The following is a 41,548-nucleotide window of genomic DNA, read 5'->3' as shown; positions in this document are numbered from 1 at the left end:
CGCAATCGCCCGCCCCGCTGCGCGAGATGAAAGCTCCGCGCGCCGGGCGATTGCTCAACCTGCGCCAACCGGCGTAAACACTAACCGGGCTCCGGTCGTGGCTGGATGAAAGTTCAGTGGCAGGTCACCCAAAGCCGACTTTGGGACCGGGTAACCACGCCGAAGCGCAGCTTCATCGAAGGGGTCGTTCGTACGTCGCCCAGCATTTCCCGCCGCCCAAGGTCCGCTAAGCGGACATTTCCGCCAATCGTTATTCGTAGGAAAACTACCGTTTCGCCGGCCCGGTTATTGAATCATCACCGACTACAGCAGCGGGATTGCGGGACCTCCAAGAAGTCGTTGCAGGTCAGTGCCGGCCTAGTGGTTGAGCGGCCAGTTTCCCGGCGCGATCGGCGCGATGGAGACGGCGGTGACGTCCAAGCGGCCATCGGTGTCGTCATCCGCCCAGCTGAGCCAGCCAAAGCCGAAATCGCGCAGATAGCTCATGCCCTCCACATAATTGTCGTCCCTCTCATAGGCCGTGATCACCTCGACCGACTCGAAGCTGCAGTCGCCGACGGTCAGTGTCTCAGACGCGCCGGAGACGAAGCGCTGGGTCACGTCCCCGGGCGCCTCCCCCGGGTAGATGACCTGCGCCTGCGCGTCCCAGCTCTTCCCCGGGACGGGCAAAGGCAATTCGGTGGCGGGCGCTCCGAAATTGTGGAGCGTGGCATTCTCTACGTCGATGAAATCGCCCCAGATCTCGGCATAGGACGTCACGTAGAGGCCCCGCGCCATTTCCATCAGAAAGAACGGCTCGCCATCACTGAAGAGGCCGACGGCCTCTACCATTCCCGGCCCGGCGGAGCGAAAGACCTCGACCATCCCGTCACTGTACTCAACGCGGATGCCGGTGGCGAGGTCAGACGGCTTGGGGCATTCGGCGAGGGCCGGCCCGGCAGCGAGTAGGGACGGGAGGATCAGTCGGTTCATGCGGCGCTCCTATTCAGGCTCTATCTACTCGCCGCGCTCATCGTCGTAGCGCCACGACGTCGCCACGGGATAGACGTCCCACGCGCGCACGTCCATCGCCGAGGATCAGCTTTGCGGACCTTCCTGCCATTCGCTGCGGACGCTCGCCTTCCGCCGCAACCGCGAAGACGTGGGAAGTTAGGGCGGATGCCGGACTTTCGCCGCGGTCGCGAAGGCACCTCGGCCGCACCGCGGAAGCGGCCATTCAAGCGAGAACCAAGGCCGGAACCCGCTCGATCGACATCAGGGGCGGGAAGCGGACCTTCGCTGCGGCAGCAAGCTAACTATCGAGTTCAGTCAAAAGCAGACACTCGGGATCAAGAAAAGGTCATACCGGGTCTTGTATCGTGGAAATGAGCACCCACATCGTTCAGTGCCCCGGGGCACAGGACCCGGATGACCAGTGTTAAGGCCCGCAAGCGCGATCCGCGCCCAGGGGCACCGGGTGGTCGTGATTTCGATCATGGCGCATCCTTCGCACATCGTGGTTACAACATACCACGCCAGGTTTTCTCGTACCGGAGGGCACCTCGGTGTCCGTTGATGGGAGCTAGGTTCAATAGCCCGGGCATTTGACGAACGGAGTCGCTATGCCCGGGTTTTACATGCCTTCCGAAAACGAGTTCGATCCATCCACTGACGACTTCATGCTGCGCGCCGTATCGAAAGAGCGGAGGTATAAGCACTTCGACCTGCCGCCGACTGGCCGCGAGTTGGCAATCGACTTCTCGGGACAAGATAACCCGCATAGGTTTCTTCCCCTGCTTGGATTCACTGATATCCGGCGAATGTACCTTCGAGATGCATCGGGGAACGGCAAAAAGAAGATCAAGAAGCGACCCATTCGGTTTGCGGGTCATGAAGACGCGGCTTACCTGCAAGCCTACGCCGGGCATCTCAATGGGTTCTATGAGCGGGCGCTGGCGAAGGATGGCAGCTCTAGCTCTGTTCTGGCGTATCGTCGAGGTGGCGGTACTAACATCCATCACGCCAAGGCTCTGTTCGACGAGATCAAGTCGCGAGGTGACTGCACTGTTGTCGCGATGGACATATCCGGGTTCTTCGACTGTCTCGACCACCTGCTTCTGCGCGATGAGATAGCTGGGTTGCTGGACGAGACCCGCCTTGATGGTCACCACGCTACCGTGTGGAAAAACGTAACGCGCTATTCTTGGGTCGAGACATCCGATCTGGACAAGCTGCTCGGGCGGAAGCGTAACGGCCACGGGCGGATTTGCTCACCAAAAGACTTCTCAGAGCATGTCAGAGGTCGAAAAGGCGGTCTCATTCGGACCCATGACCAGACGTTTGGTATCCCTCAGGGAACGCCAGTGTCCGGATTGTATGCCAACATCTACCTTCGCACCTTCGACCGCGAGATGATTGCTTGGTGCGCCCGGCTGGGAGGTTCCTACAGACGATATTCGGACGACATTGCGGTCATCCTGCCGCTGGGTGTGAAGGTCCGACATGTAGTTGCGGTGGTCGAGAAGATGCTATCGGACTTCGGCCTCGCCATGTCCGTTGAGAAGACAGATTCTGCCGATTTCAAGGGCGGTGTCCTGATCTCAGCCACGCCAATTCAATACCTTGGATTTACCTACGACGGGGTGAAAACGCTCATCCGAGAATCTTCGCTCGATGCATACCGGAGAAAGATGGGCCGCGGTATTCACGCCAAGATGGTTGCCGCGAAAGCGAAAAACATTCCGTCTTTCGAAGTGTTCAAACGCGAGAGCTTTGCGCGATATACCCACCTCGGTAAGAGGCGCAACTTCTTGCGCTATGCCTACAAAGCGTCAGAGGTCATGGGCTGTCCCGAGATTAGGCAGCAGGTTAAACGCCATGTTACTTGGTTCAACAGGGCGTGGGAGCGAGAATCTGTCCGGGTGTTTGGCGGATTAATCACATTGCCATGACGCGAAGCGGGCGATCATTGGATGTCGAGACGGTCGTTATGGCATCTGTCTGGTCGCCAACCTTCACCGTCATATTGTGCTGCGGAGTGTCACAAACGGTCGGTTCGGAATGTCTGCGCCGCAGCAATGACTTACGTGGAGAATGTCTGGTTTGGGCCGGGAGCGGCGGCGCACTTGGGGAGCCACGGAGGTGCCTCATGCTGCGCCGCCGCAGGTCTGCTTCGAGCCTAAACTGGGCTTTCAATTCCGGAACTGAAAGCTATTCAAACAAGCGAAACGACGATTTTCTCGCCAGAGACACCGGTCTTCTGGAGGGCCAATGCGTCCTGAAGCGCGTGAAGCCCGTGGCCTGCGACCCGCGGTTTCGGTGCGGCTTGGTAGCGGCCTTGGACCAGCGCGGCGGGCAGGAAATCTCGATATATCATTGGTCCGACATTATCGTCCTTAAGCGCTGTGCCGTGGATGTGGCCAACGACAACGTCTTTGCGGAAATCCTCGGGTGCCGGGAGTGTCGCGGCGATCATCTTTCTGCCTTCCGCGCGGCTGACGACCTCGGCGCAGTCATGCAGGTTGCCGGTGGCATGCAGCGTCCCCGCAAGGCGGCGTCCCTCCAGTGCGGAGATCAGGCGCTCGGAGCACGTCTCGACGGTGTAATCGAAGACCTGCGCCGCGCCGAGTTTCTGCAACATCCCGGCATTGGACGCCGAAGCGGTAGCAAAGACTGTGTAGCCGGAGGCGACGGCCAGCTGGATGGCATTGCAGCCCACGCTGGAGGAACCTCCCCAGACGAGAACCACGTCGTCCTGCGCCTTTGGCGAGAGAGACGGCGGCAGCAGGGCAAGCTGCGTCTCGCCATAAAGCCCTCCGGCAGCCGTGCCGAGCCCCAGTGGAAGCACGGCGGCCTCGGCAAAGGATAATGTCGCGGGAATCGGCGCGGCCATGTGATCGGCCACGATTGTGTATTCCTGGAATGCGCCTTCGGCGGACTTGTTGACCGTGGTGCTTACGGCCTGCCCAATTACGCGGTCACCAATCGCAAAACGGGTGACATCGGGCCCGACTGCCGCCACGGTGCCCGCGACATCGCTGCCGGTGATCATCGGGAAGGTCAACCAGGGGAGGCTCATGCCGCTCTGTAGCAGCCAGTCCAGTGGATTGATCCCGATGGCGGCGTTCTTGATCAGGATCTCGTTGCCTTGCGGCGCGGTGATCGGGGCGGCGGAAATATGCAGCGCCGACGCATTCTCGTGCTGCCAGGCGGCCATTTGGGTGGGTTCGGTATGCATCGCGGTCTCCATCGGTTTGACAGGTCTCAGATGGCCCTTTTCGGAATGAATATTAATGGGCATAATAATCATCACATCATTGACTTGAGAGAATGAATGATTGGCGGTGGGGAATTTGCAGAATTGCGGGCGTTCATGATGATCGCCGAGACCCGCAGCTTTCGCGAAGCAGCCGGACGGTTGGGCGTGACACCCTCTGCTCTCAGCCGGACGATCAAGCGCCTCGAAGGGCGCCTCGGTCATCGCCTGCTGAACCGCACGACTCGAAGCGTTTCGCCGACCGAGGCGGGGCAGTTGCTATACGCCCGCCTGCTGCCCGCCGTCGCCAGCCTTGAGGAGGCTGTCGATGACACCCTTGCACGGAGGGGCGATGCTACGGGAACAGTACGGCTCAATCTGCCGCGGCTCGCTGCAGAGGTGCTGTTGATGCCGCGGCTCGCGGAATTCGCGGCGCTCCACCCTGGCATCCACCTTGATATCGTGCTGGACGATGCGCTGAGCGATGTCATCGGAAGCGGATCCGACGCGGGCATTCGTCCCCAGGAGATGCTGGAAAAAGACATGATCGCCGTCCGATTGACCCCACCTTTCCGCAACACCGTTGTCGGCACGCCCGGTTATCTCGCCAAACATGGCGTTCCGCAGTCTCCGCAGGATCTGAAACGCCACCTCTGCATCAATTACCGCTGGGCAGATAGCCGTCAGCCATATCGCTGGCCGTTCGGCGGCCCGGACGGCCCCTTCGAAATCAACGTCGAGGGGCCATTTTCGGTCAACGATACCGGCCTCTTGAAAGAGGCGGCGCTCTCCGGCACGGGCCTGGCCTGCCTCAGCGAACCGATGGTGGCGCTGCATGTCGTGCGCGGTGAACTCGTCGAGGTTCTCGAACCATGGAGCAAGCGATACGCGGGGTTCTTCCTCTATCATCCGAGCCGACGTCAGACACCTCCAGCGTTACGCGCACTGATTATGTTTTTGACCGAAAGCCAAGCTAGCAGAGGGCCAGCTGCTCCGGGCTAAATGCCGGATGCCGACGAACGAACGCTTCGCACGCGGTGCGGTTGTTCCGGCGCCACGAGCCTGACGATGGAGATAGAAACTCGACGCCCCCTGCAAATTTCTGTAGGCCTGAAGGCCGCCTGGTGGCGATCCGAATTGAGCGACGGGCGCTTACGCTACCCGTCGAGCACCCTTGCGCGCATCAGGTCAGCATCGCGGGCGGGCGGAACGCCGAACTCCCGGGCGTATTCGCGGGAAAATTGCGAGGGGCTGTCGTAACCGAGATCGAACGCCAGGCGGGCGACATGGGTGGGTGTGGCATGCAGCCTGCGCCGCGCCTCGTAGAGCCGTAGACGGGTCCGGTATTGGAGCGGCGACATGCCCGTCTCTGCCTTGAAGCGCCGGTAGAAGGTAGGCACGCTCATCCCCGACGCGCTGGCCAGGTCCGCGGCCCGCAGAGGCCCTGTGTATTCTGTCCTTATCCGTGCGATTGCTTTTGCGATGCCCGCGTGCCGCCCCCCATTTGCGACCAACTTTCGCAGGATTGGGCCTTGAGGACCCTGAAGGAGCCGAAACAGGATCTCCTTCTCGATCAGCGGACCCATCACTTCCAGATCTCTGGGCCTCTCGAGAGTTTGCAGAAGTCTTCGATAGGCATCGAGCAGTTCCGTATCTGCCGGATTGACGGCGAAGGCCCGCGTGCCGGATGTGGGCACCATGGGCTCTGAGCGCTGTGCCAGATCGGCGATCAGCGCGGGATCAGGGCGGAGCGTCATCGCGAGGTAGGGGCGCGTTCGCGAACATCCCAGAATCTCGATCCGCGTGGGCAGATCGATTGCGGCGGCATATGTGTTGCCGACACGATAATGCAGGGCATCACGTCCGATAGAAAGGCGCTTCTCGCCCTGAAGGATGAGGCTGACAATGGGTTCCTGGACCTCTGGGACGAGTTCGCCGGGCGTGATCACCTTGAGAAAGGACACTGATCCGAGGGCCGTATGCGTCTCGCCCTTAGGCAGCCGGTTGGCTAGGCGGCTCACCAGTTTCGGGAATAGTGAAATCATGGACTGCATGCTGGTCATCAGCTTGCCGTATAAAAAATGATAAAATTATGCAAGATTACGATCGTATCGTAGGCGTCTCGATATTCTTTGCGCTCCATATCAGGGAGGCGTTCCGGCATGTCCTGCAGTCCCGGCAGGGGCGGCCGTGCCTCAACTTGACAAAGCAAGGAGACCTCTCCCATGGATATCGAAAAATCCACCATCCTCATCACCGGCGCGTCGTCCGGCATTGGCCTGGCAACAGCCTCCGCGGCCATCGAACTGGGCGCACGAGTTGCCCTGATCGCCCGGCGCGCGGACCGTCTGAGCGAGATCGCGACACGGCTTGGTCCAGATGCCATGCCGGTTGCATGCGACGTCACCGACCCCGCTCAGATCGCGCGCTGCGTGCAAACGGTCCTCGATACGTTCGGCCGGGTCGACGTCCTGGTAAACAACGCCGGCCGTGGCTTCTATGCCAACATCGACGAGATCGAAATCGCCGAATATCGGGAGCTTTTGGAACTCAACACGATTGCGCCATTGGCAATGATGCAGGCCGTGCTGCCGCAGATGCGTCGGCAAGGGCGGGGGGCGATCGTCAATGTCAGCTCCGGTGCGACTTTCGGTGCCCTTCCAAGTGCTGGTGGCTATACAAGTTCGAAGGCCGCGATGAACATGCTTTCGGATGTGGCGCGGATCGAACTGGCCGAGGCGGGCATAACCGTTTCCACGATGTATCCCTTTGTTACCGACACCGAGTTCTATGGCTCCGTCCAGACAGGGGAAAGCGCGGCCGAAGCGGAGCTTGAGGCCGTAGGCCAAGCGATCCACGCCCCGGACCGCGTCGCAGCGAAGATCCTGGGACTGATCCGATCCGGCAAAGGAAAGGATGATCTTGTCCCGAAATCATTCGGCGGAAGCCTGGATGTGTAGCCCTCGGCTTTGGTGGGAGTAGCCCGGGCACCCCAATTCCTTGAAGAATTGCTGCGGAAGCTGCCATTCGACGTGTAAGCGCGAACGGCAGCTCTGTCCGCTCTGCCGACCTTGGGCACCTGGGCTATGCTGCGCGGTGCCATCAAGGTCCGCTATGGGGAAGCCACGCTGCGGCAAAGCCGAAGCTGGCCAATGGCCGCAGAGGGCCGTCTCTGCCGGGCAGACGAGGTCCTTAGGCGTCCAGTACGCCGCGTTGCCGCATGTCCGCTCCCGGACCTCGCTGCAGTGCAATGAACGAGAGAATTTCTACAATCGTCTTCGCGTGCACTCCTTCGGGGTCGAGGTCCGGATCGAAGACGGTGACTGTCATACCGAGGCAGCGGAGGTCGGCGGTATACCTTTGCAGGATCTGCTGAAGATCGTTCGGAGAGAGGCCCGGCGACCCCGGGCAATCGACTGCCGGCATGATGGATTGGTCCAGAACGTCCACGTCGAGGTGGATCCATAGGCCGCCGCTTGGCAGCTTCGCCAACGTCCTGTCGATCCTTGCGATGATGTCCGAGAGACCCGAGCGATTGGCCTCGAACACGTCGATCTGCGTGATCTTGGTCTCGTTCACGTCGGGCCACGCAAAGTCCGCATCCCGATTTTCGCGCTCGCCAAGCTGGATGACGTGGTGGTCCTCTACGAGCGGCACCGGGCATCCTGGCCACTCGGTTGCCGTGGCCTCGCCGCGGCCCGTGGCCAAAGCGAGATCCATCCCGGCCACGGCTCCGAGTGTCGCGTCGACATCGTAGTTGCCCGGGTGTCTAAAGTCGCTGTGGCCGTCGATGTGCAGAAGGGAAAGCGGTCGGAGGCGTCGCGCGCCGGCGAGAGCCCCGAGCATGATCGAGCAATCCCCGCCAAGAACAAGTGCAAATTCATCGCTCCGGACAGCATGTTCCACTGCGTCGGCCAGCTCAAGGTTGAACCGCCGAAGTTCGGGTCCGTTGCGCAACCGGGTGCCGGGTTGCGGTTCCGGCGAGTAGGTCGGGCGTGAAAGCTCCGTCACGTCCGAAGGCCTGAGCGCATCGAGAAGACCGGCTTCCATAAGAGCTGCGGGCGCGCGCCAGGTGCCCGGTTCATGGCCGGGATGGAGCGGCCGAAGGCCAAGGTTCGATGGCGCCAGGATCATTCGCATTGCGCTAATTAATCGAACGCCGAAGCAACACCAACTCGAAAAAAACGGACCGCTCTGTCCGCGAAGCTGACACAAGCGCCGAGACAACGCTGCGCGGGGGCATCAATGTCCGCTTCGGGGAAACGAACCGCAGCGCAGCCTCTCCACGTGAACGGCAGGTAAGGGCCGGTCACGTCGAAGCCGTCCGTGCTGCAACTGCGAAGCTTCCATGAGCAGCGAGGGTAGTTTGGGCTCAAAGCTGACTTTCGCCGCAGATCGGTGCTATGATTTGGCGTCGGCCGATTGTCGAGGACGAAGGTCGCGCAGATATACCGAAAGACCGGCAACCTGCGGGCGGTGCAACTCCTCCTTGGCCACACGAAGATGGACAGCACTGTGCGTTACCTCGGTGTCGAGCTCGAAGATGCCCTTGCGATCGCCGAGGCGGTGGAAATCTGAACCGGACGGGCCGGCTGTAGCGGCTGGCCCTAAGCGGCCATTCATCACCAGCCCCGACGTTGCAACGCAGCTCCCCCAAACCAGTCATTCATGCATGACGCAGTATTTTCAGGTGCCCAAGGTCAGCTATGCGGACGAAACGGGCCTTCGCTGCACTCTAGACGAATGGCCGCCGCGGAAAGCGATCTCACAGTCACGGCCAAGATCTGTTCCGAGAGGGTCGGTTCGGCCGGTGTCACCCGATGAGGAACGTCTGAGGCGGAGGCTAGAGCCTTTCCAATGCGCACCAAGGGAAACGGGCACAAGTGGCAAGCGTATCGACGACACTTTTGCCCACCGCGCAGGCTGCGCATCGCTGGTTAGACGGTAACCTGGACTTCGATGAGCAGTAATTTCGCCTCCCGCTTCGGCGGGGGAGAGGTCGCCGTTCTGCCCTACAGGATGGCCGTGGCGCAGGCCCTCCGCGCGGCCGAGCGCCTGCGCCATGAGCTAGGCCCCCCGTGGTGCCGGGGCATCAAGAGACCGCTTTCACCGCCAGCCGCGGCGTGACGATCCTCGCCCGGACGGGGGGATTCTCTTCATCGGCCTCGTGGTGCCAAGCCGCGTCTTGCGCAGGCAGGGCCTACCCCGTCGCCGCTTACTGCGGCCAATTGGAGCCACGCGCTATGGATCGGGCGGAGCGGACGGCCTGTGCCATGATGGTAAGCGTCGTGCCTGAAACGCCGCTGCCGGCGAAGGTGCTGGCATCGACGAGGGAGATGTTCGGCACATCCCAAAGGCGGCCGTGATCGTCCGTTACGCTAGCCGTCGGATCGCTCCCCATACGGGCGCCGCCGCATTCGTGTATGCCGGCACCCATAACCATGACGCGGTGAAAGAAGCGCTTGAAGAGAAAACGCATCAACTTCTTCTCGCCCGGGTAGGCGCCCCGACCCCATTCACGGATACCATGAGGCGAGCCGAGGAATTCGACTATACCGCCGGCGCTGTTGATGGTGGAAAGAAAAGCCTCTTCCTGCTTGGCGAGCAGCGCGTGGTCGGCGTCCCGGATCTTGCAGATGATATGCGGCGCGGGTAGGCCCCAGTGGTCCTTTTTGCGGGGAGCGAGCGTGACACGGTTGTCAAAACTGGGCTGCATCTGACCGAAGCCGAAGAACAGCAGTGCCGAGGGGTCACCGTCGGGCACCGGGCTGCGGCCAATGGCGCCCTGGAAGGAAAATTCGCCGCGATCCGGCGAGGCCCGATCGAAGCGCGGAATGAAGATGCCGCCCGACGGGTCGTAGAACGGGTCTTCGGGGAACCCCGCGACCTCGGCCCAGCCCGGCACCTCGGGAAAGGCGCCGAGGCCGAGCATGGGAAGCTGGTCCATGAAATAGCGCCCAAGCAGGCCGGAGGAATTGCCCAGCCCGTCGGGATGGTCCTCGCAACCCGAGTTGAAAAGCAGGCGGATCGTTTCGATCGGCGAGGCGGCGCAGAGGATCTGATCCGCCCGCAAGATCTCTCGCGTCCGACTCTCGCGGTCGATTACCTCTACTCCGGTCGCCCGCGCGCCGTCGGTCAGGATGCGAGCGGCGATGCTGTCGTAGCGGATGGTGAGGTTGCCTGTTTCCAGCGCGGCGCGCAGGGGCGGGAAAATCCGGTCCGGCGTCGGCGCCACAGCGCGCCAGGCGACGGCGTGGCGGGCAGGAAAACGGCGTTCGAGGTTGGCCTTGAATGCCTCCTCCGCCGGGGAGAGATGGGCGGGGTACTTCGCCATGGGGTCTGGCAACGATTCCACGCCATCGGCGTTGCCGTAGAGGCCGAGGAAGCCTTCGACCTCGTCGTAATAAGGCGCGAGGTCGTCATAGCCGATCGGCCAGTCCACGCCCGTGCCCGTCAGGCTGTGCGCGCGGAAGTCGTCATCGCTCCAACGCAGGAGGACGCGCCCGAAGGTGTGAGAGCGCCCCCCGGCCTGACGGCCCCTGATCCAGATGTAGGGCGCGTCCTTCGGCGTAGTGTAGGGATGCTCGCGGTCGTTGACATAGAACTGGCTGAACAGGCCGCGAAAGAAGGGCGCGAGCGATTGCGCCCCCTGCCCCTTCAGCGTCGCCATCGCCCGCTCGGCGATATTGATCGCGGCGGGCTTGGCGGGCTTGCGAGCGGGGTCGAAATGCTCGGGGCCGACCTTCGGGCCAGCTTCAAGTATCAGCACCTTTAGTCCCTGCTCTGTCAGTTCCTTCGCCGCGAAGGAGCCCGAGGGGCCGGAGCCGATGACGATGGCATCGTAGGCGGGGTCGTTCATGTCAGTCTCAGTTCGTCTGGAGGAAGGTCAGCCGGCGCCGCCGATGCGGCGCAGGCTCTCGATGCTGCGGCGGGCGAAACGGCGCCAGTCGCCGGGCATGTCATGCTCCACCACCATCAATTCGGCGCCGGCTTCGATGGAGGCATCCCAGAGGGTCTGCCAATCGAGCACGCCGTGGCCGAGGTCGGCGAAGCCCATCTGGTCGGCGTTCTCGCCCTCGGCGGCCTTGTCCTTCACATGCACCGCCGGGATGCGGCCGGCATATTTCTTCAGCCAGGCGAGCGGTTCAGCCCCGCCGGCAACCATCCAGGCAAGGTCAGGCTCGAAGGGCACCCTCTCGCCGAGGAGGTGGTCAATCGGGTAGGAGCCGTCCGCGAGCGGGACCATCTCGAACTCGTGGTTATGGTAGGCGAAGGTCAGGCCGCGGGCGGTCATCTCCTCGGTGAACCGGGCCAGCTTGGCGCCGATGGCCTTCCAGCCATCCGCGTCACTCGGCCGATCCTCGGGATCGATGTAGGGCAGCACCACCAGCCACATGCCGTAGGCTTTGGCGATCTCCTCCACCAGATCGGGATGTCTCTCGAAGATGTCGAAGGTGAAATGCCCGCTCTTGGCCGTCAGCCCGTGGCGCTTCATTTCCGCAGCGTCGTCGCGCACCGCATCCATGCTCTCCGGCGGGCCGAAGAAGAAGGGCTGGACGTCGGTATAGCCCAACTCGGCAAGGAGCGAGAGCTGCTCCTCCATCGTCTCCGCCTCGCGGGAGGAGAACATCTGGAACGACAGGTCGTTGTTCGGAATCATGGGGGTCACCTTCTGGGGGAATGGGGCGGGCGGGCTCAGGCGAGCCGCTGGCCCGTCCGGGGATCGAAGAGATGGATGCGGGCGGCATCGGGGCGGATGCCGAGCGTGCTGCCCTCGGGGCCGGCGATGCGCTCGCGGAACACGCCGGCGACCGCCGCCTGTCCCATCCGCAGCGAGACCATCGTCTCCGAGCCGGTGGGCTCGATCAGCTCGATCTCGCAGGGGATGCCGCCCTTGGGCGCCAGCTCCATATGCTCAGGGCGAAAGCCGTAGGTGACGCGCTGGCCGGCAAGGGCGGCGCCCTGGCCGGCCGGCAGCGGCAGGCGGATGCCATCTTCGGCGACGACGGCATCGCCCTCCACCTTGCCCTCGACGAAGTTCATCGACGGCGAGCCGATGAAGGCGGCGACGAAGGTATTGGCCGGGTTATCGTATAGCCCCAGCGGCGTGTCGCATTGCTCGACCCGGCCGGCGCGCATCACGACGATCTTGTCGGCCATCGTCATCGCCTCGACCTGGTCGTGGGTGACGTAGATCGTCGTCGTCTTCAGCCGGTGCTGGAGCTGCTTGATCTCGCTGCGCATCTCGACGCGCAGCTTGGCGTCGAGGTTCGAGAGCGGCTCGTCGAAGAGAAAGACCTGCGGGTCGCGCACGATGGCCCGCCCCATGGCGACGCGCTGGCGCTGCCCGCCGGAGAGCTGGCGGGGATAGCGGCCCAGCAACGGCTCCAGTCCGAGGATATCGGCGGCGCGGCCGATGCGCGTCTCGCGCTCGGCCTTGTCCATGCCTTTCAGCTTCAGCGAGAAGGCCATGTTGTCGCGCACCGTCATGTGCGGGTAGAGCGCGTAGCTTTGAAAGACCATCGCGATGTCGCGGTGCTTTGCCTCGACATCGTTGACCACGCGCTCGCCGATGGCGATTTCACCGCCGCTTATCTCCTCCAGCCCCGCGATCATGCGTAAAAGGGTCGACTTGCCGCAGCCCGAGGGGCCAACGAGCACAACGAATTCGCCCTCCTCGATCTCCACCGAGACCCCATGAATCACGGCGATTTCGCCGTAGCTCTTCTCTGCCTTGCGGATGGACACGCCCGTCACGAGAGCTCTCCTTCGACTGTTGTGGTCTGGCCCATGCCCCTCATCCCTTCACCGCGCCGCCGAGGATGCCGCGCACGAAGTAGCGCTGCATCGAGATGATCAGCATCAGCGGCACGATCACCGACAGGAAGGTGGCGGCCATGAGCGGGCCCTGTCCTTGAGTCGTCTGCGCGACAAGGCCGGCGAGGTTGACCGTGATGGGAGGCGAGACGCCCGAGCCGCCGAGGAACAGCAGCGGAATGAGCAGATCGTTCCACGACCAGAGAAAGGCCATGATCCCCAGCGAGGCCATGATCGGGCGCGACAGAGGTAGCACGATTGACCAGAAGGTCCGCAGCTCCGAGGCCCCGTCGAGATTGGCGCTCTCGTAAAGATCCTTGGGGATCGAGGCGATGAAGCCACGCAGCAGGAACACCCCGAACGGCAGCGTGAAGCCGACCTGATAGAGCCAAATACCGGGAATGCTGCCCGACAGACCCACTTGGTTGTAAAGGCGTAAGAGCGGCACCAGCGTGATCTGCGGTGGTGTCACAAGCAGGGAGACGAGCAGTAGCGATAGTGCCGTGCGTCCGGCAAAGCGCATCCGCACCAACGCATAGGCGCCGATGACAGAGAGCAGCACTGTTAGCACCGTGGTCGGGATGGCGATGGCCAGCGAAGTCCCGAGGCTGCCGGCGATGTTCAGTTGGTCAAGCGCGAGGGCGTAGTTCTGCAAGCTGAGATCGGGGCGCACCAGTGCCATCCACCAGCCCGAGCTCGCCGTGTCGGCCTGCGTCCGGATCGACGACAGGAAGAGCGCCAAGATCGGCACGACCCATCCGACGATGAAGAGCAATACCACGACATGCACCAGCGTTCCGGGCAGACGCCTCCGGCGGCCTTTGCGGGCGCCGGACGAGAACGTGCGGGGGGTGATGGCGGGATCGGGGGCGCCGGTCACGAGCGGGCCTCCGAGCGGAATTGGAAGATGTTGATGAGGGCAACGGGCAGAGCCGTGAAAAGCAGGATCACCGCGATGGCGCTGGCATGACCGAGATTGTTGGCCGCGAAGAGCTCGTAATAAAGCCGGTTGGCGATCACGTCTGTGCCGAAATTGCCGTTGGTCATCACGTAGACGATGTCGAAGACCTTGAGCGCGGCGATGATCATCGTCGTCAGCACGACCAGTACCGAAGGCAGGATGTTGGGCAGGATCATCGCGCGGAAGATCAGCCACTCGCCCGCCCCGTCCAGCCGCGCCGCCTCGAGCATCTCGCTGCCCACGTTCTTGATGGCCGACGAGAGGATCAGCGTCGCGATTCCGAGCTGCAGCCAGACGGCCACGAAGATCAGTGCGAAGTTGTTGACCACCGGCTGGATAAGCCAAGGGAGCGGATCGGCCCCGAAAAGCGCGCGGATGGCGTTGAGCGTGCCGATCTGCGGACTGCCGGAAGGCTGAAAAGAATACATCTGCGTCCAGATCACCGAACCTGCGGTAAAGGAGATCGCCGTCGGCAAGATGACGATGGTCATCGCCAGTGGCTCATAGCGCACCTTGTCGAAAAGCGTGGCACTGGCCAGCGCCAGCACCAGCGTGATCAGGGGAAAAGCCACGAGCCACAGAATGTTGTTACCGACGATGTCGAGCATCTGGCCCGAAAAGGCCCATGCGTAGTTCTGCCAACCGATCCAGTTTTCAGCGCGGGCGTCCTGAAACGAAGTGAAGATCGTCACGATCACCGGGTAGATGAGGATCAGGATCACGAGGATCAGCGGCAGAAACAGCCAGACCCAGGGTCGGGCGCGCCGCCCTGCACCCCCAGAAAAAAGGGTCAGGGCACGCTCGCCCGCGCCAAGGGCCGCAAACACGGCCGCCGGCACCCCGATCGCGCCAAGCACAATCATTAGCGGAACGAAAGTCAGGGTATCAGTCATTGGCGGCCCCCGGGTCTGGTATACGGACGGCCTTACTCGGCCGTCGTCGCCTCGATGGTCTGAAGGACCTGGTCCAGATTGTCGGGCGATTGCAGGACGCTCACGATGCCCTTGTTGTAGGCGGCGCTCGTCTCGGCATCGGCCAGAAGGTTCGGTCCGGCGGTGAAGTTGACTGCGCCTTCAGCCAGGAACTGCTCGGCGATCCGCTGCAGAAGCTCACTTGGATAGGTGTCCGCCGGCACGTTCTGATTGGCCACCGGCCAGCGGTTGAGCGAGGCGAGATAGGTCTGCGCCGGGGTCGAGGCCATATATTCAAGGAAGGCCATCGTCTCGGGTCGGTCGTTGAAGGCCACCGCGAGAGCCGACTGGAAAAGCTCGGCATCGACATAGGCCGCATCGCTGGCAGGCACGCGGAAGAAGTCGACGTTCTCGCCCGGCTGGGCGGCGTCACCCAGAAGACCAGGCGTCCAGGCGCCCCACATCACCAGATCGCAGTTGGCCGGGTCGGCCACGAGGCCGTTGTAGCCGGTGGCGATCGAGCTGGAGAGCGCACCGATCGGCCCGCCCTGCACATGGCCCTGCGCCGCAATGACGGTCAGGAATTCCTCGAAGGCCCAGCGGACTTCGTCGCTCGTCCAGGCAAGCTCGCCATTGCCCCATTGCTGGTATAGCTCGGGGCCCCACTTCTTGAGGAAGAGGTTATCGACCATCTGCGCGCCGGGGAAGCCGCTCGACGGCCCCGCGCCCTGCGCCGCGCACCAAGCCGTGTTGCCAGCTTCGGCCTCGGCCATGGTGTAGTCAACGAGCGCCTGCCACTCGGTCGGTGCTTCGGGGCCCCCGTAAGCCTGCGGATTATACCAAACCATGAAGGGGTTAAGCCCCTGGAACACTCCCACAAGCGTGCCGTCGAAAGTGGCCGTTTCGAGCAACGCCTGCCCGAAGTTCTCGGTCATCGTATCGCCGAATGCGCCGCCGATGTCCTGCAGGGCGCCGTGCGCCGCGTAGTCGCGTGCGATGCCAAGCTGCATGTCGGCGACGTCTGGCGGATTGCCGGCCTGCATGCGCGACTGAATGATCGCAGGAGAGTCTGGCGTACCGGTGTAGCGCACCTCGATGCCAGTGCCCTCTGTGAACGCTTCATAGACTTGCTGCAGCGTCTCGCCCTCGGCGCCGCTGTTCTGGCCGATGAACTCGATGTAGCCCGACAGCCCTTTCCCCTCTGCGATGCGCTGCGCTTCGGCAACGGCAGCATCGAAGGCGGCGGTGCCATCTTGCGCGCTGGCTGCGGTACCGAGTGCGGCCAGCATGATACTGGTGGAAAAAATGCGGGTGGGATGTTTCGTCATGGTCTGGTCTCCTCATCAACCGTCCAAGTGCTCATCTCGACCCATTCAGCTTAGCAGCGGTTGACATGGAACCGTCAATATTGAATTAAATAATGTCAATTTTGATAAAAATGGAATGTGAATGTGGTAGAGGCGATGACCGGGCGCCCTCCGGAGCTTTCGGGACGAGACGAGGCTCTGCTTGTTCAGGGCCTCCGTCACGGTCCGCGCAGCCGCGGGAACTTGGCCGACCTGACCGGCTGGTCGCGCAACACCGTGGCCGCCAAACTTGCCAACTTGATCCACGAAGGTTGGATCCAGGAAGCGCAGGAAGCACGGGGTGATCGCGGCCGCCCCAAGGTGCTTTACCGCATCAACCCGAAAGCGGCGTTGGTACTCGTCGCCCGCTTCGATGCAGATGTCATCGGCTGCGCACTCTGCACGCTCGACGGACGCATCGCTATCTCTGAAGAGCGGCGGATGCAGGGAGATCTTACCGCCGAGCAGACGGTGGCGGAACTCGACAACATGCTCGGCCGAATGACGGAAACCTCCGGCGTGCCTCGCGTTCTCGTACGCACCATCGTGATTGCCGTGCCCGGCCCCGTTTCAGGCATGACCCGCACGGTACCCTGGTCCCGTGTCGGTGTGCTGCCTGCCGACCTCGGCGCACGCTTTGGCATGAACGTGGTTATCGAGAATGATGCCAACCTTATGGCGCTCGGCATGCGCATGGAGTTCGACCCCTGCGTTTCGCTACTCTTTATCCTCGTGCAAACCGGGATTGGCGCAGGACTGGCGCTGCCCGGTGGCCTGCATCGCGGCCTCGCTGGCTGGGCGGGCGAGATCGGGCATATCCCGGTGGCCGCCGCCGGCGAGACCCCATGCATCTGCGGCAACCGCGGCTGCGTCGCCGGCATCGCCGCCAATCCGGCCCTCATGCGCCAGTTCGCCCGACCCGAGCGCCCGATCAGTACCGTGGAGCACATGGAACGTCTCGTGCAAGACGGCGACACCCAAGCCATCATGGCGCTCCGCGAAGCGGGGCGAAACCTTGGTGAGGCGATGACTGGCCTCGTGACCGGGCTCGCTCCCGATGTTATCGCAGTGGGAGGGCGTATCGCCCGGCTGGGCGATCACGTGATCACCGGCATCCGCGAGTCGCTGGCCCTTCGGACGCCTCCCGCCCTTTCTTCGCAGATCCGGTTTGCTGCCTGCGATGATCACTACATCCGCCTTACCCGGGGCGCAGCCGAGTTGGCACTGGATGTGATGGTCGACGGGCGGGCGGGGTGATGGAAGGTTAGGAGACATTCGATCTCCAGACTTTCTGATTTAGTAATCGCGCTGCACGATCTCGGCGCTCCCTAGAGCGCGCCCTGTCGAATCACCCGCATAGAACGGTTCGGTGTTTTAATTACATCAACACTGACTTTCAGAACGCATCCGCGGCGGGGTCTGAATTCATATAGACAGCGATGCGACATCCGCAGCGCGATCCGTCGAGGCCGACGTTCAATCGCTCCGCAGCATCCCGGAAACTGGGCTCGGAGCAAACATGCGGCAGTGCGGCGCGCCAGACGGATGACGGCAGCTTGGACATCGTCGCTTCCGGCCCGGAGCTGCCATTCGCTTCTTAGCCGAGCGCTGCGGCGCAGACTTTCTTAAGCAGCCATTCAAATTCGGACGCAGCATCGGGGGGGGGCGCATATCCTAAAGGTGTAAGCTGCCAGCCAATAGAGATACGGTTCAATACTTCTGCCCGCGCGCAATCGTGGCACCGGTATGCGAGATTTACGCCATGACCTATACTCCGCCGCCATATGCCTCCGATTTCTTCGTCGTCGGCGCCGCCAAGGCTGGAGCAACGGCTGTTTACCATTGGCTGTCAGACCACCCTGACGTATTTCTGCCTTCGGTAAAGGAACCCGGATTCTTTGCATTCGCCACGCGACCTCCGGCGCCCGCCAAGGGCCCTTGCGACCCTGCCTATGTCGACCAGGTAGTCACCGACGGCCCGAGCTATGCCGCGCTTTACGAATCGTCGGGTCCTCGGCGGACGGGTGACGTTTCCCCGATCTACTTGCTTGATGAAGCCGCCCCGGTCCGGATCGCAGATGCGCGACCAGACGCGCGCATTATCATCCTGCTGCGCGACCCTGTGGAGAGGGCATTCTCACAATTCATGCATCACACGCGAGACGGTATCGAGCCATGTAAGAGCTTCGATGCGGCTCTCGTCGCAGAGGAAGAGCGGCTGAGAGATGGCTGGAGCTGGGGGCACGGCTATGCGACCCACGGTCACTACACTGAGCAGGTCGAGCGCTATCTCGCGGTCTTCGCGCGTGAGCAGATCCTGTTTCTGGATTACCAGGATCTGCAGGACGCGCCAGAAGCATGCTGGGAGCGTATCTGCGACCACTTGATGTTGGGGCATCGCCCGCTCATACGAAACGAGCGGGTGAACGCTACGGCTGACCTCTTGCAGGTTTCGAGCCGGCCGGGGCTGACGCGTCGCCTACGTCACCCCGGAAAGCTTCAGACCTTGGTGAAGCTTGCGCTGCCGACGCGGCTGAGAGCGCGCATTCGCCCCTATATCGAGGGTCGCGGAAGACCGGTTCCGAAACTGTCCCCCGGCACTCGGAAGGCGCTCGCGATGCAGTACGCTGATGCCTGGCCGCGACTGGAGGCGATGTCGGGCCTGCTTCTATCGCACTGGCTGCCGCATGACGGCAGCAATTCAAGAAGCTAATTTTCGGCAAGGTCGCTAAGTCTGGAACGAAGCGGGCAGACGATCACATCGCCCGGCGCTCTCGGCCCAAACCTGCCGTTCAGTTCCTGACCGATCGCCGCGGTGCAGCTTCACCAGACCGGCCATCCGTCCATCGCGCACCATTTTCTGAGGATGAAGGTCGGCAGCGCGGACAAAGTTGCCGTTTGATACTGCGGTTCGGATGGCGGCGCTGTGTCTCAGGCTGCCTCGATCTGCTGCACCTGCACATCGGCGTTCCGCAGTTGCCGCGCCATAATTTCCGTAAATGGCAATGTTGGATTTGCCTCGGCAAGCATACCAACCTTCATCCAGAATTCGGCCTGCGCGTTGATTGAGCGGCACATAACCGAACTTGACTTGCGTAGTTCCTCATGCAGGTCGTCCCCGATTTTCACGATCCCCATCGACGCATCTCCTACTTAGCGATATACGAAACATATATGATTCGTATATATCGTAGCTGACGACCGGTCAATCAGACCTCTGTTGGTACATCATAGATCACGTAGAGAGGACGCACGATGGACAGCTATATCAACGTGCCTGTCGCACCGAGGGGGCAGGATGTACGCAGGACCGAAAGCATCAAGCTTTATGGACCTGATGCCTTCGATGGGATGCGCCGCGCAGGTGCCCTAACCGCCAGATGTCTTGACGGCGTATCCGAACTTGTCCGCGATGGCACCGCTCTTGCGCAGATCAATGCCTTCGTCCTCGACTTCGCGGCCGACCATGACGCAGTGCCTGCGACACTGGGCTACAAGGGCTATCAGTACGCCTGCTGCACATCGGTCAACCACGTTGTCTGCCACGGCTTTCCAAACGAGAAGAAACTACACGACGGCGATATCGTGAATATCGATGTCACGCTGATACACGACGGGTGGTATGGTGATTCGAGTCGGATGTACGTGGTAGGTAAGCCGAAACGCGCGGCTGAGCGACTGATCCAGATCGCCCATGAGACGATGATGCAAGGCATCAGGATTATACGTCCAGGCGCGCGACTGGGGGATATCGGCCATGCAATCCAAACATACGCACACTCCAAGCGCTGTTCTGTCGTTCGCGACTTTTGCGGCCACGGGATCGGTCAGGTCTTTCACGACTCCCCCAATATCCTGAACTTCGGCAGAGCTGGAACCGGCCCGGAGCTTCGGGAGGGTATGATTTTTACTGTTGAACCGATGATCAATCTGGGACGCGCCGACGTAAAAATGCTGGCTGACGACTGGACAGCCGTTACGCGGGACAAGTCACTTTCGGCACAATTCGAGCATTCGGTCGGTGTGACAGCAGATGGTGTCGAGATCTTTACGCTCTCGCCTGCGGGCCTGCACGCGCCTGGGATTGAGCTTCGAACCATTTCCGCTTAGCCGACCTTTATTGCTACCGCAGCATGGGGCAAAAATGGGCTCGTTCCCGACATCCGCCGCGTTTTGCCGGAACGGCTGCAGGGCCGACGAAGCCCCCGTTAATCGCGGCTCTATCCTAATCCCGTCCGTCCGTAGACAGCGCATGACGTAACCCCCATTCGCGCAGCGCGGTGAGGATCGGAGTAAGGGCGCTCCCCTTCTCCGTTAAGGCGTACTCGACCTTCGGCGGCACGACGGGATGAACGGTTCGCGAGACGATGCCGTCCGCTTCCAGTTCGCGCAGTTGTCGGGTGAGCGTCCGCTGCGTGATCGACCCGACCGCCCGCTGCAGTTCCGTGAACCGCAACGCGCCGTTCAACAGATGGTAGAGGATGACGCCCTTCCATTTGCCGCCGATCATCTCCAACGCCGCCTCGATCCCGCAGCCTTCAGATCGTTCGTAGTCTTCGTGGCGCGGGGATCGGGTGGCCCCTTCGGCACGGTTGGGGGTGTGGGCCATTGCGGTATCCTCTATGTGCCTAAGGGCAGGAAACATGCGTACTTGTCACGCTGATACGTTTGGGCGATCTCAAATTCATCCATTTATGGACTATCCGGAGACAAGATATGTCCGACTTCGACAGATCCCCCGACGGCCTCGTCTTCTCGCCGGCCGTGCAAAACGCTCAGCGTCGTCTCGGATCGCGGCGTGTCTACGAAGCGGTCGAGTGGCCCATCGACATCTCGGACGATCTGGAACGGTTCATCACCGAACAGCGCAGCGTGTTCCTCGCCACGGCCAGCGCCGACGGTCAGCCGTATATCCAGCACCGGGGCGGACCGCCGGGTTTCCTACACGTCCTCGACAGCCGCACGATCGGCATGGCCGATGTCCGCGGTAACCGGCAGTACGTCACCCTGGGCAACCTGTCCGAGAACGATCGCGTGCAGCTTTTCCTGATCGACTACGCACAGGCAAAACGCGTGAAGATCTGGGGGCGCGGGCGGATGGTCGAGGACGATTCCGATCTGATCGCGCGGCTGACGCCCGAAGGCGGTCGCGCCCGTGCGGACCGCGCCCTGCTGGTCGCCGTGGAAGCCTGGGACATGAACTGTCCCCAGTACATCCCGCATCGTCTCGAGGCCGAGGACGTGACGGCCGCTTTTGCCGAACGCGACGCGCGCATTGCCGAGCTAGAACATGAGGTCGCCATCTTGCAGCATCGGGTCTCCGTGCGCGATGCGTGTGGCGATGATCTCTGGTAAGTGCGTAATCTGGTTCAGGGCCCACGGGTGGCCGAGATTGCCGCGAGCGCATCGAAGAAGCTTCCGGCAAAATCAGATCGACGCCTAGATCATGCTCCTACACCGTGCGGGCCGATATTTAAGCAGGGGTTGATGTTGGACCTATAAATTTGTTCCGGTCGTTCGCAGCACTTTGGTCGAGCGTCCGTGAAACGTTACCAAGCCGACATCTACCTGACTGCGCTAACGTCTGCGGAACATGACGACGTTGCCGAGCACTGCGAACACGAGGCCCAGGATAGACATGATGCTCCATTCGTATCCCTCGAAGAGGGTCGATGCGGTGAGCGCGACGATGGGAAAAAGGACTGTGGCGTAGCCTGCCTTCGCCGATCCAATGCGGCCGACCAACATCAGATACGTGGTGAAACCCATGGCGGAGCCCGCGACCGCAAGGTAGACAAGCGACGTCCAGTAGAGGCCGCCTTGGGGGAGGACCAGGGGCTGCCCTGTGACCGTGAGAAGGCCGAGGAGGCACAGCGCCCCGATCCCCATTCCCCAGGCATTCGCCGTCACCGGCGTCACGTCGAGCCGCGCGTTCTGCCGCGACGCCATGTTCCCCCAGGAGAAAAACAGGGTCCCGATCACCGCCCAGCCGATACCGCGCAGCGTGGTGGCCCCCGCCGCGATGTCGATGTCGGGCCAGAAGAGGCAGGCGAGCCCCGTAACGCCGAGGGTGCCAGCCAGTACCGTTTGCCGGCTGATCGGGTCTCCAAAGAATACCCGCGCGTTCACCGCGTTGAAGATCGACGCCAGCGAGAAGATCACCGAGACAAGCCCCGAAGGCACGAGCGACGTGGCGGTGTAGAGCCCCACGAAGTTCAGGCAGAAAAGGCAGAGCGCCTGCACCACCACAAAGCGCCAAACGGCAGGTCGCCTCAGCCGCCCCAAGGCCGCGAGTCCAGCGAGCATCAGCAGCCCGGCGAGCGCGAAGCGGTAGAAGATCGACACCATGACCGGCACGTCGCCGACCTGCGCCGCAATGGCGATCCAGGTCGTGCCCCAGATGAGGACGGTGAGAACGAAGAGGACTGGCGTGGTCATGGGCGGCTCCTGTGCCGCGCCATCTAGGCGTCCCGGGACTGGGGCTTTTGCACGATCTTGCGGTGGAATGCGCGGGGGCCATTCCTGCCCGATCGACGCGGACGTAGAAGGCCCCATGCCATCGGTTCGTGACTCTCTTTCCCGTTCCCCGATCGCCCGTGCGGCAGCCACGCTCGACCTCGGGCGGGGGCGCGGCGTCACGATCTGGGAGAACCACGACGACCGTGTCACCTACGATACGGCGCGAGGCCATGTCTTCAGCCTCTACCTTAAGGGCGGGACGGGGACGCGGCGCGTGGACGGCACGGCGGTCTCGGGCTGGCCGGGCGCGGTCTGCATCTTTCCCGACGGACAGACCTCGGAATGGGAGATCACGACCCCCTTCCGCTTCGTGCATCTCTACCTGCCCGACGACCGGCTCCGCGCTGATTTCGCCCGGACACATGAGTGCGACGCGCGCCGGATGGACCTTCCGGAGGTGACCTTCGCCGAGATGCCGGCGCTGGGTGCGCCACTGGGGGTACTCGCCGGCGCTGCATCCTCAGGCGACATCCTGCTGGCCGATGCCGCGATCGCGGAGCTCGTCGGTCGGCTCGCATCGCGTCCCGTGGCGCTCAGGGGCGGCCTCGCTCCCCATGTGCTGCGCCGTCTCGATGAATGGATCGACGCGCATCTGGACGAAACGATCAGCCTTTCGGACCTCGCCGTGCTTGCCGATCTCTCGCCGTTCCACCTACATCGGATGTTTCGCGTCTCGCGCGGCATGGCCCTCCATGCCTGGATCACCGAACGCCGCATCGACCGTTCCAAAGCCCTTCTGGGCGGCCCCGATCCCCTCATCGAGGTCGCCTTGGCGTGCGGCTTCGCCAGCCAGAGCCATTTCACTCGCGCGTTCAAGGCCGCCACCAACGCAACCCCCACTACTTGGCGGCGCGCACGGCGGGACGAATAGTACGGCATTTAAGAGCTGACGCAGCTCTCCGCCGGGCAGTGCCGGAACGACAGTAGAGCGGACAGATGGATTGGGCCACCTCAAGGCCCGTGGTCAAAACGAAAGGCTTGGAAGGGCTCGACGCTGCCGATCGCCGCGCATAGTAGCAAGGTCCGGTGAGCGGACGGAGCTGCCGTTTGTTCGCTTGCCACGGCGAGATGATCCAGCATCGCCCATTGCAAGTACTCGCAATAAATTGCAATTATCTGCATGTCTATGCGGAGTATTGCAGATGGACCTGAATAACCCCGATGTTCGGCGGGAAGCGCTCCGGCAGAGATTGACCGGCGGTGAGCAGCTCGTCGCGGTCCGGATCGCTGAAGAGTTCGATGTGTCACTTGATACAGTCCGACGCGATTTGATCGCTCTCGAAGAGGCCGGAGACGCGAGGCGCGTGCGCGGCGGCGCGATCAAGCCAGCGGTTCCTGCCGCGCCTATGGAGGAGCGAGTCGCGCAGTCTTCACCGGCTTTGCCCGGCATCGCACGAACCGCACGTTCACTGTGTAAGGGACAGAAAACCCTGATCCTTGATGGTGGAACGACGGTTCTCGCGCTTGCGCGGCTGCTCGGACCGGAGAATGGACAGATGGTCATCACGCCCTCGCCTTGGATCGCCGTGGCCTGCCGGGAGAACGGCGTCGATGTGACACTTATTGGTGGGCAGCTTAGCGTCCGGGGCGGCATCTGCGTCGGGATGGACACGGAGGCGCAGCTTGCCGCCGTGGCCGGCGGTCTGGCCATCCTCGGCGCATGCGGCCTTGATGACGGGTTCGGCCTGAGTTCCGACGACCTGCTCGAGGCTGCCGTGAAACGGGCAATGGCCCGGTCCGCAAGGGAGGTCGTCGTGCTTGCCGACCGCCGCAAGATCGGACTGCGGGCGCGTTACAGAACACTAGAACCGCCCGAAATCGGTCACCTCGTGACGGACGCACCGCCAGAAGAGGTAATGGCTTTCCGCAATGCGGGAATTGAGATCCATCATGCGTGATCCTCGCACCCCCGCTCTGGCCGTCTGCGCGATGTTCGCGTTGAATGGTGCACTCTTTGGAATCTGGGCGTCGCGCATCCCCGTCTTCGTGGAGCGCTTCGACGTGTCGTCGGGCACGCTCGGATTACTCCTGCTGTGCCTTGCTGGCGGTGCAATCCTGTCCTTCCCCATCGCGGGGCGTGTGTCGGACAGGATGGGCGCCTCGGCTTTGACCCGCGCTCTCGCTCTTTTCTACGTCGTCGCACTGTGCCTCTTGGCCGTAGCCCCAAGCCTCGAGTTTCTTGCCGTGTGCCTGGCAATGTTCGGCGCCACTCATGGTGCGATGGATGTGGCCATGAATTCCTGGGGCGCGGACGTCGAGAAGGTGCGGCGTCGCCCCCTGATGCCTATGTTTCATGCCATGTACAGCCTCGGGGCGGGCCTGGGAGCGGCGTCTGGCTACGGTGCGGCGCGCGCGGGGATCACACCGGAGATCCATTTCGCAACCGTGGGGCTTTTCGCCACCGTTCTCGCCCTCGTCTTGGCGCGGGTGCGTTGGCAATCGCCCCGCACGATGTCCGGGACCGGGCCGTCGTTCTCGCTTCCGCGCGGGGCGCTTCTCTTTGTGGGCACGATCGCGTTCTCGGCTTCGGTGGGGGAAGGAGCCATGGCCGATTGGAGCGCCGTCCTCCTGGCAGACGTGATCGGGGCGACCGAGGCCCGCGCGGCCCTCGGATACGCAGTGTTTTCGGTCGCAATGGTGGCAACCCGTCTGTCCGGACCGGTGATCATATCGAGGCTTGGAGCGATCGGGACCGCGCGGGCGTCTGGTGCGATCGCGGCGGTAGGTGCCGTCATGCTTGTGTTGTCGCAGGGGGTCGCGACGGCCCTCATCGGCTTTGTTCTTCTCGGCATCGGCTATGCGACTATCATGCCGCTGGCCTTCTCCCGCGCGGCGGCCGAGCCAGGTATCGGTCAGGGCCAGGCCATCGCCAGCGTCGCGACGCTGGGCGATGGCGGGATGCTTCTCGGTCCGCCCCTGATCGGTGCCGTGGCCGAGTTCACGGGGCTGCGCACGGCGCTCCTGCTGCTTGCGGTCCTCTCGGCCACCATCGTCCTTCTATACGGAAGACTGCGCGCGGAGGGTCGGCAAAGCGCGGCGCAACGCAAGGACGAGGCGGCATGAAGCTGGCGCATGTGGCCCTCTGGACGGTCGATCTCGATGCGGCAGCATCGTTCTGGGAAAACGTGTTCGGCGCCGAGGTTGGAGAACTTTACCGAAGCGCTCGTCGCCCGGGATTTACGTCTCGGTTCGTCCACTTGCCGAAGGACGGCGCAGCCATCGAGTTGATGACCGCCCCCTGGATCGAAGCCGTGCCAGATAGAGAGGTCACGGGGTGGGATCACATCGCGATCTCGGTATGCTCGGAGCGGGAGGTGGACGAGTTGGCCCGGCGATGCAGGGAAATCGGTATTCTCTCAAGCGAGCCGAGATGGACGGGGGACGGGTTCTACGAGGCCGTGATCGTCACCCCGGACGGCTCTCGGGTCGAAATCACATCTTGATGCCTGCACGAAATCACGGAGTTTGGAACGTCTGACGGGTTAAGCCATATGACCTTCATTGTTAACGACCTCGACAAGATGGAAGAGGTGCTGACGTTCGTCCTGAACGCCAAGAAAATCTATGACAGTGGCGACAAGACCTTCTCCCTCTCGAAGGAGAGATTCTTCGATGTTGGCGGCGTCTGGGTAGCGACTATGGAAGGCGAGAGCCTAACGGATCGAACCTACAACCACGTTGCTTTCAAAATGGCCCCCGATGAATACGACGACCGGCTGCAGCGCATTCGCTCTCTCGGGCTCGATGTTCGGGAAGGGCGATCGAGGGTCGAGGGGGAAGGCCATTCGATCTACTTCTACGACCACGACAACCACATGTTCAAGCTGCATAGCGGAATGCTGGAAGAGCGTTTGCGCCGCTATCGGGAATAATCTGGCAGGGTCTTCTCGAACTCGATTTGGTGCATCTGCTGTCCGAACGCGAGTGCAGGCTTTCTTGCCTGCTCCCGGAAACCCAAATTCCTGTAGAGACGGCAGGCTGCCTCGTGGCGGTCGTAGGTTGAAACGCGGATCCTCTCGAAGCCCTGTGCTTCAGCGTGCGCAATGACCTCTTCGATCATGCGCCTGCCAATCCCCAGGCCCCGATACGCTGCATCTAGATAGAACAAGCGTAACCTGCCGGTCGTCGGTTCGTCTGCGGAGAGGAAGACGCAGCCGACTGGACGACGCGTCTCCACAGTCTCGACGATCAGGAACCTGCTGGCCTCCTCATCGTTCCTTGCTTCGAGCAAATCGAGCGCGGTCGAGACCGCCTTCGCAAAGCTCGGATCGAAACCTTCGATCCTCGTGTAGTGATCGACGCTCACGGTCGCGACCCATTCCCGGTCGGTTAGGCGGTAGTCTCGGAATTCGAAAGATGAGAGTTGGTAGGTCACAGTAGTCACTTTGGGCTCGATGCCGACCTTGGATGCAATGCAGCATCATGTGATATGATGCCTTGTCAACGTCGGGTTGTCGATGTGGGAGGGCGTGGTGGATCGGAGGACCCATCATGGAAACACCAAACTTACCCGCCATCCGCGCACTGCGTCCAGCCTGGAACAAAGGCCGGATCGTCGGCCAGAAAAGACCACTTAAGCCCAAACATGTCTGGGCTGTCAGGGTGCGGCTGGAACTGGCCGAGAACCACCGCGATCTGGCCCTTTTCAATCTTGCCATCGACAGCAAACTGCGCGGCTGCGATCTGGTGAAGATGAAGGTGGTCGATGTCATGGCGTCAGGTCAAATCAGGGAACGCGCGTCAGTTCTGCAGAGCAAGACCCAGAAACCTGTGCGCTTCGAAATCTCTGAAGGCACACGTGCATCGCTCGCAAGGTGGATGCGGGAGCCGCTGATGGTCGGATCCGAATACCTCTGGCCTGGGCGTTTTCACGAACGGCTTCACATCTCGACCCGCCAGTACGCGCGTATTGTCCGTGAGTGGGTGACATCCATCGGTCTGGAGGCCAGCGCCTATGGCACGCACTCGATGCGGCGAACGAAGGTGACCCAAATCTATAAGAAGACGGGCAACCTTCGGGCAGTCCAGCTATTGTTGGGTCATACCAAGATGGACAGCACTGTCAGATACCTGGGCGTTGAGCTTGAAGATGCGCTGGCTATCGCCGAAGCCATCGAAATCTAAAGGTATGGGCCGTCTTCACGGACGGCCCTTTGCGGACCTTCGCAACGAACTCTGTTCATTCCGGTAGAGGACTCTCGAGGGTTAGTGCAGAATCGATACCGGCGGCGCGTTCCGTTGTGCGAGTAAGGATGTCTCTGACATGACGTGGTCGTCCAGCGACTGTAGGGGCGGCTATTCTGACTTTTACCAAGTTTTCAACAGAGGGCAGCTACCCGAATTGAGCACGAGATCCAACTACGTGTGAAAACGGTGTGTTCTTTGAGCAGACCATTCTGGACAAGTGGCCTGCGACGTGTCATGGAGACAGGGCTAAGTTTCCTCTGTCGATCCTTTGCTTTCCATTCTCGGACATCAGCGAACTCGATTTTGGCCGCTGCGCCAGCTGCTGTAATTTCGCGAGCGAGTTGAAAAATTATCGCAGATCTCAGGGTGACCAACGGCGCCGTGAGATGGTTTATCGCGAGAAACGTTGCAAGAGCGCGGCTGAAGCGACAGTCCAGATCACCTGATCCAGAGTCTTCGTCTTTTCCTCGGCGGACACTTTGGCATTAGAAAAAAACTTAGAATTAGATTTTCAGCCTCAAAGCAAAGAAGTCTGAGAGCCCCGTCTGCGCGATCAAACCGACCCAAAGCGAGGGAGTCACAGGACGCGTGAGCATCCCTTTTCTAGCCCCCCCCGAATATGGAGAATAGCTTGTCAAATAAAAACACGGTCTTCCGCCCAACTGCATCCGAGAGCAAGGCCGATAACACCACGAGGATCGTCAAGGAGATGACCGAAGCAGATACATCTGCTCGTCAGGCCAAGACTGAGAAACTCCGGGCGTCGCGTATCGAAAGGGACATATCCGAAAAATCTCGGATTGAAGAAGCCCCGAAGAAAAAGGTGCGGAAGACTTCCAAAAAGCCCAAGCCGACAACCTAAGACACAAGTTCTCGAAAAGACGTTCACATCTGATTTCTCGTCCGGATTGCACTGTAGGACGCCGCGTCGATCGCCGGGCTGTTGATCACGACCGAAGCGATGGTCGCGCAAAAGCCTGAGAAAGTAGGTGCCGGCGCCGCAATGTCCGACATGGAAGGAATGATACGAACGGCCGCATCCTTTCGCCGAGAGGCACGGGATGCAAGATCTCCGACGAAAACAATTCTCAGGACCAGGAGAGATTCAAATGTCCAAGGGCGACAAGCAACGTGGCAATCGAGAAGTGAAGAAGCCGAAAAAGGTGAAGGGAAAGGTCAGTGCGACAGCGGACTCCACGAAGGGTAAAGCCTTGACCAGCCTTGGCGAGCACAAGAAAAAATAAGCTTAGGCTCAGGACCCATTGATTTGAGCTGCGTAAGATGATTCACCGCGCCAAAACAGAGCGGTGATATGTCTGATCTCTTCTGGCTGGACGATGCGCAGATGACGCGTCTGGAGCCCTACTTCCCGAAGTCGCATGGCAAGCCGCGCGTCGTTGACCGGCGCGTGTTGAGTGGGATTATCTTCATAAATCGTAACGGCTTGCGGTGGCGCGATGCTCCTGCCGCATACGGCCCCCACAAGACACTCTACAATCGTTGGAAGCGGTGGAGTGAGAAGGGCATCTTTGCTCAGATGCTGGCGGGGTTGGCGGGCGAGGACCACGAGGAGAAGACTGTTATGATTGATGCGACTTACTTGAAGGCTCATCGCACGGCGTGCAGCTTGGGCAAGGGGGGCGTGGCCGCCTGATCGGTCGCACCAAGGGCGGTATGAACACGAAGCTGCATGCCATCTGCGACAGCAAAAGCCGTCCGATCAATTTCTACGTCTCAGCAGGACAAGTCAGCGATTACATCGGCGCGCGGGCGCTGCTCAGCAGCCTGCCGGATGTCGACTGGTTGCTCGGCGACCGAGGCTACAACGCTGATTGGTTCAGGGAAGCGTTGCAGAGCAAGGGCATACGCGCCTGTATCCCCGGTCGAAAGCAACGCAAGACGACCGTGAAATACGACAAGCGTCGCTACAAACGGCGTAACCGTATCGAAATCATGTTCGGTAGGCTCAAGGACTGGCGCCGCGTAGCAACCCGATACGACAGGTGCCCCAAGGCATTCTTCTCCGCCATCGCTCTCGCAGCAGTCGTCATCTACTGGCTGTGAAACTCAATTAGTCCAGAGCCTAAGGTGGCAGGTTCGCGTTGTCTGGCCTTACGTCCTCCGCGACGTGGCGAATTGTGACGGGAACAGACGGAGGCGCGACGAATGTTTGGCTCGCGGAACACAAGAAGTCCAAGGAACGTTGTAACTTTTGGGCAGGTCGTAGTGCTCCGCTAATCGCGACTGGATCAGACTGTGCGCAACCGGCCTTCCTTGCATTTCAGAACATCAATCCTGGCGACTTGTCGCGACGCGGCCCCGGCCGAGGATTCCGGAGCGTCGCTGGGCGGCACGATGCGAGCGGTCCTTAATAGCGGCATGCTGGATAACGACCACCCCGTCGATCTTGGCCGTTTCCTCGTTGCCCTTGCCGAAGCGAATCTACCGCTTGCGCGTTTGTGCGAAGGTCATGTGAACGCCCGGCAGCTGGTCGAGCTTCATGCCCCCGGCTCCGCACCGGCTGGGGCGATCCTCGGTGTATGGGGGGCGGACGGCGATCCTCCGGTGACATTTAGCGATGCCGTGCTGTCCGGACGCAAGCGATACGCGTCCGGTCTTGGGATCGTCACGGACGCGCTTGTGACAGTGCTTCACGATGGCGCATGCCGCTTGGCACTGGTCGACGTGACCGATCCCGCCAGGCATCATACCGAAACCTGGGACATGCTCGGCATGCGAGCGACGGTGTCGGGCGACGTCGATCTTGCAGGTCTGACGCCAACGTGGATCGGCGATGCGGGTGCTTATCATATCGAGCCGAGCTTCGTGGGCGGTGTCTGGCGCATCGCCGCGCTTCAGCTGGGGGGCACGTTCGGTCTGATTGACGCCGCGCGGGATTACCTCTCCGGTTTGAACCGGCTGGATACGGAGGCTCAGATCTCCCGGCTGACCCCACTTTTGGGGAGATCGCTGGCCGCATTCGGATTGATCGAAAAAGCTGCGCAAGTTGCTCAGGGGCCGTCAGGCACCAGGGACCCGGAGCGCGCGGTGGCATTGTCGATCCAGGCCCGATTGCTGACCGAAGAGCTTGCGCAGGACACCATTGCCACAGTGGAAAAGAGCGTCGGGCTCGCGCATTTCGCGCGCGGTTCGGATACGGGGCGAATCGCGCGCGATCTGGCGACCTATTGCCGTCAGGTCGCCCGAGACGCGATGGAGCAACGTTCCGGGCGCATCCTTCTTGCGCGGAAGGGGCCGCTTTCGGACGTCTGGCATGGATGATGCGATCGAACTGTCGGGTCACACGCCGTGCTTGATCCTCGCCCCCCACGCGGATGACGAGGTGTTGGGATGCGGTGCACTGCTGGCCGATCGCTGGCAGGCCGGAAAACCCGCCCACGTGGTCTGCCTGACCGACGGGGCGGCCTCGCATCCAAGGAGCGCGCTTGATCTCACCGAACTCCGGGCTCGCGAGCTGGCCGATGCCGTATCGATCCTTGGCGGCGACCCACGGACGGATCTGACCTGCCTGCGCTATCCCGATGCGGCCCTGCACGACGTTCCCCGGCACATTGTCATCCGGGCGTTGGAAGTTCTGATCCGACGGCTTGGCAGCCACATTCTTGTTGCTCCATCGCCCCTTGATCCCCATTGCGACCATGTCACGACAGCTTCCATCGCCGAGACCCTCCTCGAACGACATCCGCAACTGCATCTGCTGTATTATCCAATCTGGTCGCGCTGGCTCGGGCGCGGACAGGCCCCCAGGGTTCCGGGCACCCGGCGCATCACTTACCCAGTAAACGCGTCCTTGAAGTCACGCGCAATCGCAGCCCATGCCAGCCAGCAGGGCCACGTGATTTTCGATGATCCGGAGGGTTTTACGATGCCGGCCGGCTTTGTCGAGATGTTCGCCCAAGGTCCCGAAATCTACGATGAGCGAAGCGAATAGCGCCATGGCCGTCACCCTTTCGCATCTCGAAAATCTGTATGCCCTATCGGACGATCCGTGGAACTTCCGCTCGTCGACATACGAACAGGCCCGGTTCGAGGCAACGCTCGCCGCATTGCCACTTGCCCGCTACGCTCATACCCTCGAGATCGGTTGCGGCAACGGGGAACTGGCCCGCAGGCTCATCCAGCGCAGCGCGGCCTATACCGGGATCGATGCCGTGAAGGCCGCGCTGGAGACCGCCCGCGTCTCCGTGCCAGACGGCACCTTCCTGGAGGCGTTCCTGCCCTGCGATCTGCCGCCGGGTCAGTTTGATCTAATCGTGCTTTCGGAAATTCTCTACTTCCTCGATCCGGCCGGACTGACGCACCTTGCCGAACAGCTGGATCGGCGCTGGCCCTGCGCCGAGGTGATTTCAGTCACATGGCTCGGGCCGTCCGGAAACCCTCTCGAGGGGTGTGACGCCTTGCAGCGCTTCGCCGCCGCGACGCTCCGTCCCATGGTCCCGGCGCAACCTGGCGATCCTCGGCATCGGATCGACCTTTTCAGTCCGCTGGAAAGGTCCACGACATGACGTCGCTGCACCTGCCACCCGGTTGGGGCGCCAGCGGCCTGATCATCGCCATACCGGCGCGGAACGAAGCGTCGCGCTTGCAGTTCGCCCTGTCTGCACTGTGTCGCGGCACAAGTGTGGACGTCATCGTCATTGCCAACGGCTGCACGGACGATACGGTCCGGATCGCACATGCCTTCACCGACCTACCGGTCGCCGTGCTGGATGCCGGCAACCTTCCGAATGGCGTCGGCGAAGCCCGTCGGCTGGGAATGGAGGTGGCGCTCAAGGCGGCCCCGAGGACTTCGATCCTCGCCACCACTGACGCCGACTGCACCGTAATGCCCGGCTGGGCGCAATGTGTTCGTAAGGGACTGCAGGTGGCGGACGTCGTTTGTGGCAGGGTCATACCGGATCCGGCCGAATTCGCGCGACTGCCCGACATGGTGCAGCATCATGGCTTGTTGGAAGATGCGGTCTCCGCCCTACAGGCGGAGCTCGACGGCTTGCAAGCGCCAAGCCTTCACGATCCCCTTCCGCGACATGGGCAGACGCCTGGGGCGAGTCTTGCGTTCCGCACGGGGACCTATCTGTCCGCAGGTGGCTTCAGCGCCATTCCCTGCCACGAGGATCGCCAGATCATCACGCGGATCGAAGCCTTGGGAGGGCGGATCGCACGGCCTTGGGATCTTGTCGTTACGGCATCCTGCCGTTTGACGGGTCGAGCGCCGGGCGGGATGGCCGCGACGATCCTTGATCGTGCCGCCGATCCTGCCCAACTCGGCCGCGAAATCACGCAGATGCGCGGCATGAGGGATCAGCTGCACGTTGCGATCGCAAAGTTGAAGAGCCAGGAGGACGGCGGCGACAAGGGTGAGGGATGTGTAATACCCGCCCCCTATTGAGGGATGCCCCTAAGTCAGTCTGCCGATCAGATGCGCCTTGAACTCGCGCCCGCGGCGAAAGTCAGCTTCCCGCCCTCCCTGTAAGTGACCCAAGATTCCACAGCTTGATCTTGGCGGAGTGTCCGCTTCCTTGATCTGGCAAGGTTGATTTCGCACGTGCAGAGAAAGTACGGAAACCGCCCTTACCGGGGCGGCGCTTATAGCCGATCTGGGCCTTGAACCCGGCCAGTTTGGTCAGGCGAGCCACACGGTTCAGGCAGACGCTTTCGCCCTGTTCAAAATATCATCATGCAGTTTACGAAGGCCATAGACCTTCCCGCTTGCGGCCCAGGCTTCCTTGAGTAGCTCAGTTTGACGCTGGTCTTTCACCTGCCGCCGACGCGCGAATTTCACTTCCCGATGGGAGATGCATTCACGGACATCGAGGCATGCCTGCACAACAGTCTGATCGAACAGGCACTCGAGGGGGAGATCCTGCGCTTGAGGGACAGTGCCCATGACCTGCAATCCGCGTTCATTGAAGCAAGGGCGGCCGGTGCGCAGCGTCTTCTTAATCGCTGGCACGGCGAACCTTCTGGCGGCGTAATCTGACCGCCTGAAAACCGCCAAACCGACTCAACACACGCGGAGGCTGTCACGAGCCTCCGCCCCGATGGGGCTGTCCGCGAGAAGACGGTCATGACCAACGGAGTTTTGTTGCGACCTCATTGCCAGGGCCTTTCACACCTCGGCTGACCCTCACGACGATGCCCTTGCTATTTGCCACGTTCAATAACGAACCCTGAAATTTTACACATGGCCCATCTCCACCCCCGCATAACCGAAGACCGGATCGACAACTTGTTCACCCGCAATCTCGGCGATCCTGCGTCCGCAGCCGCATTCCTGCCTCTTGCCAAAGTGAGCGGCGAGATCGCGCACTGAAACACAGTATCGCCACCCCATGGGACGAGGCTCCGTGGATCTGCACCTGACGCTGACCGATGGCACGCAAATTCTCGTGGAAAAAAGATCGATATCGGATGGAGTGCTGGTGGTCACCTAAACCGACATGCGCGATCAGGGCGTGTCATCATATGCGGGCAATCAAAAGCGACAGCCCTGTTCACCCGCACTGACACTAACCGACAAAGGAGTCAGATTGCCTTTCGTCGCAAGGATGGGCCTGATAGTTCAATGCGATGCGCGGCGCTGGTCAGTCGATCAAGGATCGCATCCGCGATCGTCGGGTTGTCAATGAAGGCATGCCAGTTTTCGACTGGCAGCTGGCCGCAAACGATGGTCGCGCGTTCACCGATACGATCATCCAGAAGCTCCAGAAGATCGTGCTTGCCCATGGCCTTGAGCTTGCTAACGCCAAAGTCATCGAGGATGAGGAGGTCAGCTCGTTTATACTGCGCGCGCAGCTTTGCCGTCGTGCCCTCAATGTGCGCAATTTCGAATTCCTCCAGAAGCCGGGACACCATCCGGTACGATACGCTGATGCCGTTCCGCACGGCCTGCATCCCCAAGCAACACCCAAGCCAGGTTTTCCCCGTTCCGCTTTTGCCAGTGATCAACACATTCTGGTGCCTGCCAATCCAGTCACAGCTCAACAAGCGCGTTGTCAGCGACTTGTCCAGGTTCCTGTCGCTTCCATAGGTCAACTCCTCCGGATGGGCCTGTACCCGCAACTTGGCGGCGCGAAGAAGTCGGTCCTTCCGCGCATTCTGACGATGAAGCTCCTCGGCATCGACCAGCATCGCCAGCCGGTCTTCGAAGGCCAGGTCCGCCTGTCGAGGAGTTTCTGCTTGTTGGCGCAGAGCTTCCCGCATGCCTTTCAGCTTAAGATCATCAAGTTTTCGAAGTGTCGTCTCAATGCTCATGCTCCAGTCCTCCCGTAATAGTTAGCCCCGCGGATATTCCTGTTGTTGATCGCAGGATCATCGTCCCTATCCACCTCAACTGCGACATCCATCCGCGCTGGTTGAGCAATCAGCCGTTCTATGCGTTTGATGTGAGGTGCGTCTGGGCAGTGGGCCAGAACCCAATCCGCAGCTTGGATGACGATTTCTTCACCGTGATTTTCAACCAGTTCTGCGAGCTTTCGCGCGCATTTGTCGGTCGCACTCGGGTTCTTCCAGACCGTCAAGTGCAGTCTGAGGTACTTGTCGATCGGCTTGGCCTGATACCTGCCCCAAGTGTTGAAATAGCGATGCCGATGGTCACCTTGGTAGCGATGGTTTTCCGGCTGATGGGGCCGCAGTGTCGAGACCTTCCCTGTCCCATCTTGGCGCGGATGAATAGCGACACGGCGATGGTTATGGAAAAGGCTCACAACCTCCTGATCCTCGAAGAGATCGATCGCCTCGCCAATCAGCTCATGCGGTACGGAATAGAAGTTGCCGCGATGTTCGACATGATAGTCATCTGGAACCCGAACGGATCGTATGTGTTCCAGATTGCGGAAAGGCAGATGCGGCAGCTTTCGCAAGCGGCTGCGTTCCTCGCTTTCGAATATGTCTCTCCGAGACCGCCCTGCCAGGCGCCTCATCGGCTTCTCGTTGATCCGGTCGAGCTCCATAGCGATGGCGCGGTTGAGCTCGGCGATGGAATGAAAAGTCTGCCCCGACAATCGCAGCGTGATCCAACGTTTGACATGTAGCACCGATTGTTCGACCAGCCCCTTATCTTGCGGGCTGCGCACTCGGGCTGGCAGCGGCGTGACGCCATAATGCTGCATTGCACGATCAAAGCCAGGGTTCAGAATTTGCCCACGCGCGTGTGACCTTGGGTGAAGCACTGCTGCCTTGAGGTTATCGGGAACAAGATACTTCGGCGTTCCGCCATAATAGTCGAACATGGCGACAGTGGCTTTGATCCAACTTTGTGTGCTCTGATCTGGCACTGCAGTCGCGAAAATGAGGCGGCTGTGGCCCAGAGCACCGACAAAAAGTTCAACCGGTCGCGTCTTGCCCGTCAGAGGATCCGTTATCTTTGGGCGTTTGCCGGAGAAGTCGACAAAGGCCTCCTCCCCAGCAACACGTATCTGACGCATGATCGGCCCGCGCTTCTTGAGGTGCGCGCTCAGCCGCCGCCTGAACCGCGTGTAGCTCATGGGGTTTTCGGCCTGCCGGAAGTACTCATCGTGCAGAACCGTTATTACCATGCCTTTCTCCGATGACATGCGACGGGCCATCAGGTCCCAATCCGGTTCTGTCCATTGGTTTGATGGAGGCTGGCGTTTCAGGCCGAGTACGGCGCGCAGGGCGTCGACGGTCAATTCGTCTATCTGTTCGAGCCCGAGCGGGTGATCATGCAGCTTTCTCCTGTACTTGGCGACAGTCGTGCGATGCGCGGCGCACACCTGACTGATCGCAACATCACTGAGATCGCCGATGACGATCAGGCGTAGCACTTTCTTGAAATCCATTTCTGGCATCCTCCAGGCACGCCGGCCCTGTTCGGAACGATTGAAAATCGTCCGGTGTCAGCCTTGACGTGGTTGCGGTGATGTAAGAGGGTTGCCTTATCGGTCAGGCACCGAAGGCATTTTCAGAGAGCGTACACCGGCCAGTGTACGCCTTCTTAAACTTTCAAGGCCAAGTCATTCCCCATTCTCCTGCGATTTATCTGTCCATAATTGGTCAACAGAAACCTGGAGCTTTTTGGCCAATGCGTTGGCAATCTTGGCGGAACGCCTCTCTCGTTTGGCGACATCGACCACCGCAGTGTGAGACACACCAAGTTCACGGGCGATCGCTCGTAGACTGCTGTCAGCACGTTTCAGATCACGCTTGATTTTTTCATACGACGAGCACATGCCGTCTGGCTCCAATTGACACCTTTCGCAGTCAATTGGAGGGATCTCAATGAGTCAAGTCACTGATTTTAAATCAATATTATAATTGTGCGCTCAGGGTTATAACCTTGGCGCACGCTGCTTCGCACTCAACCTCATCCCTCTGCAGGCGAGACTTTCATAGTGCTCCACCTTGTCCGCGCCTCAAGTGCCGTCGCTTTAAATGACCTAAGAACCTCATAGAATATGCACGCTCATCTGCCGTCACCCTGCCGGAAGGCGCAAGGTCAAGGCAAATTCGATCTTCGCATTGGATAACGGCCTGATGGTATTGGAAACTGTCGAAAAATCCACGCATTGCCAATCGGCGGCGCTTCTCGGCTTCTTGGCCAAGAGCAGGGCCAAACCGGTTTTCTAGGTCCTTTCGCAGCCCGATTTTAGCAGGAAGGATGAACTCGACGAGGAAATACGGCGGAAGCTCATCGGTCGAAGCCAGCCCGAAGGCTGCCGCGATCCGGCAGAGTACACGCTCTCTGTAATACGGCTGAAAGGCACGTAGTTTTGGCACAGGAGAGACAGGCAGAAGAAAACGCTCCGATTGCGATAGAGATGGCTTCTCAGTCATGGCGATAATGGTCTTGAGGGCTTCATAGCCCTTTGTATCCCCCGCTTTCTAACTGAGATAGGCTTACACTTGTGAGGCAGCCGGTCCGACCTCAGCCGCATGGCGGCATTCGAGGCGAACGCTGGCGGCAAGCTTCGCGGGTTGACCTCGGTCCAGAGCAGTAATCGTCGCGACGCGCAGCGTTGATCGATTTGGGTTAGAAGCAAGCTTGATCGGGCGCAGCTGGAGTACCAGGCACGGCGAGCCACCCAGCCCTGACCGGACATTCGCAGGCCTGTTGCGCAAAGTGCCGCAGCGATCCGTACACCTAGCAGGCAGCAGCACGCGTCGCTCCCGGCCCTCAGCCGACCTTCCAGCCAGTTGCAGCGAATGATCGGTCCCAGCCAAGAACGCGATCGCCGTGTCACAGCGCCCTGATACTACAGAATTTTTTTCAGACGGCTCCCTCCCGTCGTTGACAATCTGACGCCCTCGCGGGATGGTCCCAAAGATCGCATGTCGGAGTTCCAACATGAAGTTGGCATAGGTCAACGCAATGGACTGTGTCACAATCGGAAAGCCGATAAGGTTGGCAGGCAACAAGAAGCCAGCCAGGGCGTTGTTCAATCCCAGTGGATGTGGATCGAAAATCAAAGAATAGTGCTGAAGCTGATGCCTAAATGAATTGGAAAGTTGTTAGATTTAACAGGCGCGCCACAAGCGGAAGAGCTCGCCCTCCAATGGTAACGCTTAGAAACAGTTCAGGAACGCTTGTTGAGGCTTACCTCAAGTCACCAGCATTTCATGAGAAAAAATCGCCTCTATGCCTAGAGCGGGAGTGGTTCGCCTCTCATCTGGCGCGTGACCTGCGTTTACCTTGCGCAAAGATCGTGCCTGTCGAGGTCACCAGCGAACTCATCAGGATGGCTGCGGAAGTTTTCCAAGACGATGGCGCCATGTTGCAGGGAGCAACTCCAATATCCAAATCACTTCAAAATGGACCGGACTTACTAATCGGATCCATTTCCCTAGGGACTGGATGGTCAGAGTGGACGCCAGTAGCACACACCCAAATTAGTCAGCTCAAGATGGCCGCCGAAATATACTTCTTCGACACCCTCGTCCAGAACTGGGATCGCGTTATACACAATCCGAACCTATTGATAAAAAACGACTTGTATGGCATGATAGACCAAGAAGAAAGTTTCGTCGAGGCAGCTGGGCTTGAAGAGGAACGCAGCTATCTGCCCAAACCTTGGATGGAGAACGGTGTGGCCAACCAAACTGGAGAGTTTGAAGAGCATCCGCTCTGGCAAAAAATAAAAAACCGTCGCGCCATTTCATTTGATGAAATAGTTCGAAAGTTCAAGCGTCTTCCTCAAGAGCAGATTAAATCCTATGGCTCTGGATTCGAATTCAACATTTGGTCTCGTAGCGCCAGCGACAGAATTTCTGAATACATTTTTGAGGCGATCGAAAATGTTGAGACGGTTCGGGATGCGATCGAGGTCAATCGAGGATCATGATCGAAATTCACTACACCTTTACCGTTTTGCAATATCGCCACGATGCGTGGTCTGGAGAAGCCCTGAATGTGGGTGTTTTGCTAGCGGCTCAAGATGTTAAGTTTGTGAGCATGAAAGTCACAGGCACCGATGAAAGAATTGTGAAGGCTTATCCCGGCGTTGATGCATTTAAAGTTCGAAATCTGTTAAAGGCAATTGAATTTCGAATTCGATCAGTTTCGAGCCGCGCTCAGCGAGGTTTGATTCCCGAACATGAGTTGATCGCATCGGCGATTGCGAAAAATTTGCTACCAGATGATGACAGTGCTCTTCGCTGGCTTGATCCTGGAGCTGGCGTGACGACTTCTCCTAGCGAGGAGCTCGACCTATTGTATTCGAGGTATGTTTCTCGGTGGGAGGCGCAATCCGAGACGTCTGCAGGCTTTGAGGATGATCTGTTCCGACTTCGGAATGAAAAGCTGGATGTTGAGTATAAGTGGATTCTGAGAGCTTTGTATTATAAGCAATCACTTCCAAACGCTTTGCTCGCGCAAGGTCACCTGTCGATCGAAAGACGAATGAACTTGCTTGAGCTAGCTGGCTTGCTTGAAAAAACACCTGAAAGACCTCGACTTACCAGCGAAGGTGTGCGAGCACTAAGAAAGGCATACGGAGCGAACAAGCCCCCCTTGATCGACTTCAAACAAGACGCGCGCCTGCCAGGCAAGGGTGACATCAAGGAGTTCATTGTAGGAAGCTCTCTCGCGAGTTCTTTGGCTCGGGAGGTTAGTACTGGTGAGTAGTTTAATACTGCAAGCCGGGATGGCGAGTCGCCATCCATTGACCGGACGTACAACAAGCCATTACCGTCACAATTTTCTCGCGGAGCTGCGAAAAATGTGACGGTAATTCGGACAAGTCCTCATTAGGAAAATTTATGCAAATATTTCCTATGATTTTCGGTAACCTCCAGAGCTTCCTTCAATGACCCCCTCGGCCTTCAATATTAGATTTGACGACGGTGTAGATGAAAATCACCAGGAGTTAGTTTACCTGTATGCTTCCAGGATTGAAAGCAAAGGCCTGACAGCAATACTATCTCCGGATCATTTAAGTCACCTTCTCCAAATTCGACTGGAAGACATATACGCGATATCCAATGCTCCGCAGCATTTCTACAGGGAATACCGCGCAAAGAAAAATAGCGGGGGCACGCGGAAGATATCCGCGCCACTACCCTTGCTTCTTTATATTCAAAGATGGGTTCTAAAAAATATTCTTGAGCCTCAGGCCATCCATCCTGCAGCCAAGGCGTATATAAAGAAGTCCTCCATCAAGCAAAACGCGCGGTTCCATCGAGGTCAGCGTCATTTATTCAAGAGTGATGTCAGAGATTTCTTCGGATCAATAAGTAGTAGATGGGTGTACAGTCACTTCCAGAGCCTGGGATATTCTCGAGCCGTCTCTATGGTCTTGACTGCCATTTGCTGCAAGGAAAACGCCCTTCCTCAAGGCGCGCCAACTAGCGGCTATCTTAGCAATATTTACATGATGAGTTTTGATAAGGCGGTTTTTTCATACTGCATTGAGCGGAGGTTTCGCTTTACGCGTTACGCCGATGATATTTCAATTTCCGGGAATGGAATAAGTTTTCCAGAGCTGTCTGCGTTTGTGGATCGGGAGCTTAGAGGTGTCGATCTGAAAATGCACTCTGGAAAAACTCGATTAATCCGGTCGCATCAGAGGCAAAAAGTCACGGGCGTAGTTGTGAATGAAAAGCTTGGGCCTGGTCGTGACTTTATTCGCAAGCTTCGGCAAGAATATTATTACATATCCAAATATGGGATTGAGGAGCAATCTCGGGTTTCTGGGTGGAATAACTCCATAGCATACCTTCAAAATATTCATGGCCGGATCGTTCATGCTATCTTTCTCACAGGGCATGATGAAAGGCTATTGGAAATGAAGAATGCAGTAGAGAGCCTGTTGCGAAAGTCTGAGTACATTCGCGGCTAGAACCTGCATTTCATAGTATATCCATTCCTGCGCATCGCTGCCGTTCGTACGGGACGCAGCGAACGGCAGCTTCCCGCCCTTGCAACATGGTGCCCTCCCTTGTGATCCAAACACGTCCGTTCTGGACCTGCTGACCTGCCACTGAACTTTCATCCAGCCACGACCGGAGCCCGGTTAGTGTTTACGCCGGTTGGCGCAGGTTGAGCAATCGCCCGGCGCGCGGAGCTTTCATCTCGCGCAGCGGGGCGGGCGATTGC

Annotated in this window: 39 protein-coding genes and 3 pseudogenes; 24 read left to right on the top strand and 18 right to left on the bottom strand. The window is 60.2% G+C overall.

Annotation, left to right across the window (positions count from 1 at the left end; all coding sequences use genetic code 11):
* Positions 1 to 357: 357 nt before the first annotated feature.
* Positions 358 to 972 carry a hypothetical protein gene (locus EU805_RS16685; protein WP_129765116.1) on the bottom strand — a complete coding sequence of 205 codons (615 nt, stop codon included), beginning with the start codon at positions 970 to 972 and terminating at the stop codon, positions 358 to 360.
* A 629-nt stretch (positions 973 to 1,601) separates the two neighbouring features.
* Between EU805_RS16685 and drt2 the strand changes: the two genes are divergently transcribed.
* Positions 1,602 to 2,930: an antiviral reverse transcriptase Drt2 gene (gene drt2, locus EU805_RS16680; protein WP_129765115.1), complete on the top strand. Its 1,329-nt coding sequence runs from the start codon at positions 1,602 to 1,604 to the stop codon at positions 2,928 to 2,930.
* 263 nt (positions 2,931 to 3,193) lie between these two features.
* Here the strand turns inward: drt2 and EU805_RS16675 are convergent, their stop codons facing one another.
* Entirely contained in the window at positions 3,194 to 4,216 is a 1,023-nt protein-coding gene (locus EU805_RS16675) for a zinc-binding alcohol dehydrogenase family protein (protein ID WP_129765114.1), read from the bottom strand.
* Positions 4,217 to 4,312: 96 nt separating this feature from the next.
* Between EU805_RS16675 and EU805_RS16670 the strand changes: the two genes are divergently transcribed.
* On the top strand, positions 4,313 to 5,236 hold the full coding sequence (locus EU805_RS16670) for a LysR family transcriptional regulator (RefSeq protein WP_255465917.1): 924 nt from the start codon (positions 4,313 to 4,315) through the stop codon (positions 5,234 to 5,236).
* A gap of 155 nt (positions 5,237 to 5,391) precedes the next feature.
* On the opposite strand, the gene EU805_RS16665 is transcribed toward EU805_RS16670, so the two are convergent.
* Positions 5,392 to 6,297: an AraC family transcriptional regulator gene (locus EU805_RS16665; protein ID WP_129765113.1), complete on the bottom strand. Its 906-nt coding sequence runs from the start codon at positions 6,295 to 6,297 to the stop codon at positions 5,392 to 5,394.
* A 162-nt stretch (positions 6,298 to 6,459) separates the two neighbouring features.
* Here EU805_RS16665 and EU805_RS16660 point away from each other — a divergent pair, with 162 nt between their 5' ends.
* A complete protein-coding gene (locus EU805_RS16660; protein ID WP_129765112.1) occupies positions 6,460 to 7,194 on the top strand; it encodes an SDR family oxidoreductase in 735 nt (244 codons plus the stop codon).
* A gap of 232 nt (positions 7,195 to 7,426) precedes the next feature.
* Here EU805_RS16660 and EU805_RS16655 read toward each other — a convergent pair whose 3' ends face one another.
* Entirely contained in the window at positions 7,427 to 8,368 is a 942-nt protein-coding gene (locus EU805_RS16655) for an arginase family protein (RefSeq protein WP_207208131.1), read from the bottom strand.
* Positions 8,369 to 8,659: 291 nt separating this feature from the next.
* Here EU805_RS16655 and EU805_RS17780 point away from each other — a divergent pair.
* A pseudogene (locus tag EU805_RS17780) lies at positions 8,660 to 8,812 on the top strand (integrase); the annotation flags it as partial.
* A 637-nt stretch (positions 8,813 to 9,449) separates the two neighbouring features.
* Here the strand turns inward: EU805_RS17780 and EU805_RS16650 are convergent.
* The 6 genes from EU805_RS16650 to EU805_RS16625 are packed head-to-tail and all read right to left on the bottom strand — an operon-like array spanning position 9,450 to position 16,251.
* Entirely contained in the window at positions 9,450 to 11,093 is a 1,644-nt protein-coding gene (locus EU805_RS16650; RefSeq protein ID WP_129765110.1) for a GMC oxidoreductase, read from the bottom strand.
* A gap of 27 nt (positions 11,094 to 11,120) precedes the next feature.
* Entirely contained in the window at positions 11,121 to 11,894 is a 774-nt protein-coding gene (locus tag EU805_RS16645; RefSeq protein ID WP_129765109.1) for a sugar phosphate isomerase/epimerase, read from the bottom strand.
* A 35-nt stretch (positions 11,895 to 11,929) separates the two neighbouring features.
* Positions 11,930 to 12,991, bottom strand: coding sequence for an ABC transporter ATP-binding protein (locus EU805_RS16640; protein ID WP_129765108.1), 1,062 nt, complete (start codon positions 12,989 to 12,991; stop codon positions 11,930 to 11,932).
* Positions 12,992 to 13,031: 40 nt separating this feature from the next.
* Positions 13,032 to 13,931, bottom strand: coding sequence for a carbohydrate ABC transporter permease (locus tag EU805_RS16635; protein ID WP_129765107.1), 900 nt, complete (start codon positions 13,929 to 13,931; stop codon positions 13,032 to 13,034).
* Positions 13,928 to 14,905: a carbohydrate ABC transporter permease gene (locus EU805_RS16630; protein WP_129765106.1), complete on the bottom strand. Its 978-nt coding sequence runs from the start codon at positions 14,903 to 14,905 to the stop codon at positions 13,928 to 13,930. Before EU805_RS16630 ends, EU805_RS16635 begins: the two co-directional genes overlap by 4 nt.
* 32 nt (positions 14,906 to 14,937) lie before the next feature.
* Positions 14,938 to 16,251: an ABC transporter substrate-binding protein gene (locus tag EU805_RS16625; protein ID WP_129765105.1), complete on the bottom strand. Its 1,314-nt coding sequence runs from the start codon at positions 16,249 to 16,251 to the stop codon at positions 14,938 to 14,940.
* Between the two features lie 222 nt (positions 16,252 to 16,473).
* Between EU805_RS16625 and EU805_RS16620 the strand changes: the two genes are divergently transcribed.
* Together EU805_RS16620 and EU805_RS16615 are read left to right on the top strand one after the other, a co-directional pair.
* A complete protein-coding gene (locus EU805_RS16620) occupies positions 16,474 to 17,526 on the top strand; it encodes an ROK family transcriptional regulator (RefSeq protein WP_165352008.1) in 1,053 nt (350 codons plus the stop codon).
* A gap of 505 nt (positions 17,527 to 18,031) precedes the next feature.
* Entirely contained in the window at positions 18,032 to 18,982 is a 951-nt protein-coding gene (locus EU805_RS16615; protein ID WP_129765103.1) for a sulfotransferase, read from the top strand.
* Between the two features lie 218 nt (positions 18,983 to 19,200).
* Here EU805_RS16615 and EU805_RS16610 read toward each other — a convergent pair whose 3' ends face one another.
* Complete coding sequence (locus EU805_RS16610; RefSeq protein WP_129765102.1) at positions 19,201 to 19,407, bottom strand: ParD-like family protein; 207 nt, start codon at positions 19,405 to 19,407, stop codon at positions 19,201 to 19,203.
* A gap of 117 nt (positions 19,408 to 19,524) precedes the next feature.
* Between EU805_RS16610 and map the strand changes: the two genes are divergently transcribed.
* Positions 19,525 to 20,379: a type I methionyl aminopeptidase gene (gene map / locus EU805_RS16605; protein ID WP_129765101.1), complete on the top strand. Its 855-nt coding sequence runs from the start codon at positions 19,525 to 19,527 to the stop codon at positions 20,377 to 20,379.
* Between the two features lie 115 nt (positions 20,380 to 20,494).
* On the opposite strand, the gene EU805_RS16600 is transcribed toward map, so the two are convergent.
* Entirely contained in the window at positions 20,495 to 20,878 is a 384-nt protein-coding gene (locus EU805_RS16600) for a helix-turn-helix domain-containing protein (protein WP_129765100.1), read from the bottom strand.
* A gap of 107 nt (positions 20,879 to 20,985) precedes the next feature.
* Here EU805_RS16600 and EU805_RS16595 point away from each other — a divergent pair, with 107 nt between their 5' ends.
* Positions 20,986 to 21,624 (top strand): pyridoxamine 5'-phosphate oxidase family protein, encoded by a 639-nt coding sequence (locus tag EU805_RS16595; RefSeq protein ID WP_129765099.1) that lies wholly within the window; start codon positions 20,986 to 20,988, stop codon positions 21,622 to 21,624.
* A gap of 222 nt (positions 21,625 to 21,846) precedes the next feature.
* Here EU805_RS16595 and EU805_RS16590 read toward each other — a convergent pair whose 3' ends face one another.
* Entirely contained in the window at positions 21,847 to 22,707 is an 861-nt protein-coding gene (locus EU805_RS16590) for a DMT family transporter (protein ID WP_129765098.1), read from the bottom strand.
* 115 nt (positions 22,708 to 22,822) lie between these two features.
* On the opposite strand from EU805_RS16590, the gene EU805_RS16585 reads away from it, so the two are divergent.
* From EU805_RS16585 to fosX, 5 genes are all read left to right on the top strand, one after another.
* Positions 22,823 to 23,659 (top strand): AraC family transcriptional regulator, encoded by an 837-nt coding sequence (locus EU805_RS16585; RefSeq protein ID WP_129765097.1) that lies wholly within the window; start codon positions 22,823 to 22,825, stop codon positions 23,657 to 23,659.
* Positions 23,660 to 23,930: 271 nt separating this feature from the next.
* The gene (locus tag EU805_RS16580; protein ID WP_129765096.1) at positions 23,931 to 24,686 is read left to right on the top strand and encodes a DeoR/GlpR family DNA-binding transcription regulator; all 756 of its coding nucleotides are present in this window, start codon (positions 23,931 to 23,933) and stop codon (positions 24,684 to 24,686) included.
* Entirely contained in the window at positions 24,679 to 25,851 is a 1,173-nt protein-coding gene (locus EU805_RS16575) for an MFS transporter (protein ID WP_242494212.1), read from the top strand. Before EU805_RS16580 ends, EU805_RS16575 begins: the two co-directional genes overlap by 8 nt.
* A complete protein-coding gene (locus EU805_RS16570; RefSeq protein ID WP_129765095.1) occupies positions 25,848 to 26,231 on the top strand; it encodes a VOC family protein in 384 nt (127 codons plus the stop codon). Before EU805_RS16575 ends, EU805_RS16570 begins: the two co-directional genes overlap by 4 nt.
* A gap of 48 nt (positions 26,232 to 26,279) precedes the next feature.
* A complete protein-coding gene (gene fosX / locus EU805_RS16565; RefSeq protein WP_129765094.1) occupies positions 26,280 to 26,660 on the top strand; it encodes a FosX/FosE/FosI family fosfomycin resistance hydrolase in 381 nt (126 codons plus the stop codon).
* On the opposite strand, the gene EU805_RS16560 is transcribed toward fosX, so the two are convergent.
* On the bottom strand, positions 26,648 to 27,163 hold the full coding sequence (locus EU805_RS16560) for a GNAT family N-acetyltransferase (protein WP_165352007.1): 516 nt from the start codon (positions 27,161 to 27,163) through the stop codon (positions 26,648 to 26,650). The two genes, fosX and EU805_RS16560, sit on opposite strands and share 13 nt — an antisense overlap.
* A 116-nt stretch (positions 27,164 to 27,279) precedes the next feature.
* On the opposite strand from EU805_RS16560, the gene EU805_RS16555 reads away from it, so the two are divergent.
* The 7 genes and pseudogenes from EU805_RS16555 to EU805_RS16525 all read left to right on the top strand — a co-directional run bounded on the left by EU805_RS16555 (position 27,280) and on the right by EU805_RS16525 (position 33,385).
* The gene (locus EU805_RS16555) at positions 27,280 to 27,912 is read left to right on the top strand and encodes a tyrosine-type recombinase/integrase (protein WP_129765092.1); all 633 of its coding nucleotides are present in this window, start codon (positions 27,280 to 27,282) and stop codon (positions 27,910 to 27,912) included.
* 1,172 nt (positions 27,913 to 29,084) lie between these two features.
* Positions 29,085 to 29,219: a hypothetical protein gene (locus EU805_RS17865; RefSeq protein ID WP_255465916.1), complete on the top strand. Its 135-nt coding sequence runs from the start codon at positions 29,085 to 29,087 to the stop codon at positions 29,217 to 29,219.
* A gap of 68 nt (positions 29,220 to 29,287) precedes the next feature.
* A pseudogene (locus tag EU805_RS16545) lies at positions 29,288 to 30,039 on the top strand (IS5 family transposase).
* Positions 30,040 to 30,354: 315 nt separating this feature from the next.
* The gene (locus tag EU805_RS16540; protein WP_165352006.1) at positions 30,355 to 31,257 is read left to right on the top strand and encodes an acyl-CoA dehydrogenase; all 903 of its coding nucleotides are present in this window, start codon (positions 30,355 to 30,357) and stop codon (positions 31,255 to 31,257) included.
* On the top strand, positions 31,250 to 31,927 hold the full coding sequence (locus tag EU805_RS16535; protein ID WP_129765090.1) for a PIG-L deacetylase family protein: 678 nt from the start codon (positions 31,250 to 31,252) through the stop codon (positions 31,925 to 31,927). Before EU805_RS16540 ends, EU805_RS16535 begins: the two co-directional genes overlap by 8 nt.
* A gap of 4 nt (positions 31,928 to 31,931) precedes the next feature.
* The gene (locus tag EU805_RS16530) at positions 31,932 to 32,501 is read left to right on the top strand and encodes a trans-aconitate 2-methyltransferase (protein ID WP_129765089.1); all 570 of its coding nucleotides are present in this window, start codon (positions 31,932 to 31,934) and stop codon (positions 32,499 to 32,501) included.
* Positions 32,498 to 33,385, top strand: a complete 888-nt coding sequence (locus EU805_RS16525) for a glycosyltransferase family 2 protein (protein ID WP_129765088.1) — start codon at positions 32,498 to 32,500, stop codon at positions 33,383 to 33,385. The genes EU805_RS16530 and EU805_RS16525 overlap by 4 nt, the downstream gene beginning before the upstream one ends.
* Before the next feature lie 175 nt (positions 33,386 to 33,560).
* On the opposite strand, the pseudogene EU805_RS16520 reads toward EU805_RS16525, so the two are convergent.
* Positions 33,561 to 33,751, bottom strand: a pseudogene (locus tag EU805_RS16520) (IS3 family transposase); the annotation flags it as partial.
* On the opposite strand from EU805_RS16520, the gene EU805_RS17535 reads away from it, so the two are divergent.
* Positions 33,737 to 33,976 (top strand): hypothetical protein, encoded by a 240-nt coding sequence (locus EU805_RS17535; protein ID WP_165352004.1) that lies wholly within the window; start codon positions 33,737 to 33,739, stop codon positions 33,974 to 33,976. The pseudogene EU805_RS16520 and the gene EU805_RS17535 overlap by 15 nt on opposite strands.
* Before the next feature lie 545 nt (positions 33,977 to 34,521).
* On the opposite strand, the gene istB is transcribed toward EU805_RS17535, so the two are convergent.
* From istB to EU805_RS16505, 3 genes are all read right to left on the bottom strand, one after another.
* Positions 34,522 to 35,250, bottom strand: a complete 729-nt coding sequence (gene istB, locus EU805_RS16515; RefSeq protein WP_129765087.1) for an IS21-like element helper ATPase IstB — start codon at positions 35,248 to 35,250, stop codon at positions 34,522 to 34,524.
* Positions 35,247 to 36,797: an IS21 family transposase gene (istA, locus tag EU805_RS16510; RefSeq protein ID WP_165352005.1), complete on the bottom strand. Its 1,551-nt coding sequence runs from the start codon at positions 36,795 to 36,797 to the stop codon at positions 35,247 to 35,249. Before istA ends, istB begins: the two co-directional genes overlap by 4 nt.
* Before the next feature lie 174 nt (positions 36,798 to 36,971).
* Positions 36,972 to 37,202, bottom strand: coding sequence for a helix-turn-helix domain-containing protein (locus EU805_RS16505; RefSeq protein WP_129765085.1), 231 nt, complete (start codon positions 37,200 to 37,202; stop codon positions 36,972 to 36,974).
* 1,248 nt (positions 37,203 to 38,450) lie between these two features.
* On the opposite strand from EU805_RS16505, the gene EU805_RS16495 reads away from it, so the two are divergent.
* From EU805_RS16495 to EU805_RS16485, 3 genes are all read left to right on the top strand, one after another.
* Complete coding sequence (locus tag EU805_RS16495) at positions 38,451 to 39,296, top strand: HipA family kinase (RefSeq protein ID WP_242494211.1); 846 nt, start codon at positions 38,451 to 38,453, stop codon at positions 39,294 to 39,296.
* Entirely contained in the window at positions 39,293 to 40,078 is a 786-nt protein-coding gene (locus tag EU805_RS16490; RefSeq protein ID WP_129765082.1) for a DUF3037 domain-containing protein, read from the top strand. Before EU805_RS16495 ends, EU805_RS16490 begins: the two co-directional genes overlap by 4 nt.
* A gap of 181 nt (positions 40,079 to 40,259) precedes the next feature.
* A complete protein-coding gene (locus tag EU805_RS16485) occupies positions 40,260 to 41,291 on the top strand; it encodes a reverse transcriptase domain-containing protein (RefSeq protein WP_129765081.1) in 1,032 nt (343 codons plus the stop codon).
* The last annotated feature ends 257 nt before the right edge of the window (positions 41,292 to 41,548 follow it).

Origin of the sequence: Salipiger sp. IMCC34102, assembly GCF_004145405.1 — a bacterium.
Lineage (GTDB): Bacteria > Pseudomonadota > Alphaproteobacteria > Rhodobacterales > Rhodobacteraceae > Loktanella.
This window is presented reverse-complemented; position numbering and strand designations above follow the sequence as displayed.

Excerpts from the sequence above, each read along its gene's own strand:
- EU805_RS16685 (WP_129765116.1), bottom strand. The coding sequence starts at position 972 with ATGAACCGACTGATCCTCCCGTCCCTACTCGCTGCCGGGCCGGCCCTC.
- drt2 (WP_129765115.1), top strand. The coding sequence starts at position 1,602 with ATGCCCGGGTTTTACATGCCTTCCGAAAACGAGTTCGATCCATCCACT.
- EU805_RS16675 (WP_129765114.1), bottom strand. The coding sequence starts at position 4,216 with ATGCATACCGAACCCACCCAAATGGCCGCCTGGCAGCACGAGAATGCG.
- EU805_RS16670 (WP_255465917.1), top strand. The coding sequence starts at position 4,313 with ATGATTGGCGGTGGGGAATTTGCAGAATTGCGGGCGTTCATGATGATC.
- EU805_RS16665 (WP_129765113.1), bottom strand. The coding sequence starts at position 6,297 with ATGACCAGCATGCAGTCCATGATTTCACTATTCCCGAAACTGGTGAGC.
- EU805_RS16660 (WP_129765112.1), top strand. The coding sequence starts at position 6,460 with ATGGATATCGAAAAATCCACCATCCTCATCACCGGCGCGTCGTCCGGC.
- EU805_RS16655 (WP_207208131.1), bottom strand. The coding sequence starts at position 8,368 with ATGATCCTGGCGCCATCGAACCTTGGCCTTCGGCCGCTCCATCCCGGC.
- EU805_RS16650 (WP_129765110.1), bottom strand. The coding sequence starts at position 11,093 with ATGAACGACCCCGCCTACGATGCCATCGTCATCGGCTCCGGCCCCTCG.
- EU805_RS16645 (WP_129765109.1), bottom strand. The coding sequence starts at position 11,894 with ATGATTCCGAACAACGACCTGTCGTTCCAGATGTTCTCCTCCCGCGAG.
- EU805_RS16630 (WP_129765106.1), bottom strand. The coding sequence starts at position 14,905 with ATGACTGATACCCTGACTTTCGTTCCGCTAATGATTGTGCTTGGCGCG.
- EU805_RS16625 (WP_129765105.1), bottom strand. The coding sequence starts at position 16,251 with ATGACGAAACATCCCACCCGCATTTTTTCCACCAGTATCATGCTGGCC.
- EU805_RS16615 (WP_129765103.1), top strand. The coding sequence starts at position 18,032 with ATGACCTATACTCCGCCGCCATATGCCTCCGATTTCTTCGTCGTCGGC.
- EU805_RS16610 (WP_129765102.1), bottom strand. The coding sequence starts at position 19,407 with ATGGGGATCGTGAAAATCGGGGACGACCTGCATGAGGAACTACGCAAG.
- map (WP_129765101.1), top strand. The coding sequence starts at position 19,525 with ATGGACAGCTATATCAACGTGCCTGTCGCACCGAGGGGGCAGGATGTA.
- EU805_RS16600 (WP_129765100.1), bottom strand. The coding sequence starts at position 20,878 with ATGGCCCACACCCCCAACCGTGCCGAAGGGGCCACCCGATCCCCGCGC.
- EU805_RS16595 (WP_129765099.1), top strand. The coding sequence starts at position 20,986 with ATGTCCGACTTCGACAGATCCCCCGACGGCCTCGTCTTCTCGCCGGCC.
- EU805_RS16590 (WP_129765098.1), bottom strand. The coding sequence starts at position 22,707 with ATGACCACGCCAGTCCTCTTCGTTCTCACCGTCCTCATCTGGGGCACG.
- EU805_RS16585 (WP_129765097.1), top strand. The coding sequence starts at position 22,823 with ATGCCATCGGTTCGTGACTCTCTTTCCCGTTCCCCGATCGCCCGTGCG.
- EU805_RS16580 (WP_129765096.1), top strand. The coding sequence starts at position 23,931 with ATGGACCTGAATAACCCCGATGTTCGGCGGGAAGCGCTCCGGCAGAGA.
- EU805_RS16575 (WP_242494212.1), top strand. The coding sequence starts at position 24,679 with ATGCGTGATCCTCGCACCCCCGCTCTGGCCGTCTGCGCGATGTTCGCG.
- EU805_RS16570 (WP_129765095.1), top strand. The coding sequence starts at position 25,848 with ATGAAGCTGGCGCATGTGGCCCTCTGGACGGTCGATCTCGATGCGGCA.
- fosX (WP_129765094.1), top strand. The coding sequence starts at position 26,280 with ATGACCTTCATTGTTAACGACCTCGACAAGATGGAAGAGGTGCTGACG.
- EU805_RS16555 (WP_129765092.1), top strand. The coding sequence starts at position 27,280 with ATGGAAACACCAAACTTACCCGCCATCCGCGCACTGCGTCCAGCCTGG.
- EU805_RS17865 (WP_255465916.1), top strand. The coding sequence starts at position 29,085 with ATGTCCAAGGGCGACAAGCAACGTGGCAATCGAGAAGTGAAGAAGCCG.
- EU805_RS16540 (WP_165352006.1), top strand. The coding sequence starts at position 30,355 with ATGCTGGATAACGACCACCCCGTCGATCTTGGCCGTTTCCTCGTTGCC.
- EU805_RS16535 (WP_129765090.1), top strand. The coding sequence starts at position 31,250 with ATGGATGATGCGATCGAACTGTCGGGTCACACGCCGTGCTTGATCCTC.
- EU805_RS16530 (WP_129765089.1), top strand. The coding sequence starts at position 31,932 with ATGGCCGTCACCCTTTCGCATCTCGAAAATCTGTATGCCCTATCGGAC.
- EU805_RS16525 (WP_129765088.1), top strand. The coding sequence starts at position 32,498 with ATGACGTCGCTGCACCTGCCACCCGGTTGGGGCGCCAGCGGCCTGATC.
- istB (WP_129765087.1), bottom strand. The coding sequence starts at position 35,250 with ATGAGCATTGAGACGACACTTCGAAAACTTGATGATCTTAAGCTGAAA.
- istA (WP_165352005.1), bottom strand. The coding sequence starts at position 36,797 with ATGGATTTCAAGAAAGTGCTACGCCTGATCGTCATCGGCGATCTCAGT.
- EU805_RS16495 (WP_242494211.1), top strand. The coding sequence starts at position 38,451 with ATGAATTGGAAAGTTGTTAGATTTAACAGGCGCGCCACAAGCGGAAGA.
- EU805_RS16490 (WP_129765082.1), top strand. The coding sequence starts at position 39,293 with ATGATCGAAATTCACTACACCTTTACCGTTTTGCAATATCGCCACGAT.
- EU805_RS16485 (WP_129765081.1), top strand. The coding sequence starts at position 40,260 with ATGACCCCCTCGGCCTTCAATATTAGATTTGACGACGGTGTAGATGAA.